This is a genomic window from Streptomyces drozdowiczii (genome assembly GCF_026167665.1).
Lineage (GTDB): Bacteria > Actinomycetota > Actinomycetes > Streptomycetales > Streptomycetaceae > Streptomyces > Streptomyces drozdowiczii_A.
This window is the reverse complement of sequence record NZ_CP098740.1, coordinates 1-57671: the sequence shown is the minus strand read 5'-3', so window position 1 is coordinate 57671 and position 57671 is coordinate 1. Positions and strand designations below refer to the sequence as shown.

Genomic DNA, 57671 nt, shown 5'->3' with positions numbered 1-57671 from the left:
TTGGCCATCGACTCGCGGTAGACGACTGCGGCTCGACCGTAGGGCCAGGTAATGTCGTCGAGAAAGTCCTGCTGGGCCTCTGAGCAGCTGCCGAACATCAGACTACGGACGACGTCCGTCCAGGCGGCATCGTCCAGGTAGCTCTCCCCGTCGGGGTAGATACCAGGGCCAAAGGTGATGAACATCGTCTGCGCCGATGGGTTGAACGTGACGGTCACCTGGCCGCCCATGTACTGCTGCCCTTGGAGAATGGAAGCCGCGCCTTCGCGCAGACGCTGTGCGGCGGCCTTTTCCGCCTGTGTGGCCGCCACCCGGGCGGCCGCCCACTCATCAACAGTGGGCTGCGTGCTGTCACCGCGGGTGTACGCGGGGGAGGGGACAGCGGAAGTACGCGGGCTCGGAGTAGAGGGTGACGGCACGGGGGAGGCGGTGCGTGCGGGGCCGGGTGCAGAGCTTGCGGAGTGCTGAGCGGCCGATGTGAGGTCGACAGATGGGCCTTTCTGACCGTCGGCCGATATGGCTGGTTCCCGCGCCGTGGTGGATGACAGCGTGGCAGCGAGGATACCGCCGAGGCTGCCTACGAGGGCAGCAGCGGCGACGACCGCAAGGTACAGGCCAGTGCGGCTGGTGCGCTTCGGTGGGCCCGGCCAGATCGGTTCGTCGGACGGCAGATCCCAGCTGCGACCGACCAGGTCGGCTATCAGTGTCGGCTGAGGCAGTCCAGCGGGACCGGCGACGGCCGTAGTCTGCTTGGCAAGCAAACCACCACACAATTGCGCGAGTTCAGGAGCCGCTGGTCGGACGGATGGCTCCTTCGACAGAGCCCTCTCCACCAGCTGGCGCAGATCATCGCCCATCCCGCCGAGATCGGGCTCGGCAGACAGGACACGAAAGGCAACAGCGTCGGCAGCGCCGCTCCCGAAGGGCAGACGTCCTGTGGCCGCGTACGCGACCAGGGCGCCCCACGCGAACACATCACCCTCCGGCCCGACCGCGCCGGTGCGGTAATGCTCAGGGCTGATCCAGCCCGGCGTTCCCGTCATCACCCCAGTGCGGGTGACGGAAGTCCCGTCGAAGGCATGAGCGATTCCGAAGTCCAGCACCATCGGGCCCGAAGCCGCCAGGACGACATTCTGGGGCTTCACATCACGATGCGTGACGCCCGCTTGGTGGACCGCGGCGAGTGCTGCTGCGGTACCAGCGGCCAAGGCATACAGGCGGGCCCCGGCCAGAGCCCCGTCGGCGGCCACATGTTGGTCGAGGGTGGGACCGGGTATGAAAGCAGTGGCAAGCCACGGAGCGGGTGCATCGGGATCGGCATCGACCACTGGAACCAGACAAGGGCCCGTAACCCGCCGGGACAGTTGCACCTCCCGCCGGAACCGAGCACGGAACTCGTCGTCTGAGGCCTGCGCCGGATGCACGACCTTGACGGCCATCCGCTCCCCGGCGGCGCTGAGCGCGGCATACACAATGCCCATGCCGCCTGATCCGAGCCGGCCCACCACCCGGTACGGGCCGACACGCTGCGGATCACCTTGTCGCATCGACTGAACACGGCTGGACACAGATACTTCCCCCTGGCGATCAACGGCACGCACACGCCGAAGTGGTGATCAATGGTATCGGCCAGCCTTGGCGTGCGGCTGGCCCTTCCCCGCGTCTCGCTGGCACACGCTGACCGCAGCTACGCCCACTCCCTTGCCCGGTCCGCCCCAGACGTCCGTGCCGGCGACCGGGACGACGCGACGAGGTGCCGGTGAGCGACACTTACCCTGGCCAACCGACCTCAGCGAGGTTCGGCGAAACCAGCCAGTTCCAGCGGTGTGGGAGTCCAGCCGTCGCGGGGTGTGGCGTCGTGCCGCAGGAGCCGGAAGCACTCCCCGCCTTCAGGCCGTACGGTGACGACGTGCCCCTCGGCGCGCCCGGCCTCCAGCGCGGCCAGCGCCTGCCGGCCCTCTTCCTCGTCGACGACGACGCGGGGGTGGTGAAAGCGTACGGGTCCCAGATCCAGTTGCCGCCCGGCGATCTTGATCGGGCACACGGGGTTCCAGCCCTGGAACGCATGGGGCCTACCGCTGAGCATGGCCCGCAGGATGGGGGAGTCCTCCCCGCTGAGGTGGAAGCGGATCTGGGGCAGGAACGGGGAGACCGCACAGTGTTCCTGGATGAGCAGGCGTGCCATGCGCAGGGCGACCCGTTCGGCCGGCGTGACCTCACCGGGCACGGGAAAGTGCTGCTCGCAGTGGCGCTGGACCACTTCCAGGTCCTCGACGTAGCTGCGCAGTTGCGCAACCTCTTGGCGGGCGGCTTCGGTGTTCGGCGACAGCCTGCCTCCTCCGATGATCCCAGCTTCCGTCCGTACTTCGAAGGTGCCGCCGTTCATGATGCGCTGGCGAATCCCGAGCAGACGCAGCGCGGCCGAAGGCTCCAGCTTGTCCAGGGCGAATGTGAACCGCAGCGACGCCAAGACGCCGGACGCCTCGGGGATCATCAGCTCCATACTGCCGCCGGTCATGTCCAGTGTGAGCGATCGCCCGACACTGCCGCGCCCCGCGTACGCCAACGTTCCCGGGTACGAGGCGACGACCTGTCCGGCGTCGAGGAAGACCATCTCCACGGCCGTCTCGGCCAGCGGCACCTGGCCCGCCGGCTGCCACCGCACCTCGACGTCCCGATGTTCCCCGGACAGCCACTCCGGCCCGCTGACCGCCAGGCTCTCCACCGCCTCACGAGGAAGCACCACTTCGTCCGGCAACCCGAACCCCAGACTGCGCCGCACGGTCTCGGCCAGGTCGGGGGCGAGCGGGCCGTTGCCGGTCAGGGTGATCTCGATGGGGGAGACCTCATGCGCCCGCGGGTGCTTGGCCCGCAGCGTCTGCACCACCATGGCGCCCTGACGGGCGAAGTCCAACGCCCAGTGAGCATCCAGCCCGTCGACCTGCCGCCCCAGCGCCGCGACCCGCGCACTCACATCCCGCGCCCCGTCCATCAGCAGCGCACGCTCCTGCCCGTAGACCTTCGCCGCCTCGAACAGCTGCTTCCGGGTGAAGGCCGCCTCCAGGTCGGCGTGCGTGGCGAGCAGCCCGTCCAGCTTCGGCCGGTCCCACACCCCGATCCGGACCTTGTGCGCGGCCGCCAGCGAGGTGACGAACTCCCGCTCGGATGGGGTGAGGGTGCAGGGCACCACCAAGATCCACTCCCAGAGCTGGTGCTCCATGGCCCGCGCGAACGACTGCTCGATCGACTTGCGCCGCCCCTTGTGCGCCGAGGTCGGAAAGCCGTCCGGGTAGTACTTCAGCTGGAAGATGCGCACCTTCGAGCCGTGGGTGACCTTGATGTCGATACCGCCATCGACACCGCGCCCGTTCACCGCCTCCACGCGCGCTGTCCCGTCGTACGTGCGATGCACCAGCGCTTCGACGATCCGGTCGAACTTTCGCTGACCGATCCGCTTCCACTTCACCGCCACAACCGGCCCCCTGCCCGCCCCGATGCCTTAAGCAAGGGTCCCACTCAGCACTGACATCCTGCCGCCGCTCGGCTCGCACCGTGGCTGGCTGAAGCATTCAGCCCGCCGCCGATCCGGGTGCGTCAGGCCTCCCGTTCCTCCGTTCACCAGGTTCGGCGGAGGGCGGCCCGACCGGTCGGTCATGGTTTGACTCGCGGCCGCCAATGTAGGGCGGTGCTCGCATGGGCGTGCTGTTCGCAGCGATCTGCAGGATGTTGTGCTGTGACGTCACGAGAGGCGATCCCGGGCGCCAGGCTTGGTTACAGGCTGGCCGTCATTTCGTCCTGCGGGCCGTTCTCGTCTGCATCCGCGCCGTCGGAGGCGTCTTCGGTGATTTCTGCGGTGCGGCGGTAGTAGGGGTGGGTGGTGTCCATCCTGCGGGCGTGGTGGAGGGGGTGGGGGTGCTTTGGCGGACGTCGGAGGTGGTGCCTTGGTTGGTCAGGACGGCGGCGACGGCTCCGATGAGGTCGCAGTCGGCGTCAAGGTTCTGGGGGATGACGGTGAACCGCGTGGCGGTGTGGGCATAGCCGTTCTTGTTCTGGCTGTTGCTGTCGAAGCGTGTCTCGTCCTCGCCGAAGCGGTCGGCGGGGCCGGCTGCCCAGGTGCGGGGGACGTTGACGAGGAGGAGGTCGGGGTAGGTGGCGGTGCCGTCGTCGGTGGCGAGTTGGAAGAGGCTGTTAGTGGTGTCGGTGGCGCGCCAGGTGCCGTCGCTGGTGCGCATGTGGGCTCCGGTGGGGCGGCCGACGCGTTCCAGGTCGCTGATGACGCGGACGGTGGCCAGGGGGCGTTGGGCGCGGGGGAGGCTGTGGCCGGGCAGCCAGGACGACGGCCGGGACATGTCGGGGGCGGGTTCTGGCACAGGGCTTGGTCGGTGAGGCCTGCCCAGATGTGTTCGGCGGCGTTGCCGTCGACGTAGAGGACAGTGGGTGCTGTTGCGGGGAGCTGGGTGCGGGCGAGGATGAGGGCCTGCTCGACGATGTCCGCGGCGGCGCGTGCCTGAAGTGTTTCCTCCGCGGCGGCGTTGTATCCGCTGACGTCCCAGGCGAGGTCGGCGGCGTGCAGCGCGGTGGTGGCCGGGCTGTGAGATGCCACTGCCCGGCCTGGGGGCTGTAGGCCCAGACCTGCCAGGGTTCTTTTTTCCGCCGGTGGGGCGCATCGCGGTGAGGGTCACGGTAATCGGGGCCGGATCGGCGGTGCGGCGCTTGCCGGGTGTGCGGCGCGGGGCGTGGCGGCGGACGTGGATGCCGATGTGCCACCAGTTCTTGAGCGGGCCGAGGTCCGAATGGCATTCCCCGGCCGCCGAGCGAAGGGGGGTGGGCATGGGGCGATGGGCGTCGGGATACTTACTGCGTGCCGACTCATGTGGAGACGAATGTCTGGCTTCCGGCCTGTGCGCTTGCCGCAGTGAAGGCCATCGCCGTCCGCCGGGGCCTGTCGAGGGACGAGACTGTTCGTCAGCTGCTCGACGAACACCTAGAGGCGCAGGAGCACCGCGAACCGGACCTGCGCCTCACGCACATTTCCACTGTGCTGCGCTACCCGCCGGCGCTTGGCAGACGGAAGCACCGGTGGGTCCCGGAGTTCGGGGGGCCGCTGCGGTTGCGTCTGCGTCCGGGGGTGGCCGACCGGGCACGGGCGGTGTCGTTGCGGCTGCCCGGCCAGTTCCAGCGGGCGCACCGCGACTATCAGAGCCGTCAGCTGACCGATGCGGTGATGACCGCCATCGCCGTCCACGAGCCGTTCACCGACACATACCTCGACGGCCTACGGCCTGTTCTGCGGCACCGGGCGGCCCGGGGCCTGTGGGGTCTAGCGGTGGCGGCGACGAGCACTGCACCCGAACTTGCGGTCCACGAGGCGGTGTCCCGTGCGGAGTTCCCCGACGAGGACGGAAGCGCATCCGGCGCATCTGCCGGTGGGCCGGGAGCCAGTTCCCGTCTGCTGCGGGTGGCCGCGGCGCTGGAGGGGGAGACGGGCTGGCATTCCGCGGTCCGCTTCTGGGTGGCGGCCAACATCGCCCGCCTGCTGCTGACCGGCTCCGGGAGGGACGCCGCGGAGCGGATGCTTTTCGAGCAGGGGGAACAGTGGCGGGAGCTGCGACTGGACTACCGGTACGCGAACGCCGCCACCCGCGAGGAACTGCGCCGGGGGATCGGAGACTGGGACGACTCCGGCCGCGGCGGCGGCGCGGTGTGGCGTGCCGACCGCGCAGTCGAGGTCGAGGACTTCGAGGTCTGGCTCGTCGCGCGCGGCCGTGCGGCCGCGCGCACGAACCTCCCGCCAGGGTGGCTGCTGCGCACCCCGCCGAACTGGCGTGCCCGCGCGGCCGGCGGGCACGGCGCCGCACTGCGGGAGCCGTACGCCAGGTGGGTGGCGGCGGGCCGGCTACTCGTCTTCACCTCCGGCGGGGCCCCGGCGGTGTGGCCATTGACTCGTGGAAACGACGGGCGGATGCGGCCGGTGAAGGGCATCGAGCCGATAGTCGCGGCCGCCGCAGGACTCGCCCCGGACCAGACCGGCACCTTCATCGAGGCGATGCTCCTCGACTGGAGCGACGACGGTGAATCCGATCTCATGCCGGTCCCAGCCGTCCTGCGGCTGCCCGCCTCGCAGGCCTACGAATTCGGCTACATCGACGCCGCACAGCGCCGCCGACTCATGGCAGAGGCCCGCGCGGCGACCCTGAAAGACATGGACGACGTCCTGAACCGCCTGCATGACGACTTCTACCGCGGCCGCCTCGAGGCGGCCAGGGACAGCGGAAGCGTCACGGACTTCCGCCGGCTCGCACGCTCGGCCCGCGTGCACTTCAGCCCAAGCCCCGCGACATGGCCGTGGCCGGGCGGCCCGGTCGCCGACGAAGTCGTCGCCAGCACCCGGCCGGAGATCGTGCAGTGGCTGGCAACCCACGCCCACCGGACGACGGCCATGCTGCTCCAGCACTCGATGGGCGAGGCATGGAATGCGGCCTTCGACCACCGCCCGCCGAGCTTCTGGACTGACATGTGACATCGACCATTACTAAAAGCGAGAGAGCACCGCTTTTCATGGGGGATATGACGATCCCGTTCCTGCCCCCGCCCTCCGCGCTCGGCGCGATCCAGCGCGTCTTGCTGGTCGCCCTCCTCACCCCGGCTGTCCTGCTGGCCCTGGCCGCCGCGGTCCCGGCGCTGATCGTGCTGCCGTTCCTGCCGGGCGGAACCGACCGCGCCATCGCCCTGCTCACCGCGCACACCGCCTACCTCAAGGCGCTGCTCACGGGCAGCCGCACGCCGATCCCGGACACGGCACGCCGACCGCGCGGCTCGTGACGACCAGACTGACGGCTTCCCGCATTGCCAAAGTGCCCGGTCCTCTGGGCCTAGGGTCTCGGATGAACGTCGGCGCTCTGGAGGGCATACGGCTTGGCGACCGTCGGCGGCCCAATCCGTACGGAGTTCGATCGCTACACCTGGAGTCAGGAGTCGAGATGGATGCTCAGCCAGCAGTTCTCCGCGCGGTGAACAGCGGAGTCGACTCCTGCGAACCACTGCACAAGGTCGGGCGGGAACTGCGCGCTGGTTGGTCGCACACGAACCCGGGCGAGGAGGAGCACGAGCACTTCGCGGCCCTGTGGGCGGCCATGGAGTTCCGGGTGCAGGACGGCACCTGGGACGTTGTCCTCGGACCGTTCCGCAGCACCGACGACAACGGTGACCTGGTTCCGAGGGCCGTGAAAGACATGGCGCCCGCGGTCCTTGATGCCTGGGCCGCCTACGCCCCGGAGACGACCCACCCCCTGGTCCGGGCCCGGCTTAACCACCTGCTCTGGGTGGCCCGGCACGGGACACGGCCCATCGAGCACCTCCGCTCCGCGGTGCGCAGCTACCGGGACGCTGCCAGCGCGCTGCTGACGAAGGTCGAGGAACACCTGGAGGCGCTCGTCCCCCCTCCGGAGCTGGGCGGGGCGGCATCCTTCGAAGTCGAGGTGGCCCGACTTGCTGCAGCGGACGCCTTGGTGCTCGCCTACGGCCTGGCGGCCGCTACGCGGCAGCCGGAGCGTACCGACATCGTCGGCGAGATGATCGCCCTCGGCCAGGCCGCGCTCGCCTGGAAGCCCCCGTCGCCGGGCGTGCTCGGCCTCATGACCGCCCCGCTCGTAGTCAGCACGCACGACAAGCCAGCCGTGCGCCCCCTGCTCGAACGTGCCGTCGACGAGTACTGCGGAGGGGGCCAGCTCCACTACCGGGTGGAGTTCCTCGAAGAGCTCCGCTGCGTGGTGGGCGCCGACGAACACCGCGACGTGGACGAACAGATCCACCACGCCCGTATGGAACTGGCCGACAGCAGCACGGGATTCCGGAAACTCCTCGCCCTGGAAGACGCTGCTCGACATGCCCGCGACAGCGGGCTGACCAACGCCCTCGACGAGGTGCGCCGAACGCAGCAGAAGATCGGTCGGGACGAACTTCCCATGGATACCATCGGCACCCCGGTCCCCCTGCCGGCGGGCTACCTGGAGGCAGCGAGCGCGGCCATCGACGCCGCCGACCGCATGGAGCACGCACTTCACTTCATCGCCACCACTCCTCCCACGATGAGTGACTCCGCGACCCCGCCGTCCGGGCTGCTGTCCCTGCCGATGGTGTACATCAATCCCAACGGCCCCGTCGTGACGCGCACCGTCGGGAGCGACAGCACCGGAGGAGAGGGCTTCTTCTTTCGGCAGCACGTCTTCACCCTCGACGTGCACGGCCTGGTCGTCGAAACCCAGCTGGACCGAGTCCGCGACAGGTTCCGCCCGACGGCGGAGGACCTCGTGCCGTTCTTCGCCAGCCCGGAGCATGCTCCGGAGACTCGGATTCGCGGTCTCGCCCGCGCTTTCGAAGCGTTCTGGGAGGGCGATGCTGACACGGCCCTTGCCCTGGCGCTGCCGCGCCTCGAAGGCACGCTGCGCCGCCGACTCCAGGCCGCCGACATCGCGATGATCACGCACGCGAAAGGGGAGACCATCGGACAGGTCCAGCAGCTTGGCTCCCTCCTCGACAAACTGGATGAACTCGGCTTCCCCGAGCCGTGGCCCCTCGTCCTCCGGACGGTGCTGGGCAACGCCGAGGGGCAGATGAACCTCCGCAACAACGTCCTGCACGACCTGGTCGACACGCCTTCCCGGCATCGGGCAGCGCTCGTGCTCCAGATCGCCCTGGCTGTGCTCTTCCTCGGGGAGGAGCCACCTGCCCGGACGGCGTCTGCCGACAGCGGCACGCGGATGCCGTTGCCGTGGAACGCCGCCGCCGATCAGCGCCTGCCGTTCCCCGTGCCCGACACCAGGGCCCATCACTTCGTCACCCAGTACGCCGACATGCACGACGTCGTCGCCGGCTTGGCGGTGCCTTCCGGTATCCCGCAGCCCGCGGCAACGGTGCTGCACACCTCCCGCGAGCTCCTGCGCCACTCCTACTTCTGCTACGAGTTCTCCACCGTGGCCCTCCTGCACGCCCTGATTGCGATGGAGATCGTCCTCCGGGCCAAGATCCCTGACTCCGGCACGAAGCCGCTCCGCGCCCTCATCAAGCAGGGCAAGGAAAGTGGCCTCCTGACCGAGCGGCAGACGGAGTTTCTCCACGAGGGGCGCAAGCTCCGCAACCGCATCGCCCACGGCCAGAGGGCTCATTCCGTCATGCCCCCACGCTGGGGGGCCGGAATGCTCACTACGTCCTTCACCTTGATCGGCGAGGTATGGGCGGCCCAGCCGACGCCACGGGCCACAACTGACACAGATGAGGGCACAGGTATCTGAGATGAATGAACTCGTCGCGGGGCCTGGTTCCTCCGGTGGGGAGCCGTCCGTGGTGGGGCAGCGCCTGCACGTCGTTCTGGATGCGGAGCGGGTGGTGGACGACTTGCGCCGCTACTTCGGGATCGGCCTGCCCCGGGTGCTGGCGCGTTCACGGGGGGTCGGTTCGAGCACCTGGCGGGCGGGGGTGACCGTCGGCAGGTCGCGGACCGGTTCACTGCAGAGGACCTGGTGGCGGTGCAGACCCTGTCGGTGACCGTCCCCGCGCCCGTCGCCCTCGACCTGCTCGAAGGCCCGCTGGGCACCCAACTGTCCGAGCTGCTGCGAGGCATCCCTTCCGACACCGATCTGTCCGACGCCGATGCCTCGGCCGTCGCGGACGGCTCGCCAGCGTACCGGGCCTGGTGCTTGTTGAAGGACCAGTACAAGATTGGGTGGGTGATCGCCGGGAAGCTCTTAGCCCGTAAGCGGCCGCGGCTGCTGCCGGTCTACGACCGGGTCGTGCGCTGTGCGCTCGGCCACCCGCCGTCGTTCTGGACCGATCTGCGCACCGCCCTGCGCGAGGACGACGCGGCCCTGCACCACCGGCTCCTTGGCCTGCGGCAGAGTGCTGGCCTGCCCGAGACGGTCAGCGCGCTACGGGTCGCCGATGTCGCCGTATGGATGGCCCACCCCGCCCCGGGCCACCGCTGCCCCTGAGGACCCGCCGCAGGGACGGTCAAATGCTGACGCTCGGAGGGGGCTTGTTGGTGCGTGGGGTGCCGGCTGGCCTGGTGTGTTGTGGGTTTCGGCTCCCAGTCCTACGCCGACGTCGTCCGCGACTTCGACTGTTCGTGCGAGGACATCGAGCGGGACCGGGTGGAGCGCACCGGCTGCTGCTCACCTACGAGCAGATGCGCGCGTACGAGCTCCCGGCGACCGAGGGCAAGCGCGGCGACCCGGAGGGTGGCCGGCCTTCGCCCGCCGCTTCCGAGTTCCTCGGTCGATGGGGCACGGGCGGCGGAGGGACGTCCGTATGAGCCCTCAGTACGTCTCGAAGTCGGGTTCCCAGTCCGAGTCGGGCTCTTCGTCGTCGTTGAGTATCCGGCCCTTGATTCCCGCGAGGTCGAGTTCCCACATCGTGAGTGAGAGACCGCACAGGCGGCACCCGAAGTGCCGGGGGAGGAACCAGATCGCACCGTATTCCCCCGTCTTGTCCCGGCCGTTTGCGAAGCCGGTGTGTCCGCACGCGGGGCATTCTGCGGGTACGGCGATCGGCCACGGGGCGGCCGTCGGCAACCCGGAGAGATTGTTGACGAGTTCGGCGATCTCGGCTTCGGACAGGCGCCGGGTGGTCTCGGCGAAGCGCTCGCGGGCCTGCCGGAGTTTCGCGTGGTACCGGATCTCCATCTCGGTCAAAGCCTGGGCCACCAGCGCGGTGCAGGCTTCGAGATGCGTGCCCCAGAAGCCATCGGGCTCTGCCGACAGGGCCTTCAGCAGGGCGTTGATGTGCTCGATGCCCGCGGCCAGGAGTGCGCGGCATTCGGTGACGGGCTGGCCCCACCCCATGTGGGTGACGCCGTTGCGGGATTCCCGCAGTTCCTTGAGCTTGGCAGGTGCCTTGTGCTCGGGGCCCAGAAGCTGGACTGCCCTGAGGACGGCCCCCTCACCGCCGATGGTCTTGAGCCCGGCGCGGCCCTTCTTCGACTTGTCTTCGTTCCCGCTCAGGACCAGGAGGTCGTCCACGCTCGGCTGCTTCTCCGACGCAAGGAGCACGGGAGCGATGGACGCCAGGTACGCCTTGGACGCGTGTTCCACCGCTACCGCCATGTGGTGCACGGCGAAGTCCTGGTCGATGGGCTCCTCCAGGTACGCGTCGACAGCCGTACGCGCCCACTTCCGGGCCGATATCAGCAGGTGCTCGTGGATCGATTCGTGCGACATGCGCATCACGGTAGAGGCGCGGTGTGCGAGTGCACTGCGAATTTGGCTGCCGGGGCAAGGCGCCGTCCCGTTATGGAGATTGCTGGCATTGACCAGCGGCTCCTCGGCTGGCAGTCCACACGCCGTCAGCAGATCGAGGAGGCGCTGTTCGTTCTCACCGCCGAGTACGTGGAAGAGCACAGGCATGAGCCGGGGGGAGCGGGCCGCCTACGGGCTGGCCTGCCGGGCCGCCGACCGCACACGCCCGCCCAAGCACAAGGAGATGCGGCCGCTGTCCGAGCTGCGGACGCGGTGGCGGAAGTCGGCCATCGCCGCGTTCGGCGCCGACGTCATCGACCTGCTCGCGCAGCGGGCGCGAGCGGCGGCCGCCGCGGTGTGGGCGCGGGCGCGGCCGGTGGTCGACGTCGCCCTGGCGGCCGTCGACATCGTCGCCGTGGTGTACGTGATGCGCGGGGCGTTCAAACGCCACCACCTGCTCGCCGAAGCGCGCCGTTACCTCTCCCACGCCCTGCGCGGCCGATCCCATCAGCCGGGCCTGGACGAACGAATCGTCCAGGCTGTCGTGGACGACTACACCCGCCCTGTCGGCCGGGGCCGGATGATGACCGCCGACCTGCACGCCCTGTACCCGCGCGACACCGACGACCAGGCCTTGCTGCGCCCGCTGACCCGCAACCGGACACTCCCCCTCTACGCGCGGGCCCGCCTGACCGCCCGAGCACTCCTGGCCCGGGTCCACGCGGCGCGCCGCTCGGAGCGCCTGACCTCCCGCACCCCCACCCGCACACCGTCGCTATGCCCGGTGCCTCGAGATCCGGCCCGCGGCTCTCGCGTACGGACCGGAAGACTGGCCGCGTCCAGGAGTAGAAGGAGACCGATGTTGCCGCCGTGGAGCAGACCCGCTCCACGATCGAGGACGTCGCCCTGATGGCCGTCAGCCTCCAGGACGGCGTCCAGGAGCGCGACGTCGCCCACCGCCTCCAGCCGCGGCCCGCCCCGGCGCCGCCCGCGCCGTCACACACTCCACCGCCCGGCGTGCAGCCGGCGCCGGGGCGGACACCCTCTGGAGGACTCGCATGACCGCACCGGAGAACCCACAGCTCCCAGGGCTGGAGGAGGTACTCGCCCGAGCCCGCGCAGCCAGCGGAGAGATAGCCGCCGCGCTCGATGAGGCATCGGGGTGGCAGCCGATCTGGAAGCGGCCCCGGACACCGAAGCCGAAGGCGGCCAAGAAGAAGGAGCTGAGCGACCAGCGAGAGCGGCTGCAGGACGCAGGGAAGCGCCGCCTCGCCGCCGCGCCGGCCCCGCTCCCGGCAGAGCCGGATCGGCAGCGCAGCCGCGCGCCGCGATGCCCGCGCCCTGTCCCGGGTACGGCACTCCGGTGCCTGGCTGCGATGACCATGCCCGGCACCGTCCACCGGGTGGAGCCGACGATGTTCAGCATCCAGTGGCGATGCAAGACATCGAGTGAGCTTCCGCCAACTTGAAGTCGCAGGTCAAAGGGCTGGTGTGACCGGTTCTCGGGACGCTCGTGCTGGTCACGGGTGACTGTTTGAGTAGTAGATCGTTCGTCAGCCCGGTCGGCGCCTGAGTCGAAAGGCAGTCGACGGGATCATCTCGTGCAGGGGATCATGCGTAGGTGTCGCAGATCGAAGCCGCAACCGATGACCTGCAAGACCTCGCTGTTCTCTGGAGTATCGGCGAGGCCCATGCTCACGATGTCGTCGGGGCTGCCTGCGCGGCACTCGTTGCCGGACTGGACAGCCCGGCACTGCGCATTCTGGCCGGATACACATGTGCCGAGGCGGAGTACGACGTCCCCGACCTGCTTCCCGTCGTACTCGATGAGCTGGACCTGGTGTTTTACCCGCGCGACAGCGAGGCTGGGCAGGACGCTGCCGTGCGGGCGCTCGCGCACCAGATGCTGGCGGGCCGGCTGACGCCGCGTGAGCTTGCTCTGCGCATCCACCAGCGGTTCGGCCACCAGCTACCCCTGGCCGAGTGTCTTGCTGAGCTTGATGACGAGTACGACATCGTCGAGTACGGGAACAGGACGTTGGCCCAGCTCGATGCCGAGGTCACGGCCGAAGCTCAGCGTCTGGCGCATGGCTGGCCCGACCAGAACCGACATTTGTAACGGTCGAGCCCTGAACAAGCGGTCGTCAGTAGAAGCAGGTAGCTGAACTGTCCGGTTCTTGCTCGCCTTCCGGTCCGCCGACCTGGCTCAGCCCGGCGGACCGGACAGAGCCGCGCCTGCGCCCCCCTCTTGGTCCGGCATGGCCCCTCCAGGCCCCTACGCCGTGCGGTGCCCCGGCCCGTCGCTGATTCGGCATGACGATGACCGTGCCCTGGTGGACCGCGACCCGTCCGCAACGCGGGTTGCTGGTCGCGAGCCGGTTGGCCCGGGTCGGATCGGCGGCCGCGTCGTACGGCGCTGGGCGAGGGGAAGAGGCGTCGGCACCATCGAGGCTTCCCTTCGCCGCCACGTTCCGCCCCGGCTTCTCGACGGTGCCGCGCGCCCGTACGCGTCATGTTCTACCGGCTGGAGTGGGTCACCGAGCATCAGATTTAGTAGTGGCCTGCCGTGCCAATGCCCTTTGAAGATGCGGATGCTCGGTAAGCCACCGTCGCTCGACGGTGGCTAGTTCAGGCAGAGTTCCGTATGAGAAGGCGTAGCTTGGAGCTGGGTGGTCTATGGCGTCCCACGGCCGTGGCAGCCTCGGGCCGTCGTGCGGCTGCCAGAGCTTGAAGGGATCGTGCTGAGGATGATGCACGAGGTATGCGTCAGCGGCGTCGTAGATGATCTGGTTGAAGGCCAACCCCAGCCCCCCAGACATCTTTAGACGATGATCCGATCGTTTCCTGCGGTCTTCACTCTGCTTGGCGGGGCTAGGCAGAAGTAGAAAGCGATGCGAATCGAGGGGCAAAAAAATGTCGCAGACAGTGCTGGCACCGAGCTGATCGTTGGCGTCCTGCCCGTTGAAGAGCATGACCGGCACGTCGCTCGTCATGAGGCACACATCGCTGAACCCGACCCCCCAAGGGCGGGAGTAGATGACGAAGGCAAGGCCAGCGAGCTGCTCGACTATGTACTGCAGGTGGTGGTTGTTAGCCGCGAGCCGCGCGACATCCACTGGAGCGTCAAGCTTCTCCGAAGCTGGAATAGTGTGGGTAAGACGCTTGCGCTGCCGTGTTGTACGCAGAATCTGTGCCGCTACCCACCATGCGAGGCGGATCCGTGCTTTTTCTGGCAGTGGCCATTGAGCTGGTAGCGCGCCTTCTGGTGCTTCAAGGATCATACGAAATCCGGGAGCCGCATCGCCCTCAATTTGGATGAAGACTTCTTCCAAAGCATGGTGCGGCTCGCCGTCGCGCGTCGTCCCCCAGTAGAAACCTTTGATGGCCAGGACGTTCGGGGGCGTTGCGGGAAACGGGTTCATGAGGTCGGTGAGACGTCGCACAGCCAGCATGTACTGCCTGCGGCCCTGGTGCTGGGCGAAGCCACGGAGATACATCTGAGGCACCGTGTGGTCCCTGGTCTGCCCCGGGACCGCCCCTCCCGCAGCGGCCTTCTTCCCTCTTGAACGGTCGTTCCAGCGGCGCTCGGACTCCCAGTCGACCGGCTCATCCGGCCTTCCGTCCACCGCACTTCGCAGGTCTTCGGTCATCATCCCCCCTGGGCGCACTGCACGATGGACCGGTACTGGCCGGTCCCTATTGCAGACGTCTGCCCGACGGGTGCCTTCACATGTATGAACGCTTTCTTCCGCATGTGAATGTGAATCGTCTCGGCGGCAGTTAGGGCCTCTCGTTCGAATCATGCGAGGCTCGTGGGCTTCGACACCGCGCCTAGCTAGCTGCCCTCCCCACCCGCACTCAGTACCCGGTGAGGCGGCATGAGGTCCGCGAGGGACTCCTTTTGGGGCGAGGGGCTATGGCTGCCGACGATGTCCGCGAACTGGGTCTCCAAGGCCGCCGCGTCGACCCACCGGTCCCGAGCTTCTGTCACTGTCGGACAAGCTGCTCCTCGCGCTCGCTCAGGTCAGCTGCGCTCCGTCCGCGACATCCGCGACGGTAAATGCGACGTCTACCAGGTAGCCGCACGCATCCGCACCTGGCACATCTGACCACCCCGACCAGCGGCATCACAGAACAACGCCATCGCGAAATTCGCGTGGCTCGGACGTGAGCGGCTGGGACTGCTGCAGGTGAAGTAAGGCGCCATTGTGCTGCACGCGTGCATTGGCCCGAGGAGGTCCGCGGCTCCGAGTCCCTCGCGCCGAAGCCGGTGGAGGTGGACGAGTCGCAGATCGAGCAGGCCGTCCAGCTTGTCGAGTCCATGACCACCGACGACATCGCCCAGTTCCGGGACCGCTACCGCGACGCCCTGGAGGAGCTGATCGAGGCGAAGTCCGAGGGTAAGGAGCGGGCCGAGGGCGGCGGGGCGGGAGTCCGGCAAGGTCATTGACCTGATGGCGGCCCTGAACGCCTCCGTCGTAGCAGCGCGGGAAGGCCGCGGCGAGAGCGGCGAGGACGCCACCGTCGCCGCAGGTCGTGCTCGGGCGGCCGCTCCTTCACCGCCCGGTCAGGGAGGCGGAGGGCCGCGACGGCGAGCCGAGCGCGTGCGTGCTGGACGCGCAGAGCATCAAAACGTCCGCGACGTACCCGCGGTCAGCCAGGGCATCGACGCGGGCAAGAAGATCGCGGCCCGCAAACGCCATGTCGGCGTCGACACCCTCGGCCTCCTGCTGGCGTGCGCAGTGGCTCTCGCCATGGACCTCAGTCTGTCGATGTCGGCATGGCGCAGGCATCGGCGATAGCCCGGGTGTCCCAGTAGAACGGACGGACCTCAGTAATCTGCCCGTCCTTGACCGTGATGGCCTGCAGAAGCGGAAAGCTGAGTTCCTGGCCGGTCGCGCGAGCGCGGGCACGGATCTGTGTGAGCACGACCACAGTCTCGCCGGTGGCAAGGAACTCCTGCTCCACCATGTCGAACGACTCCCACACCTCTCCCATCCTGAGGAAGAACCGCGTCATGCCCTTGTGCCCGCGCCAAGTGCCTCCGTAGGGCAGAGCGTCTGCTTGATGCAGCTCGATATCCGGCGCGAAGAAGGGGGCGAGCAGGTCGAACGAAGCTTCGCCAGGACCTCCCGCCGCCAGGTACTCCGCCTCAGCCGCGTACATGCCGGTGAGAACTGCTACTGAATCCGTAGTGGATGACATCGTCATGCCGCAAGCATGCGTACCGCAGCAGGACCTTGCTGGCGGCGATCAGACATCGTTGTGCTGCGAGGTCGGTATTTCCGCGACGCCCTGAACGCTGTCACAGAACCAGGACATGCGAGGTCACAACCCGGTGCCGGGGCGGGCTTTCTCACTGTGTGAGACGGCGGGCTGATCCACCCGCCGCCGGCGTTACGCGGTACTCGGCCGCGTCGCCCACACATCACAGGGGAAATGTCTTGAACACTGTTGTGCGTACTGTGCGTTCGTCCCTGGTCGCTTCGGCGGCCGGGCTGCTGCTGACCGTCACCGGGGCCGCCCTGGCCCCCGCCGCCCTGGCCGACACGGCCCCGCCCGAGCTGGCCGTGGCGACCCAGGCTCCGGCAGAGATCGGGCTGGGCGGTCTGCCGGTCGCTTTCACCACCACCGCCTCCAACACCGGTACGTCCGACGCCTCCTCGGCCCGCCTGATCTACCGCATCGACGGCGGCACCGTCCTGCCGGACAACGCGCTGAGCCTGGAGTACCAGCTGGACGGATCGACGTGGAAGAAGGTGCCGTTGAGCATCATCGACGGCACTGTCTACGGCGGCGAACTGCCCGAACAGCTCGCCCTGGCCGCCGGAAAGTCGCAGACCGTGCAGATGCGCCTCGGCCTTCCCATGGGTACCCCGCACAACGGGGCGAGCAATGGCGGCACCGACCACCTGAAGCTGACGACGATGATCTCCTACGGGGCCTCCGGCGCCGCCAACGCCACGGACTTCGACTTCGTGGGGGTGAACGGGCTGACCACCCGCCTGATCAACGTGCCCGCCACCGCGGGCGGGGCGCCGATCACCTTCAAGGCCACCGTCGACACCCCGACCTCCTCCGCGTACGAAGACGTCACCGACGTCCTGTTCACCAACCGCTCCACCACCGTCCAGGTACGGCGCTCCGGCGCGTGGACGACACTGAAGCCGGTCACCGCCGCCGCCGAACCCGACATCTACGGCTACGACGTCATCGGCAAGGACGCCTCCCTCGCCGCGCACGGCACCGCGACCGTCGACGTCCGCGTCACCTACCGCAAGGACGCCCCGGCCGGGAAGACCGAGCTGTCCCCCTGCGCGATCGTCAACGTGGGCTCGATCCCGTTCAGGGGCACCACCACCTGCGGCCCTAAGACCACCGTCACCGTGCAGAAGGCGGCAACCACCTCCACCAACGTATCCCCGTCCACCTCCGCCTCGACGGGCGCCGGCACCACCTCGACGAGTACTGGCACCACCACTTCGCCGGCCTCCGGCATGACCGCACAGCGCGCCGAGACGGGAAGCAGCGACCTCTCGGCACCAGCGACGCTTGCTGCCGGCCTCGTCGCCGCGGGGGCCGGCCCCGTGGGCTTCACCGCCATGCGCCGCCGACGCAACCACGCCTGATCCCGCACCACTACGGATTGTGTCCCGCCGTACCGTCCCGCTGCCGGTACGGCGAGACGCGGTCCGCTCCGCCAGATCGGTGGATGCAGCGAGGCCCGGCTCCTGTGCAGGGATGACCTCGGCCCCGCCCGGGCGTGCTCGACCCAATCTACGGCGGGCAGTGATCCGAACAGCGTCCTAAGCCCGTGGACCCGTTCAGGGGTTCGTTTGCATGCTCATCGGCCGTTGGCGGTCAGTACCGCCCCTCATGCCTGCTCGCAGGTCTTTGACGAAGTATTCGGGCACTTCCAGCGACGGGAAATGGCCGCCGGCTTCGGGAGTCGTCCATCGGACGATCTGCTGGTACCGCTGCTGTGCCCAGGGCCGTGGGCACTTCTCGATGTCGCTGGGGTAGATGGTGATGGCTGACGGGACGTCGACGCGGAGGTCGGGGTCGAGGGCGTTGACGCCGCCGTGGCTCTCGTAGTAGATGCGGGCTGCCGACGCGCCGGTCCGCGTCAGCCAGTACAGGGTGACGTCGTCAAGGATTCGGTCGATGGAGACCGTTTCGAACGGGCTGTCGCCGGTGTCCGTCCATTCGGCGAACTTGTCGAGGATCCAGGCGAGGAGTCCGACCGGTGAGTCGACGAGCGAGTAGCCGATGGTCTGCGGTCGGGTCGCCTGCTGTTTCGCGTACGTCGAGCGGTGGTGCCAGAAGCCGCGGTGGTCTGTCACGGTTCTCCACGGAGTGAAACGGCACCCGACCTGCCCAGCCGATGTCACTCGACCCGAATCGCGTCCAGCTCGTCCAGGGACCGTCCGACGGACTTCCGAGCCGCTTTTGGCGTTGAGGAGCACCCCGGCACGCGTCCCTGACCGCTGCTTTCCCAGCCGCACGTTACTCCGGTTGCACTTGACGACGACGATCGGCAATTGGTCGCTTTCATCAGTCCGGTGCAATGCGATGTGGAGGCGTACGGGCCCAGGTCCTTGCGGGCTGAGTGCGTCGTCGGGGTTGAGGAGGAGGCACGCCTTCATGGACAGACAGCCGCACCCGATGCATCCGGTCAGTTCGGCCTCGAGAGATTCGATCGCCCGACGTCTCTCTTCCAGTTGTTGCTTCCACGCCAAGGAGAGGCGTTGCCAGTCCTTGCGCGTGGGCGCGTGGTGGCTGGGGAGTGTGCTGAAGACCGCTGCTACGTCGCTGAGCCGAATGCCGAGGCGCTTGGCCACGACGATCAGCGAGATGCGGCGGAGCATATGGCGGGGATAGCGACGTTGGTTGGTGCTGTCCCGGTCGGAGAAGATCAGCCCTTTGCGTTCGTAGAAGTGCAGGGCGGACGCGGATACGCCGGTGCGCCGGGCCACGTCACCGATGGTGAGAAGGTCGTTCGGGTCGACGAGCACATCGGTCTCCTGACGTTCGCGTGCCGGATTCAGACGTCCTGGCGACGCTGGCCATGGTGGCGGATGAGTACCACAACCGTCACGGTCAGGAGCAGGCAGAGCAGCCCGATGCCTAGTTGCGTCATGCACCACGACCAGGTGAGGGCGGTGAGTTCGACGTGTCGGTGGGTGTCGGAGAGTTGCCCGGCGCTCACCGATGCCGCTCGCTGGTCGCTGCCCAGGCGGTTGCCGACGAACCCGACTAGCGCGGCCCCGAACGCGGCGATGACCATGGTCTCAGCAGTTCCGCGCAGCGTATTGAGGAAGCCGGCAGCCAGACCGACGGACTCGGCCGGTACGAGCCGCATCGCCTGTCCGTCGGCGATCCCGAAGGAAATGCCCATACCGGTCCCTATGGCCAGGAGCGGGCCGGTAGCGCCCAGCATCGTGTTGTCCGGGCTGAGTGTGACGAGACAGAGATTTCCGAGGGTGACCATCACGAGTGCGAGCACGATCAGCCGACGTGCTGGGACTCCCTTGTTGACCAGTGCCACCGCGGCCAATGGCGTGACCAGGACGGGGGCAGTAAGCAGCAGCATCGCGGCGCCTGTCACCGCCGGGGTGAGACGCGCGGCCACCTGGAGATAAGTCGGCAGGAAGACCAGAAGGCCGAGAAACCCGACCGAAGTCGTCAAGGTGGCCAGGCTCCATCCGATGAAGCCGCGGTTGGTGAGCAGCGCCGGCTCAAGGACGGGGTGGCTGCTGCGCCGCTGCACAACTCCGAAGACGGCGAGCACTGCGACCCCTGCAATGGCCGTAGCGACAACGGCGCCATCGGTCCAGCCCAGGGACGGTGCCTCCAGCAGGGCGAACATGAGGAGACAGAGAGCGGCGACGAAAAGGAAACTGCCGGCCCAGTCGGCTCGTGCGGTGGCGGCCCGGGACTCGTGCATCCGGGTCGCACCCACTGTGATCAGCATGCCCAGGGCAGCGAATACCACGAAACTCCCACGCCAGCCCGTCGCGGAGACCAGCAGGCCGGACAGGGTGGGGCCGACTGCGATGCCGACTCCCGCCATGGTGCCCATGAGCGCGAAGGCGCGATTGCGTGAGGTTCCTTCGTATGAGGCGGCGAGGACCGCGCCTCCGGCGGCCATGATGCCGGCGCCGCCCGCCCCGGAGACGATGCGCGACACGTCGGTGAAGAGGACCGAGGGACTCACCGCGGTAATCAGGAACCCGCAGGAGAAGACGACCGCCGAGGCGACGAATGTTCGGCGTCGCCCCACCTGGTCCGCAGTCGAACCAGCCACGAGAGTCATCGCCGCGAAGGCCAGGTTGTATCCGGCCACGACCCAGTTCAGGGCCGAGCCGGAGGCATCCAGTTCCCGGCCCATGCTGGGCAGCGCCACCGCAGTCCCGGAGATGGACATGGCGACCAGGACGACACCTGTCAGTACCGCCGGGAGCGTCAAGGGCGATGGACGCTGCGGCGAAGGAGAAGAGGTCATCGCCTCTGTGACGGCATCCATATCGGCTACTCGCTTCCCTCGGTCGAAAGGTCGCGAGCACCCCATCACTTCAACCGCGGTTGAGGGCAAGTGGACGGGCGCCGAGCTTCTCCAACCTTTTCCAACCTCATGTTGAGGCGTGGTGAAGGACGGGTACGGCCCTGTGTCGGCGAAGGCGCGTCACTGCCCATCCGGCGGTGAGGTGGAAGGCCAGGACCGGCAGTGCCGTCGGCCGCGAGGTGGATCTTCGTGGTCAGCCCACCGCGGAATCTGCCGGTGGCATGGTTGTCCGGCTCGCTGGCCGGAGCTCGAAGGCGTACGCGGCGGTGATGTGCTCCCGCTCGATGGGCGTCATGCTCAGCCAGAAGAGCCGGGCCTGGCGGAGGTGGTCGTCGAACGAGGCCGCCGCGTCCCGCACCTTCCGGGCCGCCGGGACCTCGACGGGCACCTCGATGTAGGCACCGGTATCCGCACCTGCGGTGAACGGGCTACCGCCGTCGAGCGAGTTGGGCCGGTACGGGGCCACGCCCCGTTGCACGGTCGTCTGGTGCATCCCGTCGCGCAGCAGCGTGTGGTTGACGGGCGCGTGCGTGCGGTTGATGGCCGCTGGGCGAAGCCGGGCCCACCGAGCCGGGTGGTTCTGAGTGCGCCCTGAAGCGGCGTGCATGGGGGCAGATCGAGCCGTTGTTGCCGGACCGGACGCCCAGGCGGGCTCGCATCGCGTGATGGCTGAAACGTTTCCTTTGATCGGCTGGAACCGACCCCATCCGGGGAGCTTTGGCGTAGGTCTCACGGATGCAGAGCAAACACATGACAAACCCGTGGGGGAGTTTTGATTTCATCAAGGCCTGTCCAGTTGAGAGCCGCGCGCTCGAAGCGTGCGGCACGGATCGCGGCCTGCACAGCGCTCGTTCTCTCCGCCGGCATGCTGATGGCGAGCCCGGCCTCGGCCGACGGCCCGTCCGGAGGCCGGGGCACGGCCGAGTCCTCAGACGCGGCCACCGGAATGAGGCCGCGTCTGGATGTCGACGGCGACGGCATCGGCGACCTCCTGTACCGGGACGTCAAGGGTGAGCTGCGCGCCACCCACAGCCGTTGGAACTCCTCGGGCGGGTACGCGATCCGCAGCCAGGACCGGTCCGAGAGGCCCAAGGAGCTGCTCACACCGGGGGACCTCGACGGGAACGGCGAGGACGAGATCCTGACCCTCTCCGCTTCGGGCACGCTGGCGCTCTACGAGAGCGCGGGCGAGAGAACCGACACCACGGGGGAGGTCCTGTGGTCCGGCAACGGCTGGCAGAAGTACAACAAAGTCTCCGCACCCGGCGACCTGAACGGTGACGGCCGCCGCGGCGACCTGATCGCCCGTACGCCCTCCGGTGACGTCTACGCGTACACGGCCACGGGTACGGTCGACGCGCCGTACGAGCCCGGGGTCAAGATCGGCTACGGCTGGGACGTCTACGACCAGATCGTGGGACTGGACGACGCCAACGGCGACGGGTTCGGCGACGTCGTCGCCCGCACCCCCCGAGGCGACCTGTACTTCTACGCGGGCACCGGTGACCTTGCGAAGCCGTTCAAGGCCCGCGAACAAGTGGGTTACGGATACGACGTCTACAACCAGCTCGTCGCCGTCGGTGACACGGACGGCGACGGTCACGCCGACTTCATGGCCCGCAAGGAGAACGGCGACACGTACTCCTACCGGTCGACGGGGGCCGGGACGTTCGCACCACGCGTCTTCGACAAGACAGGGTGGGAGGAGGCGGTCCTGTTCGCCGGCGCGGGCGGCAATCCGGACTACGGCAAGCACGAACTGCTGGCCATCACCAATGCCGGCCTGTTCTGGTGGTACCAGTTCAAGAACAACGGCGAGCTGGCCAAGCGCTCCACCCACTCACCGGACGGCGAGCCCAGCGGCGCGGACATAGGAACGACCCTGTACGCCGGGTCGTTCAGCAACGATGGCGAGCCCGCCCAGGTCCATGTCTACCAGGGCCAGTTGTGGGTCGGCGGCAACTTCATCGGCCGCGGCTGGGACGCCTACGACAACCTGACCGCTCCGGGCGACCTGAGCGGAGACGGCAAGGCCGACCTGCTCGCACGCGACGCCAAGGGCGACCTGTATCTGTACGAGGGCAACGGTCTCGGCACTGCGTTCGCGCCCAAGGCCAAGGTCGGGTACGGGTACGACACGTACACCAAGATCGTCGGCGGCGGAGACCTCAGCGGTGACGGGATCGCCGACGTTGTGGCCGTCGCCAAAAACGGCACCCTCTACCTGTACGAGGGCACGGGCAACGGCTCCGTACCGCTCAAGGCCCGCAAGGTGATCGGCACGGGGTTCGACATCTACAACAAGTTCGCCGCGCCGGGCGACCTCAACGGTGACGGCAAGGCAGACCTGATCGGCGTCAACGGCTACGGTGACCTGTACCGCTACACCTCCACCGGCACGGGCTCGATCAGCCCGCGGGTGCAGATCGGCGACAACTGGAACATCTACAGGGCGATCTCCTGAGTCATCCGCGTACCCGGCCGGGTACGCACGAAGCGTCCCGCCCCGTTCGGGCGGGACGCTTCACGAACCACGGCGGCCCCGGCACAGCCGACCGGCACCTCAGCGCCGGAACAGGACTGCCCGCCCCGAAGGCTCCACGCCTGCGAACTCAGTGACCGGCTGAAGCCGCGTCGCGAACTGCCGCGAGCACACTGCTACTTGAGTAATAGATGCTCTGAAGTGGCTGTCATCAACGGAGTCGACGGGGGTAGGAGGACGGCGCGTCGCCACCGCGGGCCAAGGTGCCGCGGACGGCGTTCCCCCCGGCCCGTACGCGACGGGCCGGACACCGCGCACTCATCGGAGGAGAACCAGTGCTCTCACGTCGGCACAGACTCGGCCCCAGCAACGACGCCAAGGTTGAAACCTCTACGGTCACCCGGGTGCGTGCCCGCGCCGCCGCGCGTCTCTGGGGCACCGCCGGCCTCACCCTCGCCTTGCTGACGCCGGTGGCTGCCGCCACTGCCACCCCATCCGGTGCCCACACCGCGACCGCCCACCGAGCCACTGCCGCTCAGCCCCACGCCGCCTCCAGCGTCCTGCCGTTCGACGACTACTCGGACATGGTCGTCGACGGCGTCCACAGCCGCCTCTTCTTCAGCGACCCCACCCGCGGCGCGGTCGTCGTCACCGATTTCGACGGCACGGTGCTGAAGCAGGTGACCGGCCTGTCCGGGGCGGCACAGCTGGCCCTGTCACAGGACGCCGCCACCCTCTACGCGGCCCTGCCCGGCGCGGACACCGTCGCGGCCGTCAGCACCACCACCCACAAGGTCCTCGCGAGGTATGCCACGGGGGCCGGCACCGCCCCCCGCACCCTCGCGGTCAGCGGTAAGCACCTGTGGTTCGGCTACGGTGCCGAGGGCGCCGGCGACATCGGCTCGGTCGACCTCACCACCGCACACCCCGTCGTCACCCTGGGCCAGGCCACCGGCGACTCCTGGTACTCCGCACCCGCACTGGCCACCTCCGCGGCCGCCCCCGGCGTCCTGGTCGCCGGTGAGCGGGATGTCAGCCCCGCCACCTTCGCCGTCTACGACGTACACACAGCCACTGCCCGCCGCACGGCCGAACGACGGCTGCCCGACTCCGGTGCCACCCGGGACCTGGCCTTCACCGCCGACGGCAAGAGCATCATCGTGGCCAGCGGCAGCCCCTACTACCACCAACTGCTCCGCACCTCCGACCTCACCGACGCGGGCCGCTACCCGGCCGCCGCCTACCCCAACGCCGTAGCCGTCGCCGCCGACGGGACGGTCGCGGCAGGGGTGGACAGCAGTCACGGCTCGGACGTCTTCATGTTCAAGCCGGGCGCCCGCGCCTCGCACGGCGTCTTCGAGTTCGCCTCCGGTGACTCCTCTCCGCTGCTGCTGCCCGCCGGTCTCGCCTGGGCGCCGGACAACCGCCGCCTCTTCGCCGTCACCCGGGAAACACGCCAGGGCGCACCGGTCGTCCTGCGGGTGCTGACCACTCCCGGCAAGGCCGCCACCGAGACCGTACTGCACATACCCTCCACGACCCCTCCGGCACTCGCTCCCTCACCGGCCGTCTCGCCTCCGACCTGCCCTTCTCGGCCGGTACTACCGTCACCCTCACCCGCCTGGACCCGGGTGCCACGAAGCCGGTGACGCTCCCGCCCACCACCCTTGCCGCGGACGAGACCTTCGCCCTCACCGACCGCGCCACCGCCCACGGCTACATCACCTACACCGCGTCATTCGCCGGTGACGCCCTCCACCTGCCGTCCAGCACCAGCATCGAGGTCTACATCCGCTGACCACCCGGCCCGGGCGCCTTGGGCTGCTCAGAGCCGGGGCGCCTGGATCGCTGCGCAGTCAGTTCGGGCCAGGGGATCGCCCGCCGGTCCGCCGTAGAACTGCAAGCGATTGCTGTCAGCGCGTTGGCTGACGGATCGACCGAGGAGAACGCATGATTCTGGCACGCGGGCATGTATTCGAAGGGGCGGCCGCCGGCTACGCCATGGCCGCCGCGATGGTCGTTGTCGTCGGCGGCCCAGTCTCTGCCTTGCGAAGATGCCCTTGTCCCTGCCGCGCGCCCCGGTGCCTCTACGAGCGAAGGGGCAGGCGCGGCCGCCCGTAGTCCTCCTCGAAGTGCGCATGGACGGCCTCGGGGGAGCGGTCGGTGAGGAGGCGGAAGAGGTGCCCGGAGCCGTCCGGTTCCGGGCTGCCCGGGGGAACTCGATGTCCGAGCCGGTGCGCCAGGCGCTGCCGCCGGTCTCCCACCACAGGCAGGCGGTGACCCGAGGGGCGCCGAGGCCCTCGTCGACGAAGGCCGGGTCGTCCAGGAGTGGGCGCAGCGCGGCGGGCACCTCGTCGATGTCACCGGGCCGGACCTGTTCGTCGTCCGTGCCGCACGGGCTCATCTCCGACTCGTGGTCGAAGCCGCGGACGAGCACACGGGCCGGGGTGAAGAAGACGGAGAAGCCGGCACCCGAGCCGTTGTCCGTCAGAGCCGCCTCCGTCGCAGGCCCCCAGGTGGTGGAGAAGGAGTAGCGGGAGAAGTCGCGCGCCGTGCGGCGGCCTGGCCGAGCTTCGCGCCCTGGCCGCCGCCCGGCTGCAGTCGGGCCTGACCGGCGACATGTATCTGAGCCGGTTGCGGACCATACTCGCGTTTGGCGGCCAGCCTTTGTGGTTCGAGGCCCGGGACGACTTCACCGATTTCTTCGTCACTGTCGCTTGTCCGCACTGCGACGCACCGGTGACGACCGCAATCGGCGACTACGGCTGCTACTCCTCGATCTGCGAAATGTTGCACGAGACGGCCGTACGGGATGGCCAGCAACGGCTCGCCTGGGGGCTAAAGCACCTGTTCGACCAGGCGGAATGCCCGGGACGCGGGAGCGTCTTCGGCATCGCAGGAGAATACGCGGCCGCCAGTGCACCCGCCCCATGGGACTTCGCCCGAGGCCGCACCAAGGACACTCTCTGATGGCCACCGGTAGGCCCTCATGAAATCGAACAGTGAGCTCGCACCCGTTGTCCTGACTCGACGTCCTGCCGCCGTGAGATGTCTGGATAAGACGGCGGGTTCAGTTCGCACGACACACCGACAACGTGCGTGGCGCGCCCCGTTCGTGTTCGGCCCGTGGCGCCGGCCCGGCTTTCAGTCGGCGGCAGCTGCTCTGCGTCTGCGGAACGCTGCGACACGTGTGCGGTTTTGGCAGGTCACTGAGCAGAACCTGCGCCGGCCACCGGGGGACCGGTCGACGTAGACGTCAACGCAATGATCACCCGTGCAGATACCGATGCGATGAAAGCCGTGGGCGGCCGCGTACTCGCGCAGGGCGAGACCCGAGGCCGCGACGAGCACCTCGTCGGGGTCGTTGACGCGCCACACGGCCTTCGGCGAGCCATCGGCCGCGACTTCCAGGGCGGGGCAGACTCCGGTGCCGAGGAGCAGATCCGTCAACTGCTGCGCGGCCGCCTCGCTGCTCTCCGCAGAAAAAATGGCGTGCAGGCGGTTCGCAACCCTGGTGAGCGCCCCTGGCGTCAGCTGCGCGTCGGCGTTCGGAAGCAGGTCTAGGTATGCGGCGAGACCTTCGGACCGCGGCGGAGGATCGCACCGGCCCGCCGCTTCACATGGCAGCGTGCCCCACGCGTTGACGAACTTGGTCAACTCTTCCACGGGAAGCTCGGTGAAGGTGACTGCCATGCCCCAAGTGTAACGCGTTAAAACGACATTGGGCGTTGCGAAGGTCTCAAGCCTTCAGTAACGTGCTAGGCGCGTAAAGGACGTTACGAGCGTTCAGGGTGTCCGAGCAGGGAGGCAAAAATGCCCGACCTCACGCTTCTGCCGGCCTATCTCGCCGCGGTCGCGATCATCACCATCGCTCCTGGGCCCGACTCCGCGTACATCGTGGCCGTGGCACTGGAACGCGGCCCGCGAGCCGGACTGCTTTCGGCCCTGGGGATGGCCCTGGGCATGGTCGCGCATGTGACGGCAGCCGCACTCGGACTCGCCGTCCTCCTCCGCTCGATCCCCGCCGCTCAGCACGGGGTGGAACTGGCCGGCGGTCTCTACCTCGGCTGGCTGGCGCTGACCACGGTGCGGTCGGCCCGGACGCCACCGGCCGCGGCCGGTGGCACACTCTCCGCAGGCCGGGTCCTGCGCCGAGCCGCGCTCACCAATGTGCTCAATCCGAAGACCGTGCTGTTCTTCGCAGCCTTCCTGCCTCGCTTCACGACCGCTGCGAACGGCCCATTGTGGGTTCAGCTCCTCGTCCTGGGACTGGTCTTCCTCATCGCGGGGCTCGTCTGGGACAGCCTGCTCGGCCTGTGCGCCGGCCGACTGGGTCGGGGGCTCGCGCAGGGACGACGGACGGCGACAGCTGTCAACCTGGTCACCGCGACCACCTTCGCCCTTCTTGCGCTCTTTCTCCTGCACAGCGCTTCGGCGGCTGTTGTGGCGTGAGCACACCTGTCCTGCGTGGCGGCGAACGTCGTGCCCAACGGTCCGACTCGGGCAAGGGACACCGGTTGTCCTGTGGTTGCTGACCACTCCCGGCAAGGCCGCCACCGAGACCGTGCTCCCCATACCCTCCACAACTTCCTCCGGTGCCCGCTCCCTCACCGGCCGTCTCGCCTTCGCCGTGCCCTTTCCGGCCGGCACCACCGTCACCCTCGCCTGCCTGAACGGGAGGCGAGGAGACTGGCAAGGGTCGCCTCCGTGAGAGAGTGCTCGGAGGAGATGGTCCGCCCCTCCACCAGCCGGCCTTCGCGGCGCCCATCCGCCAGGCACTCGGCAGCACTGGCCTGCGTTTCTGGTTCTATGTCTCAGTTTTTGTGTGTCGTGGTTCTGTCGGGTGGTTGGGCGGTCCGTATGCACCCCTGCCCCTGTTCGTTGCTTCGGCTGCCGAAGCGCGGGGCGCACTCGTGTCTCACGGGATACGCATGGAGCATGCTGACCGCGGTGGCCGGCCTACTGGTCAGGGCCGCTGCAACGCTGACACTGCCGCGAACGGTTCGCGCCGGCGCCTCGGCAATCACATGAAGTTCGAGCGGCTCTCGGCGCGAGCCCTGCAGCGATCTCTATGAGCACCCGCAGTCCTGGTGCGAGGTCTCCGTCCCGCCACATCAGCGCGTACTCGATGGGCGCGGCACCGTCGATCGGTACGTACGCGATGTCCGGCCGCACGTAGTACCTACCGGCGGCGACGGTGGCCACAGTGGCCCCTTTGCCGGCTCCGACCAGGGACAGCACCCCCTGCCAGCCGCCCGCTGTCGGCCCGCGCTCGATCGGTTTCCCGTCCGGCGTACGGGAGGGGAAGAGGGCTTCGTGGAACGTCTTCGACACCCCGGAGGCCGTCACCAGGGGCAGCACAGTGAGGTCCTCCAGCGACACCGTCCGGCGCCGTGCCAGCGGGTGTCCGGCGGGGACCACCAGCGCGCGGCGCTCGGAGAACAGCACCGGGCCCACGACGACATCGGACTCCTCGACCGGCGGCTCGGCGACCAGCAGATCGACTCGCTTCTCCCGCAGCGCGGCGATCGCGGCGTTGTACGTGACGTCCAACAACTCGACCGTGCAGTGGGGGTAGCGGGTAGAGAGGGTGTCACCGGCCCGGATGAGGAGTTCACCGCTCCACGGCGCGGTAAACCCCACCCATACGGTGTCACTGATGTCTGTGTAGGCCGCCGCCGCATCCGCGACCGCCCGCAACATCCGCTCGTAGGCCGGCAACAGATCATCCCGTAGCTGCCGGCCGACGGGGGTCAGGGCGACGCGACGGCTGGTGCGCTCGAACAGAGGCCCACCCACCCGTCGCTCCAGCGCCTTCACCGTCTGACTGACCCGCCCCGGCGAGACACGCAGCCGTTCGGCGGTCCGAGCGAAGTGCAGTTCCTCCGCCAGAGCCAGGAAGGTCTCGATCTCGTACCGCTCCACAAGGCCCCCGACCAGTCCGGCACACTTGAGCGACGCGCAAGCCGCACCACCGCTCCATCGTAGTTTCAGCGCCGGGACAAGGTCCCGGGCGCGGTAATGATCTATTCCAGCAGCTGGTGGTCATCGCGGATCGCAGGCGGCTTCCACTTCCTCCAGCACGGTGGATCGAGGCAGCTCAACTGGGTGAGCGGGCCGCGCCGCGCGCCGACGCCTTCCGAACCAGTGCAGTTGCCTACCTCACCGCAGCTGGGTCCTCAGGTCACCGGCCGTGACACGGGTGCGCAGCATCTAGGGGGTGGCGGCGGACAATTCCGCAGATGCGGCAACCGCTCGCGCAGATGCCGCGCACCGTATCCGCCGCACACGCGGCACCCAAAAAGTCACGGGGCTGTCCTGACTCCGGCCGCCGTGGCCGACACGGCCCCGTCTCAGCTGGTGCTGGCCACCGAGCTGCCCGTGGAGATCGGCCTGGCGTACGGGGACATCATCTCCGTCTGCGACACGTCGGCGAACGGCCACGCGGCTTTCGTCAAGGTCGACGACTGGGACCTGAACACCAGTCACTACAAGGCCACCGTCTCCGACCGATAAGGGAACGTGTGTCACGCACCGGTCCAGCCAGGGCGGGAAGTACAACCTGCACGAGTACAGCAACATAGGCCTCACCTTCGAGGGTGCGGGCGGCCGGGGCTCCTACGCGGTGAACTTCATCAACGACCACTGAGCCTCTCCGCCTGCCGGCAGCGCGTGCTGCCGGCAGACGGTTTGAGTCCTCACAGCTCCCCGGAGACGTACCGGGCAGCGCCCTGTGTCACACTGCACTGCCGGCGTGTGGAGCCGTCTCACGCATCGTGCCGGGCTCAGGAATACGGGCTCCCGTGCCGCTGACGCGTACCCGCGGGTCCCCGGCGTACAGCTCCACTCGGAGCTCGCCGGGACGGCCCATGTCCGTGCCCTGGTGGAGGTGGAGAACCGTCTCCTCGGGTACGAGCCCCAGCTCGCGGGCGTAGGCACCGAATGCGGCGGCTGCGGCGCCGGTTGCCGGGTCCTCGACCACCCCGCCCACGGGGAAGGGGTCGCGGACGTGGAAGACCGTTGCGGACTCACGCCACACGAGCTGCACGGTGGTGAGGTCCAGACCGGTCATGAAGTCCTTGAGGCGCTCGAAGTCGTAGGCCAGGTCGGCCAGCCGGGTACGGGTGCGCACGGCCAGGATCAGATGGCGAGCCCCCGCGTACCCGATCCGGGGCGGAAACTCCGGATCCAGGTCGGTCCGGGACCAGCCGAGCGCCTGGAGCGCTTCGTCGACATTGCCCTCCGCCACCGCGTGGACCGCCGGTTCGACGCTGGTCAGGGTCGCGTGCACAGTGCCGTCCGGAGCGCCGGTCACCGTCACCGGGACGGTGCCGGCCGGAGTGGCGAGCAGCAGGTCGCCGGGTCCGTGACGTTCCGCGTGTGCGATGGCGGCGGCTATGGTGGCGTGCCCGCAGAAGGAGACCTCGGCGCGCGGGGAGAAGTAGCGGATGGTGTAGGCCCCTTCCCGGCCTGCGAGTTCGGCCGGCGGGGCCGTCAAGAAGGCCGTCTCGCTGTATCCCAGCTCCGCGGCGATCGCGAGCTGCTCGGCATCGGTCAGGCCGGTGGCGTCCAGGACGACGCCGGCGGGGTTTCCGCCTGCGGGGTCGGCGGAGAAGGCGGTGTAGCGGAGGATCTCGGGGCGTCGGTTCGATGTCGTCATGATGGTGTCTCCTCACGGCCGAAGCCGATAGCGGGCGGGCTCTTTGGGTGATGACGGGCCGGCGACCATGGACCGCGACCGGGGTGGGGTGCGCGGCTTCACGGACGGCGGCGCGGCCCATGGGTCAGGGATGTGTGGTCAGGAGGTCGGGCCCGTAAGTGCGGGAGCGGCCGACCTGACCCGCAGGGCAAGCAGCGCGCCGAGCGTGAACGCGGCTGCGGCAATACCGGCCGACAGGCGCAGACCGGAGTTGAAGTGGTGCGCCGTGGCGGTGAACGTTCCGAAGAGTGCTACGCCCATGGTGCTGCCGACCTGCCGGGCGACGTTGAAGACGGCGGTGGCGACGCCGGCGTCGGAGGCGGCCGCGGTCTCGACGACGGCGGCGGTGGCGGCGAGGGCGGTCATGGTCTGGCCCATCCCGGTCGCGATGAGCGCGAAGAGCAGAACCGGGTAGGGAGTCGCGGGCCCGGTGAACATCCAGCCGGCGAATCCCGCGGCGCCGAGAACGAGGCCGGCGGCCATCGGGACGTACGGGCCGGTTCGGGGCGCGACGCGGTGGAACAGGGGGGCGGCGATCAGTCCCATGCACACGGACGGCAGCAGGGCCAGGCCGGTCTCCAGGACGTTGAGGTGGCGTTCCTGCTGGAAGTAGAGCGTGGCGAGGAAGAGCATGCCGTAGTAGCCGAGGCTGATCAGCATCCCGATCACGGTGGCCGAGGTGAAGGAGCGGGACCGGAACATGGACGGCCGTAGCAGCGGGGCGCGCCTACCCCCCATACGTGCTTCCAGAGCCCGTGCCGTCAGGACGAAGGACACCAGGGCCACCGCCCCGACCGCCAAGGCGGAGAGGACCAGCGGCGACGTCCAGCCCCGTGTGCCCGCCTCGTTGAGGGCTCCAGTCACCGCGACGAGACCGACGACGGCGAGAACCTGGCTCACCGGATCCGCCTTCCGTGTTCTGGGACGCACCGCGGAAGACGGCAGATGGCGCAGCGTCAGCAGCACGGCGAGGCCGCCAAGTGGCAGGTTCAGCCAGAACACGGCGCGCCAGTCCGAGCCGGCGACCAGGATGCCTCCGACAGCGGGACCGGCACCGAAGGCGACCGACGCGACAGCCCCCAGACAGCGATCGCTCGGGCCCTGGTCGCACGGTCGGGGAAGGTGGCCTGCAGCAGCGCGAGCGAAGCGGGAACGAGCAGCGCCGCTCCGGCTCCCTGGCCGAGCCTTCCCACGATCAGCAGGACCGCCGATCCGGCGAGTCCGCAGAAGACCGAAGCCCCGCTGAACAGGATGAGGCCGGTGAGGAACACACGACGGTGTCCGAACCGGTCGGCGGCCCCTCCGCCGAACAGCAGCAGTGCCGCGAAAACGGTGCTGTACCCGTCGACGATCCACTGGAGCGCGGAAGGCCCCGCGCCCAGTGAGGCCCGGATGTCGGGGAGCGCGACGTTCACGACCGTGACGTCCAGCATCACCAGAAAGTATCCGAGACTGAGAGCGACGAGAGGCGCCAGAGCGAGAGGCGCGTGGTCGTGTGCCGTGTCGAGCCCGCCCCGCCGGCCCAGGCCGGACGTGACAGGGGGGCGGGCGGGAGGGCTTTCGACGGTTGTGTTGTTCATCGCCGCGGTAGTCATGGCAAGAGCATCGGCTCCGAATACTTCGTTGCCCGACGAAGTGTCGTCGTTCTACGGTCTTCCCATGCCGAACACCGACCGCGACCGCGCACACTCGACGACCGGTACCGCGGGGCTTGAGTCCTCGGGAGAGCCGCTCAAGCACCAAACCGACATCGCACGGGCCGCCGCCCTCATCGCCGACCCCTCGCGCGCCCGAATTCTCAAGTGTCTGGCCGACGGCCGCGCCCTTCCGGCGAACGCCCTGGCCGCCGAGGCCGGCATCGGTGCCGCCACCGCCAGCGCACACCTGGCCAAGCTCGTCGAGGGCGCACTGCTCACCGTGGAGCAACGGGGCAGGCACCGCTTCTACCGGCTCGCCGGCCCGGACGTGAGCGCGGCCCTGGAATGCCTTGCGCTGATCGCCCCGCCACTGGCCATTACCTCGCTCAAGCAGAGCAACCGCGCCATTGCCCTCCGTCGTGGCCGCAGCTGCTACGACCACCTCGCAGGCCGTCTCGGCGTGGCGCTCATGCGCGGTCTGCTGGAACGCGGCATCCTCACCGGACACGACGGCATCCACCGGCCCGACGAGTCCGTGCGCGACCGGCCCGCCTCCTACGGCCACGACGCCCAGTACCGCCTTACCCGCACCGGGCGCACGGCACTGGCCGAACTCGGCATCCACACGGAGCGGCTGCCGCCACGCCGGCCCGCGATCCGCTACTGCGTGGACTGGAGCGAGCACCAGCACCACCTCGCGGGCGGCCTCGGAGCCGTGCTGACAGCCCGCCTGTTCGCGCTGGACTGGGTGCGGTGGGGGCGCAGCCCCCGAGCGGTGGACCTGACCGACACGGGCGCCCACGGCATGGAGCGCACGCTGGGAATCATCCTTACCGACGCCATGGTTCCGGTCGGTTGCTGAGGTTGTACTCGTGGTGTCGGGGGCCCCTATCTCTTTGGTCAAGGGAAACGGGGGTGCGTCGGGTTGGCGAGCCGGGCAGCATGGTCGGGTGGCTGATCTGCTGTGGGATGACGTGAGTTCCTTCTTCGACCCGGACTTGATGGGGTCGTTGCCGGACGTGCGTGTCCCGGATGCCTCGGTGGAGGACTGGCAGGCGGTCCTCGATCTTGTCGCGGAGAATGGATGGAAGTGCCAGTACTCCGACGGGGAGACGGTGCTTCCGGTGCCTCGGGCGGAGGCCGTGCTGTCCCGCCCGGCGGATGCAGAGTGCCCCGACCTGCGGGTCTGGCCCTCTGCCGAGGTGTTGGCGATCTTCCGTTTTCATGCCGACGATGAAGTCGACTTCGACGTCGACCTGCGGGAGTTGCAGGGCCAGGATCGACTTGACGCGTTCTGCAGCTTCCTCCGTGAGATCGGGCGGCGGCTGGGCAAGCCGGTGCTGATGGACCCGGAAGGCGACGAGGGCCATCCGGTGCTCGGCTTCGATGTTGAGGCCGATCGAGTCGTTCTTCTCGCAGACCCGCAGGTCAGGTGACTGCGGCCGACGGCTGCGGTTCGTAGAAGGTGCCGTCGCGGAGCATCGCGAACAGCACGTCGGCCCGGCGTCTGGCGAGGCAGAGCAGGGCCTGGGTGTGATGTTTTCCCTGAGCGATCTTCTTGTCGTAGTAGATCCGGGATGGCGGGTCGCTCAGGGCGGCGAACGCGGAGAGGAAGAAGGCCCGTTTGAGCTGCTTGTTTCCTCTCCTGGAAGGCTGTTCGCCGCGGATCGAGGAGCCCGAGCTGTGGGTCGCCGGGGCGAGTCCGGCGTAGGCGGCGAGGTGGCCGGCGGTCGGGAAGGTGCTGCCGTCGCCGACCTCGATCAGGATGCGGGCTCCGGTCCTGACGCCGACTCCCGGCATCGACCTCAGGACCTTGGAAAGAGGGTGGGCCTCCAGGAGTTCCTCGATCTGCCCTCCCAGCAGTTTCCTCTGGTCAAGGACGCCGGTCAGGGAGCCGGCCAGGCTTGGGACGATCAGTGCGGCCGCCTCGGTGCCGGGCACCACCACCGTCTGCTCGTCTAGAGCGGTGAAGATGTCCTCGACCAGACGCTCGGCCATCCTCGGGGCCTTCGGCCGTAGCAGCGTGACCAGGCGGCGCCGTCCGGCCTTGCGGATCTGGGCCGGTGACCCGAACCGTTCCAGCAGCGTGAGGACGGCCGGGTGCTGCAACCGCGGTCCCAGGACTCGTTCCAGCGACGGATGGATCTGGGTCAGCAGGCCGTGGAGCCGGTTGGCGACCCGGGTGGCCTCGCCGGCCAGATCGTCGTCGAAGCCGACGATCATCTCCAGCTCGGCGATCGTCTCGTCCTGGCCGTCGATCGCCCGCAGCGTGTGCGGCATCGCCCGGGCAGCGTCGGCGATGATGAACGCGTCCCGCGCGTCGGTCTTCGCCTCGCCGGGGTAGAGGTCGGCGATCCGCCGCATCGTCAGGCCCGGCAGATAGGCGACCGGGCAGCCCATGTCCCGGGCGACCGCCAGCGGCAGGGCCCCGATCGAGGCCGGCTGGTCGACCACGACCAGCACCGTTCCGTGCTTGGCCTGAAGTTTCGCGAACAGTTCGCGGAGCTTGGGCTCGGTGTTGGGCAGGCGCTTGTCGAACGCTTTCTTGCCGGCCGGGGTGACGGCGGTGGCGTGGTGTTCGCCCTTGCCGACGTCCAGGCCGAGGAAGACGTCGATAGTGCTGATGTCGATCACGTGCAGGCCCCTCCATCACGCTTTCGTCCGGCCTTGCCAGGGCACCGAGCTGCCACATCCACGTTACGGAGAGCTCTTCCGGCCTGGGTGAAGCCGGTGCTCAAGCCCCTCATCAGCGGTCCGTCGATGCCTCCGGGCCCGGTGACACCACCCCCGGATCATGAACAACAAGGGGGGCCGAACCCGAAGGCCGGAGGCCCCATTGCGGAGCCACGAAAAGGGTAACGGGGGGGGCTGACGGCTCGTCGCTCGCCCGGGTATCACCGGGGCATGCGGATCCACAAGGCGGCGGACTGACCGCCGAACGGCATCATCTGCGCGCGAAGTTGCGACTCACGGCGGGCGAGTGGTTCGCCCGGGGCGGGGCAGCTCATCGATCGCCAAGGACCTGCGGGCCGGCGTCCGCCCCGTGCGGAGATGGTTGCGGATCTGGGACGAGGGCGGTCCGCAGGTACTGCGGTCCCAGGGGCCGCCGTCGCTGCCGGGTTGAGCCAGAAGCAGTTCGCCCAGCTGGAGGCGGGTTCGCACGGCTGGATGCGGAGCCAGCCAGGGGGCCTGCCGCGCACGGCTTGGAGGTGGCTTCCCGCCCGGTGACACGCCGCGCCACGAGGTGCCACCGTGCTACACCGGCCACCGGCACTCCGGTGATGCGCACGGTGACAAGACCAGAGAGCTGGCGACCCCATTAACGGCGAGCATCGTTCCTCCACCAGGAAACGGGAGAGTTGAGGGCGTGCCTACGAACCCCGATGCTCTCACCGGGAAGACCTCACCCTGTGGGATCGTCTTGGCTGGCAGCCTCTGGGACCGAAGCCTTTGAGGCCGGCGAGCAGGACGTTGCTGTGTTCGAAGAAGAAGGCGCCGTGGGCGAAGGCGCCGTCGAGGCGGCCGCAGAGTTCCACCCTGATCGCTCCGAACAGGGGCGCAGGCGCTGATGGCGCGCGTGCACAGTGAAGTCGGGGAGGCCTGTTACCTCGGCAAGACCGGCGGCGTTCACGCTGACCTCGTCCGACTGGGCGCACGCTATGCCAAGCAGGAGCAGGTTTCAGTGTCGCTGGAGCCAACTGGTGAGTGATTCGAAGTACGTGGGTTCCGGCGCAGTGGCGTCGGGCAGCCGCAACCGGTGGTCTGCGCCTGGGAGCACTTCCACAGTTAGCGTCGCGTCAGGCGAACGCGCCGCACGGCAAGCGACCGCACCGAGCACGTCGAGAGTCTCGGCGACCGGGACGAGCGGATCGGCGCCGCCGAGGAACACCAGATGAGGGCAGCGCAGGCCGAGGAGGTCGGCGGTTGGATCGTGGTCCTGCTTGCGTTTGAGGAACCCCCACATGCGTTCATCGAGGTCGCTCCAGTAGTACGCCAGTCCGGGCGGCCTGCCGGCCGCATCTACGATCTGCATCGCCGTCGCGAAGTCCGCGTCGCTTCGTCCTGCCTCGATGAGGCGGTCGTAGAGGTCCAGAGTGTGATCAGCGTCGGCCTGGCTGTCCAGATGCATCACTCGCAGGTGGTTGGCCAGAGCGTAGCGTTCCTGCACGGCCGGGCTGACTCCCGGACAACTGGTGGTGACGACCCAGGCCATGTCGTCCAGAGCGGCCGCCGCACGAAGCGCCACCCAGCCGCCTTCGCTGTGGCCCAAGAGCCCCACCGCGTCAGGCCGCACTCCCGGCTGGGATTGAAGGAAGCGCACCGCGTTCTTCGCGTCAGTCGCCAGATCGGACAGCGTCCCATCGCGCCAGTCACCGGAGGACCCGCCGACGCCCCGCTTGTCGTAGGAGAGCACTGCGAACCCGGCGTCCAGCAGGTGGTGGCGCAGCGGCGGGAAGAACGAGTCGTTGTCCCGGTCGGACGGCCCGGATCCTCCCACCAGCACCACACCCGCGCAGCCGGCACCCGCTCCCCGCGGCACTGCCAGGGAGCCGGCCAGCCTCGCCTGGCTGCTGACGAACTCGATCTCACACATCCCCATGCGCCCCATCACCCCAGATCCCTCTCTGCCGGCGCTCATCGGAATGCCCATCGCAGACGAATGAGACAGTATCCCGCCGACGCTCTGCCCGGGCCCGCCTGCGACAGCACAGAGCTCAAGACCGAGCGGATGAGGATCGATTGACTGCCTGGGCAACGCCTGGTGCCTTGATGACTCCAGCGGCGACACTTGCGTCCTCCTGGTCCAACTGGAAGCCGCATGCACCGCAGCCGACCACCTGGCCGAGGCTGCAGAAGAGACCTTCCCTCAGCACCCGGACACTGAGATCACCCTCAGCCTCCCCGGCCTCGGCATCCCATGCGGCGCGGCTGCTCGCCGAGATCGGAGACGACCGCAAGCGTTTTCCGGCGCCGTGAAGGCACACTCCGGCGCCTCGCCCGTTTACCGGAGCCCCGGGGAAGAGTCCAGCATCATCCGCCGATGGGTCAAGAACGATCGTCCTCGACCACGCCGGATACATCCGGGCCTTCGCCGCCATCACCGCGCCCCCGGCGCCAAAGCCCACTACCACCGGCGCCGCGACGACTACGGAGACTGGCACGCAGCCGCCCAGGGCAACCGCTTCAACCGCATGATCGGCGAGCTTAACCACAGCCTGCAAAGCAACCGTCTGTTCGATGAACACACCGCTTACCTGGCAGGCCCCGCCTCCGCAGCTTGACGAGTTACGCGTCTGAGGTGTCTACCTGCCCGTCGAGGGCGAAAAGTTCTACCGTCATCGACCTCTCATCGCGGCGTCTGGCCGGTTGGCCGATTGCCGAACACATGCGAGCGGACCTGGTGACCGACGCCCTGGCGGCCGCGATCCACACCTGCGGCAACCTCGTGGGATCGATCATGCATAACGATCACTGAGCCCAGTACACCAGCAGGATTTCCAGCGAAGCCTGCTGGCCGGCGGGGATCCGACAAAGCATGAGCGCGGTCGGGCCCAGCGCGGACAACGCACACGTCAAATCCCCAGTTGGGGGCGGTCCGGCAAAACTCGGGTGAGGTGCGTTCGGGCCAGGGCGTCACCCCCGCACACTGACAGAAGCCGGACCGGAGGGTCGTACATCTCCATCGACTTGCGCTCACCGTTGGGCGAGGCCTCGTCCCAAGGTTACGGTGCGCCGTCGACTCCAGGACTTCAGGCGGGCTCGCCAGCCCGGGTACGTCCGGGACCCGTCTGCGGGAGGCCATCCCCTACGGCGCGGTGCACGGGCACGCGCCGGCGCTGGTGACCCTCTACCGCCTGCACGCCCTTGACATGAGAAATGTCGCTCCGACGATGACGTCAGAGCAACGGTGGTGACCCAGAAGGGCGGGGAATCTGCTCCGCTCCCTTGGCCAGGACCTGCGTGTGTGACACGGCCTCCCCCTCCATCCATCCGTAGCGGCATGGGCCTCCTACACCGAGGAGCCCTCCACTCAGTGAAGTGACTGACGCCCTGCCCCGCGGTCGCCCGAGAGCCGGGGGATGGCATTGTCACTCATTGGAGAACCATGGCACGCCGTGCGGGCGTCTGAGTCGTTGCAGGATCAGTCTCGGGGAGGAAGTGCTTGTCCTCGGGTGATCTGCTTGTTCCGCATTACGATCAAGAAGAGGGTTCATGCAGCGCACAACCTCAACAGCATCTGCCATGCGTTCCCGCCTGCGGGGGCGCGGCACTGTTGCTCTCGTCGCCGCGGTGGCCGCGGCCGGACTGGGAATGGTCACCGCGACGCCGGCCAGCGCGGCCGGGGCGCCGACGGGGATCAACTGGGACCACGTCTGGAACGGTACGGGTGTCCGGGTCTATGTCGAGGAGTACGGGGACATCATCTCCGTCTGCGACACGTCGGCGAACGGCCATTCGGCGTTCGTCACGGTCGATGACTGGGACCTGAACATCAGTCATTACAAGGCGACCGTCTCGACTGGCAAGGGAACGTGTGTCACGCACCGGGCCAGCCAGGGCGGCAAGTACAACCTGCACGAGTACAGCAACATAGGCCTCACCTTCGAGGGCCAAGGCGGTCAGGGCTCCTACGCGGTGAACTTCATCAACGACCACTGAGCCTCTCCGCCTGCCGGCAGCGCGTGCTGCCGGCAGGCAGGGCCCCATACGCGAGCCCGCATCGGTCGCTGGGAATGTGAGGCTGTACAAGGGCAGCCGCGGTTGGCCCCAGCCAGGTTCTCTGCGAGGTGGTTCCTGGTGCTGCCGACGTAGTCGCGTCTGTGATGAGCCACGTACGGATGAACGTGTGGACAGCACGGAGGCGTGTTCCCTGCGGCGTCTCACCGACATCGCACCCAAGTACGGCCGGGCGAGCAACGGGGAGTCCCCTCCGTGGCGACGTGCAGCGGCTGGGCGTGACAGGGTGCGTGCACGCCGAAGCTGAGCCGTTGAAGGCCTCTCACGCAAGGCGAGACGTGGGCCCCCTGCGAGCGGTGGCAGAGCCCTAACGGGTAGAGGCTGTAGAAGCCCCAAATCACGGACGGCACCCCCAGCAGCCCCCCCGCTTCGGGTGGCCCGACTGCCGCGATGGCGAGCCTGGAGGTTGGGCCGGGCGGCCGGTGCGGGTGAACGCCGTGCCCGGACTGCGAGGTGAGTTGTTCGCCGGCTACGGCGGCCCCCACGAGGTGCACGGGACTACCCCGGCTGACCTGGGCCGAGCTGGACACCACGGATTGTCAGGAGACCAACTCCCCAGGCACACGAACGCGCGCCTCAGCCGCAGGAGGCGACAGCGACTAAAGCTGTGTCTGAAGCGTCATGTGCATTCTCAGCGAATTCCACGGGGCCGAGGACGTGCGCCTCGTCGTCTGCTTCCACTGACTCGCGGCTGGGCAACCGGTCGGCCACTGAGCGTTGTAGTTGGCCGGAGTCACTACCGACGTCTACCGCCCGACCTGGCGGCCCGTGCGGGATTGCGTGCGCAAGGCAGGCAGCCGGGAGGTCTCTTCCGTTCCGGCCAGGCTTTCGCCCAAGGTCAGCAGCGAGAGGAGCCGGACCGGCCGACCGGCGGTGGCGGCGGCCTCCAGTTTGTGGTGTCCGTCGATGAGGAAGTGGGTCAGGCCCCAGTGCGCGAAGTAGTCGTCTCCTCGGTCGATGGCGGGCTGGCACACGTCCAGGGTGGAGATCGCCACCGCCGTGGGGACCGTTCCCTGCTCCATGAGTGCGGCGTACTCCTCGACACGCTCCCGCTCGTTCCACGTCGGGGGAACCATGGGCACGACGAACTCGTAGAGGTGGGTGTCCGCGTCGACCGCGGTTTCGAAGGTCCGGTAGTACGGGGTGTGGGGGTACTCCGGAAGGCCCCAGAACTGGTCGATCCCCCAGGTCGTGACCTGTTCGCCGCTGAAGTAGTCGCCCTCCCTGCCAGGGATGACCAGCCGGGGTTCCACCTCCAGGAGCAGCGGAAGGTACTCGCCCTTCGGCAACAGCGTGCCGAACGCGTCGATCACGCCGCCGTCGTCCGGATCGTCGAGCGTTCCGGTGAGCCGTTCCTGCATGCTCTCCAGGGACAGCTTCTCCCGCGAGGTCTCCAGCCGGCGGAACAGGAGCGGGCACGTGCCGCAATAGAAGCTGAGCTCGAAGGCAGGCTCGTCGTCGACCATGAGCAAACGGCGCCGCGGTCCGCCGCCGAGCTCCTGCAGTTCCGTATCGAAGGTCAGCCGCGCCTCGGAGGCCGGGATACCGAGACTGCGGGGTTCGCCCGTTTTGATCATCACGGGTCGACCGTACGGGACGCCGTCAACGGGCTCCACCGAGTACTGAGCGTGTATCTGGCCGGACGGGCCACCTACGACGCTCAGTCACACGTACGCAGCAAGCAGGGAACGCCACCTGCAGCGCCCTGAGATACCGAACCCCCCATTCGCCGTGCTGCGCCGACCCCCACTGCGGCTGTCCGCCCTCCTGCACACCCACCGTTCTGGTCGACCGCACCTGGCGATGTGTCCACGACTCGGATGGAGCCGCGTCGCGCCCGATCGGCTGCGCAACGACCCGGGCCGAGGAGCACTGGTACGACGGCGAGGCGACCTTGCCATGCTGCATCCGAAGTGTCCGGCCGCTGGCCTGGACGAGGCCGAGAATTGAGCTGCGCACGTGCCGCGTGGCTTACCGCAGGTGCGCAGCTTGGAGTCGGTTCAGGTGGATGAGTACGTCGTACGAGCGGCCCAGGGCTGTTTCGGGGTCCTGGGGGACCAGTACAGGCCGAACGAGCGTGTGGGGCGCGCGGTGTCCAGCCAGGTGCGGGCGGCGGGTGGGGCGGTGCGCAGGTCCAGGGCGAAGTCAAGGCAGCTGAGTTGGCCGAGGATGTGTTCGTTGTGACCTGAGGGTGCGGCGGGCACGGCGTACTCCTGCGGGTTGTGCGAGGCGTAGTCGGGCAGGGCGTTGAGGCTTCCTTCGTTGAACGTGAGCCCGATGTTCATGTACCTCGCGCCGAGTTCGTCGCGCAGGAACGCTCCGACGGGTTCGGGGAACTCCTGCGGGTTGTCGCTGGTGTAGGCGACGTGGCCGTTGTTTGAGGCGAGGAGGACTTTCCCGTTGGTGTGCGCGAGCCACCATGCGGTGTTGTCGGCCATGGCCCGGTCGCGGAAGCGCATGCGTGCGGGGAATTCGTCGTGAGGGAAGGCGTATCCGGTGAAGGTCTGGGCGATGGCAGTGGCGTTCTGAACAGCACAGTCGTAGGCATGTCCGGCGGAACCGAGCGGCCGCCCGGACGTGCGCAGTACGGCGAGAGCGTGTTCGGCTTGGTCGGCTTCCTTCCGGCGTGAGGCGGCGTCTTTCGTCAGCTGCTGTCCCATCCAGTCGCCGGTCTGCGCTCCCCGGCCTGGCCGGATCCCTCTGTATAGGTCGTTGATCTGCTCGGTGAGGTCGGGCCGGTGAGCGTTGAGGTAGGCCGAGACCCGGTCGAAGGCGTCGGTCCCGGGGTAGCCGAGGTCGTTGCCGGCGAAGTGGAGCGCGGGCTGGTCGGGGTTGCTGACGTTGTAGTGCCGCATCCAGTGGATGAGGTCCAGGTACTCGTCGGTGTTCCAGAAGACGTACTGGCCCTGGAACTCCTCACGCATGATCTGTTCCGGGTCGCCTGTTCCGTCTGTCACGTAGGCATCCAGGCGCAGCCCGGTGCTCCAGCTTGCCTCCAGAACGAAGGTGGTGAACCCCTGGGTGGCGACGAGTTCTTTGAAGAGGAGCGCCTTGAGCGTGAAGAACTCGTGGCCGCTGTGGCTCGCTTCGCCCAAGCCCACAATCTGTGCGTCACCGACCATGCGGACGACATCGTCCAGGTCGCTCAGGGGACCGCGTTCTGTTGCAGCGCGCTTACCACAGGATCGGTAGCGAGCGCAGAGGCGGTTCGGTGCGGTAGCGAGGTGCTCACGGGCATCGTGGCGGCGGCTATGGGTCGGCGGTTCTGGATCGGGCTCACGGTAACTCCTATAGACGATAACGACGTTGGCCGAGGTGGCAGGAACGATCCTAGTCAGGACTTGGGCGAGCGTGCAATACGTTTGTATAGATTGCATGTCTGAAGCGGCCACACCCGTAGCTCAAGGCTTCATGCTCTTCAGGGGAGCGTGAGGATCTCGGGCCGGAGGTCGTCAAGACAACCGGCCTATGACGCATCCGGCTCAGCCCACCCCTGCAGCGCCCGGGACGAGGACTGCAAAGCGTTCGGCTCTGGGCCGCAGTCGGTGGTGACGGCGGGTAGTCGTCAGGGCAGCAGAATGCGGTGGCGGAGGCGGTCGAATCCGGCGCGTTTGTGCATCTGTCTCATGATCCTCTTGGTGCGAGCGTTGACGCCCTCGGCGCGGCCGTTATGTCAAGGCAGGGTGAGGCCGGCGTTGACAGCGGCCCGGTCGATTTCGAAGCTGTTGGTGAAACTGCGCAGATGGGGCAGTGCGGCAGCGCGGGTGGTGGCGATCCGCTCGGTGAGCTTGATGTCGTCGCCCTCGGCGGGTTTCAGTAGGGCGGCGAAACCGGCTATGAGACCGGCGAGTGTGTCATCGACAGCGCGGGAGGTGGAGGGCGGGACGACGGAGGCAAGCTGACCACCCAGCACCGAGGGCGGGGAGGTGGTTGTACTTCGAGACGCCGCGGCGATCCGTGTAGGGCATTCATGGCAGTCCCGGATCAGGTCGCTTGCCTGTGCATGGAGAGCACAGCACTGAGTGCGGAGGCACCGTCGAGGAGGGCTTTGGAACGAGCCGTGATGCTGGCGTCCCTGGCAGCCAGCGCCGAGACGACATCCTCCGATCGGCGGGTCCGCCGTAGCTCCGGCATGAGGGACCGAAGGGGCGTGATGCGGTATCCAGCCTTGCGTAGTTGGTGAACGATCCGCGCATCCCTCACTTGAGTCGGTGTGTATCGTCGCGTGCCGCGCACGGGGTCGCGGTCCGGAATGACGAGAGCCTTGGCATGCCAGTGCCGCAACGTCGAAGGGCGCACGCCGAGGGCGGCAGCGAGTTCGGAGACGCTCATTGCGTCCGACGCGCGCACGTCTTCGATCGGCTCCCTGGAGATCGCGTGGGCGGCTTCCTTGGCCTGCCTTATTTCGGCGCGCTCTGCATCGAGCCGGGCGTGCGCCGTGTCGAGAAGGGCAAGCGCCGGCGAGGTGGGGAACTGGTGGAAGGCCCGAACGATCTTCTTGGCCTCGACTGGCCCCACGCCCGCAGCGAGGGCTCGGTAAGCCAGTGCGGACTGCAGGTGTACCTCTCCATAGATTCGGTAGCCCGTGACCGTGCGTGCCACGAGCGGAAGCACACCGTCGCGCTCAAGATTGCGAACCTGCTGAACGGAGTACCCGACGTGCCGCGCGATATCAGCAGTGCGCATTTCACCTGATTTGAGACTTGGCATCCCAGCACCCCTCTATCTCGGACTCAAAGTCTCCACAAGCACTTCAATGCAACGCTAGAGCACATGACCATCAACGAGATCATCAGCTTCGTGGGCGGCCTCGACGGCGTCCTGACCATCAGGCCCGCCCCCGGAGACGGTATGCCGGAAAACAGCTGGGGCGACACGTTCTTCTACTACGCCCCCGACGGCGCCACTCCGACGACGGCCCAACCGTTCGCGACTGTCGTGACCAAGAACTACCCCGGCGACGAGGCATCGCGTCTGGACCGCCCGGATACTTTCCGCGTGAATATCGCCGCCGGGAAGGAAGCGTTCACCCAGTGGACCGGTTACGCACCACGCGAACCCGGCTCCGCCGAGGGCGACCCCAGCGCCACCGACACCGTGATCGCGCACCCCGTCTACGGCACCGCCGGCTGGCTGGCAGTGGTGAACCCGGGTGAGCACACCGAAGCGTCCACATGTGAGCTGCTGCGTGCGGCCCATCACCTCGCACGCTCACGCCATGAGCGACGCGCTGAATCAGCAACGCGATGAAGGGCCTACGGTCCACGGCGGGAGCGGGCTGAGAAGGCGAAGACAGAGCCGATTCGGGTCGTACGCCTCCGGCTGGATGCCGAGTTCGTGGGTCGAGTACCCCCGAACCGCTTGATGCTCTCGGTCAGGTACGGAGAGACCTGGGCCAGGTCCTCCGGATCGATCTCCCAGCCCTCCTCCAGGAGCTGACGGACGATCTCGGCGATGTCCAGGGCGTTATGGAAGATCACCGCGTTCGTCGGCAAATCATTGAATTTCGTCGCCTTCTCCTGCTCGACGGGGTCGTTGTCGGCGATGGCACCCTGGTTGCCGAAGCCGATCCGCTGGGAGAAACGGTTGAACGACTCCACCTTGTTCGTCGCCGCCGCCACCCGCCGGCGAAGCGGGGCATCCGTCAGATGCCGCAGCAGTTGTACGGTGCGGATCACGCGGCCGACCTCGCGGAACGCGGTGTAGGTGGCGTTCCTGTGCGAGCCGTAGCGCAGCCGCTCGAGCAGCGTCGCAGAGGACATGACGCCCTCGCGGACGGAGACGGCCACCCGCATCAGGTGCCGGAACTGGGACTCGATCAGGTCCCAGTCGAGGACGTTCTTACAGCTGGCGGCGGAAAGCCCTGGCGTCGAAGGCGGCGGCCTGGTCCTCGTCCTCGGCCAGGCTGACCTCCATGGGGTAGGCGGGCAGTTTCACCTCCTCCACCGCATCCCACGGCAGCAGCTGCTCGCTCCAGTCAGCAAACTCCTCCGAGCCGACCACGGCGACGCCGCCCGTGCGCAGTTCCTCGGCAAGGTAGGCGAAGACCATCGCCTCGAAGTGCCGGCGGACGAACCGGCCGGTCTGCTCCTGTCGGCCACGGCCTTCTGCCAGTTCTGCGTGGCGAACGAGTTGTCGACCCGCGCCCCGTCCTCACCGAGCGCGCTGATGTACTTGCCGCGGGCGGACTCGTTGCGCTGCGCGAGCGCTTCCAGCACCCGCACTGCGAGGTGACAGTGAACTCCAGCTTCTCCGCCAGGTCGAACATCACGCCCTATCCTGGCCGATCTGCTCGTACAGCAGCATCTCCCAGAAGTTGCCGTGATGGGCGGGGACCTTCGCGATCTGCTCGGACTGCCCCGCGAACCCGCCGAAGCCCTCCACGGTTTTCGTAACCGCGCCGAGCCCGCCAGACTGCACCAGCAGGACCATAGTCAGAGCGAGAACGGCCGGAGAGACCTCACCGCCCAGGCGCCGGACGATCCCCTCAAGGGCGGCTACGGCCTCGGCAGTCATCTCGACGGCCTTCGCCAGCGCGACCTGGGCAGGACCGTCAACGTCGATGTCCTTGAGACGCAGCGGTAGTTGCCGACCAGCGCCTCGGTGATCTCCCGCTCAGCGAGCCGGATCGCCTCCAGCTCCTCCTTCGCTCGCTTGACCTTCGCCCCATGCGCTTGCAGAGCATGGGGCGCCAGGTCATCCCGGAGCCGCATCCTCGCCTTGTGCACCAGGCACGCCACCAGCGCAACAGATGCAGCTCATGCGCGGCGATCAGCCGCTTGGATCGCGGATACGCGGTCCGTTCGATCGAGGTCACAATCCCGCCCCGGGCCAAGACGATGGTCAGCATCACCACCAACGACACTGTGCCGAACGGGTGGCGGCCCACCCGACAGGAACATCAAGATCAACTATTGGCGACTTTCGGGCTCACCTCGGCGGCACCCGTACAGCGGATGGCCAGGCGCTCGGCCGGTCCTGCGGCGGACTGACCACCAAGGTCCACCTCGCCTGCGACGGTCGGAGCCCGCCCCTGGCCCTCGTCTTCATGCCAGGCAACGTCAACGACTCCGCCGTCTGGGACGCCGTCCTGAAGGCGGTGAGGGTGCCCCGGGCCGGTGCCGGGCGACCGCGTCGTAGATCTGACGCAGCCATCGCTGACAAGGCAAATTCGTCACGGGCGATCCGCCGGCCCCTGCGGCGCCCGGGCATCCGGACGGTGATCCCGGAAAGGGCCGACCAGAAGACCAACCGGATACGGCGCGGCCGGGCCGGTGGTAACCACCGGCCTTTGACCGCGACCTCTACAAGGCCCGCTTCTTCGACCAACTCGTAACCCACTACCGGGCCGGAGTCCATCTTGACCCTCTCGTCCGCTCGCCTTGCGAGCTTACCCAAGGTCATTTGTCGGACATGTCATAACAGTCCTGCGCCTGCGGCCTACACACTGAAGGCGGCACATGTGACTACCCGGCACTGAGGCGACAACGCAGTAGGCCCGGGGTACGCCGCTGGCGCAGCGGCTATCGGTCAGCTGCAAGAACTACGCGCTGAGCTGTCGGAAAATCGGACGGCCAGATCCGCCCGGGCCAGGGTATGAGCCCGTTCGAGTGCGTCCGCGGCAGCGCAGGGGACGTCGGGCTGTACACCGGTGCCTTCCCAGTTCGTGCCGGAAATGGGGTTGATGGCACGGCCGATGGGGATAGAGGTCTCCAGGTGCGGGTGCACGGTCCACCCTTCCCTTGGGTGTGCGCCGCCGCGGGTGTGCTCGCCGACGACCGCCGCGCGGCCGAGTTGTTGCAGGTCGTAGGCCAGTTCCTCGGCTGCGGAGAAGGTGTGGTTGCTGGTCAGGATGTAGAGCGGTTTGCTTCCGCCGAAGCGGGCGCCGGAGACGTGCGGCTGGCTCCAGGACTGCTCAGTTCGTTCGCCGTCACGCCAGTACATGGAGTTGAGGTGGGTGCGTTCGTCCAGGAGGTGGCTGCAGATGAAGGCGACGGTATCGGGGTCGCCGCCCCGGTTGCCCCGCAGGTCCACGATCAGTGCCTGGGCGCGGGAGGCCAGGGTGAGCGCGGCGCTCAAAGGTTCGGCGGCCCACTTCAGCGGAAACAGCATGGGTGCCAGTTCCAGTACGGCAACCCCTGCGTCGAGCAACTCCACCCGGGGGACACCGCCCAGCGAGGTCTCGAAGTCCTTACGAATGGATTCCAGGACTGCCGCCCCCTTCTTCGGAGGCACTTGGTCTGCGTGGTACTGCAGGCTCAGGTGTCGGTCGCCGTTGACGGACTGGAGGTCCGCGGTGACCAGCCGCGCGAGCTCCTCAGCCTCGGCACCTGTGTAGGCGCCTCCGGCTAGCCGTTCCTGCAGCAGTTCGGCGAGCTGCCCGGCTACGCCTGGGAAGACATAGTGCTCAGTCAGAAGCCGGCGGATCTCGTCGATGACAGGGCCGGGCTGAAACTGCGTCACAGTGGTCATGGCGCGCAGTAGATCACCACGCACACGCAAGGGTCCATATGGGTACACCCGCCGCTCAGACAGTACACATGGCCGGACGGCGATCCGTGTCGCTCGACCCTGACTCCCTGTGACGGCCTTCCCGCAGGCTGCGGACTCCGGCATGAACTCCCTGCTCTGACAGGTTTAGCCCGGCTCAACCTCCCTTTAAATATCGGGTGTTGTTTGAAGCGATGCCCAGATGACAGCGTGTGCGCATCCCAACCCTCTCCTCCAGGAGTGAGACGTGCCCGTATGTGAACAGGTGAGCTTCGTCGGCTCCAAGGGAAAACTCGCGGGCAATCTCCATCTGCCCGACACCGACGCGGCCGGCGCGACAGCAGGCGTACTGGTCGCCGGTACCTGGACGTCCGTCAAGGAACAGATGGCCGACCGCTACGCACAGGAGCTGGCCGCGCGCGGCTACGCGGCGCTGTCCTTCGACTTCACCGGGTACGGCGAGTCCGAAGGTCAACCGCGTGACTACGAGTCGCCTGCGTTGAAGGCCAGGGATCTCGGCGCCGCGGCCGACTTCCTCGCCGACCACCCGGCCGTCGCTGACGGGACACTTGGAGTACTCGGCGTCTGCGCCGGTGCGATGTACGCGAGTGCCTTCGCCGCGCAGGACGCACGAGTGCGGTCACTGGCGCTCATCGCGCCGTGGCTGCATGACCGCCGTATCTGCGAAGAGAACTACGGCGGGCCGGCCGGCGTTGCGGCGAAGAAGGCAGCGGCGGCCGAGGCCAGGCGCCTGTACGAAGAAACCGGCCGGGTCACCTACGTGCCGGTGGTCAGCGGCAGTGACCCGGACGCGGCCATGCCCTTCGACATCGACTTCTATCTGAATCCGGGGCGGGGCGGGATTCCGCAGTGGCCCAACCGGTACGCCGTGATGGCCTGGGCCGAGTGGCTCGACCACGACGCCATCGCCCTCGCTCCGCGCTTGACCGTACCCACGCTGCTCATGCACAGCGAGGACGCCGCGATCCCGGACGGCGCCCGCCGCTTCCACACCGCGCTCACTGTGCCGGCGGAACTCCTGTGGACCGACGGCACCCAGTTCGACTTCTACGACCAGTCACCCCAGGTCGGCCTGGCCGCCGATGCCGCCGCCGAACATTTCGCCCGCACGCTGTGAACAATTCCGCCCGCTCGACCCGGAAAGACAGGATGACCACCATGCCCGAAACCGCCGAGTCCCTCGTCGACAAGTACGCCGTTGCCGAGACCTGCACCCGGATGGCGGTGCACGCCGACCGCCGCGAATGGGACCAGCTGCGCTCTCTCTTCGCCGACAAGGTCCTGCTCGACTACACCAGCCTCAACGGGGGCAAGCCCACCCGGCTCACGCCGAAGGAGATCGCCGATGCCTGGGCAGCAACGTTCGATCGCTTCGACGCGACCCAGCACCTGATCGCCAATAAGCTTGTGGAACTCGAGGCAGACCAGGCGACGTGTACCGCCTCCTTCCAAGCCACACATCGTCTGGCGACCGCACAGGGAACGCCGCTGTGGATCCTCGGAGGCGACTACCGCTGGGAACTGACCCGCGTTGGCGCCCGATGGCTGATCACTTCCGTGAAGATGACGGTGACCTGGAGCGACGGCAATCAAGGGCTGGCGAATGCCGCGAGCACCGGGCGCACCGAGGACCGCAACGTCGAGACGGTACGCACGTTCCTGCGACTGCTGGAGGACAAAGACATCGAGTCCTGGATGCGCCTGTGGGCCGAAGACGCCGATCACCACTACCCCTTCGGTACGGCGATGTTCCCCGCACATCTCAAGGGCAAGGAGGCCATCTATGACAACTGGAAGGGAGTTCCCGAACTGTTCGACACGCTGAGCTTCCCCCTTCGCGAAGTGTGGACCGACGGCCCACGCAACACCGTCGTCGCCCGGTTCGACTCTGACAACGTAATGAAGGGGGGCACCGGGAGGTACCAGAACACCTATATCTGCGTCTTCACGTTCGACGCCGAGGGACGGATCCGCGAGTACCGAGAGTACTTCGATCCGATCGTGACCGCTCTCACCTATGGCTTGGCCGACGTCAGCTACCGCTGAGAACAGGATGCGCATCGCGCACTACGGTCTGTAGTCAAGGAGATCGTTGAGCCGTCAGGCATTGTGAACTGTTCGATGTCGGGGGACCGCGTGCGACACTTTTGGTGGTCCGTGTCGGTGACGAGGTCGTCGAGGACGGTGCGGTATGTGCCGGAGTGCCGGTACTTTCACCGGGTTCGACGAGCTATTGCGCGCAACAGGAAGCTATTCAGGGGCAGTTTAATCCGGTTTGCGACCGGGGGCATTGAAGCGGTGCACGACTTGACCTCAAGCGGGTCATCGCAGACGACGACTGTGTGGTGAGGCAGTACCACGTGCTCAGCGGTGACGACTTGCGCGGCGTCGCAGTCGTGGACATCTGGCGGCTGCAGGACGAACAGATTGTCGAACACCGGGACGTCGTCCAGCCGGTTCCGGAAGCGGCGCAGATTCCTCATGGGTGTTCTGAGACAGCAAGGCACTGCCCCCACCGCGCAGGAGCGCCCTGCCGTGCGGCATTGATATACATCAACACGGACGTCACCCGGACCTTGGCCCTGGTGCTCACTTGTGTGGACAATGCCTCGACGTCCATGGCCGACCTCAGGCGAATACGGTGCTCATGCAGAATGCGCGTTCGGTGACAGTGAGGCCGGTGTGGCCCCGCTGAGTTGGCCGCCAGCCGGTCAGCGGCAGCTGCGTCTGTTTCGATTAGTCCTCGTGGTTCCCCAGGGTGGAGCGGACTCTCTCTCCTGTGTCGGTCGGGGCGTTCGTCGCGGATGGCCTTGGTGGAAGCGAGAATTCATGCTGCGGCGTGGCGTCTGACAGGGAGTGGCGGACTTGACACCCCGCCGCTCCCTGCCTGTGGAGCTTCGTACCGCTGCCGGCGGTGATCAGCCCGCGGAGGTGTAGAGCCAGGGCTCATTCATTTCCTGGACGTGCCATACATCGCTCTCGCCACTGACGAACCCGATCAGGTGTTCCTCGTGGTAGTTCTTGTTGCACCGGGCCCAGGTGTAGTAGCCGTGGGGGTTGCGGCAGATGCCCTGGCGGTAGATCGTGCCGTTGGCGTTGTAGTCCTCCCAGATGGCGATACCCGAGCGGTAGTCCTTCTGCTCGTCGCGGACGTACCAGACGTCGCCACCCGGCTTGAAGCACACTGTCGCGCTCTCGCCGAACTTGCATTTCATTCCGGCGAGGCTGGGCTTACTGACCTTCGTGCCGTTGTTGTGCTCGACGGTGACGATGTCGTTCCACGGCCACTCGTGGTTGGCCTGCGCCGGTGACGTCAGCAGTAGTGGTGGGAGGAGTCCGGCCGAGAGAGCCAGGATTCGGAGTGCCTTACGCATGCGGGGCTCCTTTGATTCGTGATCGCGTCATGCGGCCGGAACCCATCTGAACGAGCCGTAGAAGTCAAGAACGCGCCAGCCTTCGGCCTTGCCCTCGGAGAAGGCGAGTGTGTGGCTCTCGTAGAAGTTCTTGTTGCAGCGCACCCAATGGCCCTGGCCTTCGGCGTTGCGGCAGATACCCTGACGCCACAGCTGGTCGTTCGCTGTGTAGTCCTCCCAGAGGGCGACGGCCGAGTGCCCGTCGGCTTTCTTGTCCAGCACGTAGAGATAGTCACCGTCCGCCACAAAGCACGCATGGGCATAGATGAACGTCAGAGTTGAACAGACGGCGGCGTTGGGCGGGGCCGAACTGGGTTTTCCCAGGTCCTTCTCCACGGCGACGCGGTCATTGATCGGCCAGGAAATGGCGTAGGCGGGGGCGTTACCGATCCCTAAAAGGGTCACCAACGCGGCGATCAGCACACCTGCGGACGATGTGAGCCTTCTTCTTCGCACGGAACCTCCGACGGAGTGCGTGAGATTTTCTTTTCTTGACGGCTGCTTCGCGGGGCGCAGCGACTGGTCTAGGCAAAACCGCGAGACCATGCGGATGCTGCCCTCACCAGGTTTCCGTTGTTGTAGAGCGCGGCCCTGAACCGGATCTCGTGTCCCTCGGTGAAATTCTTGTTGCACCCTCCCCTCGAGTCCGCGCCCATCTTGTTGACGCAGGCCCCCGTCCTCGAAGAATCGAGGTCACGCCATTCGACGACCGCCGAATAGCCGTCCTTCTTGGTGTCGTACACCTTGAACCAGTCGCCCAGTGCCGTGAAGTAGACCGAGGCTCCGCTGATCTCCGATCCCTCCCAGTGCTGGTCGACGTCCCCGGGGACCGCAGTGGTCGCGTAGTTCGTTTCCGAGCCGTAATAGGCTGCGGAAGCAATAGAAGGGCTCAGCATCATCAGTGACGCCGCAGCCCCCGAAGTGAGCAGAACTTTTCCTGCAAAACGCACGGTTGGGCCTCCTGAGAGATCTTTGCCCACGGTCAGATGAAACGGCGTGGATCAAAGCGGAACAGACGGTGGCGGCTATCAATTGGGGCCACTGCATGAGGCGTTGGCGCTTCGTAACCCGTCGTGCGCTATATGAAGCACCATTCGCTGAAGCACCGTCAACCCCCTCCGCCAAAATTCTTCCCGAGTGCCTCGAGCAAGCTCAGATCTTCCTCAAGGCTTCGCTGTTGCCGGCGGGACCATGGAAGTGTGCCCGGGCAAGGAGTCGGGGCGCCCATTGCGAGCAATGGGCGGTTTCGTCCTCGGCTGAGAAAAACCGACCATAAAATGGTAAGGGGTTTGTTGAGCGTGAAAATACGCCGATTTGCTGTGACCGGACTGTCCGCACTTCTCATAGGAATGAGCATCGGAGTGGCGCCTTCCGCATCAGCTGCCGCAGAAGCCACCTGCACCCATCCGTCGTGGTCCAACAAGGACTCCGGGGTGGACTCGGTACGCTACGAACTGCTCAACGGCGCACCGATCAGGACCGGACCGAACGACAGCTGCGGTGTCGTTGGCCGGGCCGACTGGAACTACTACATCTACCTGCACTGCTACACCATCAACAGCGCAGCGCACATCTGGGACCACGTCCGGGCATACAACCGCTTCACCGGCGACGAGATCAGCGGTTGGATCTACGAGAACAACCTGGACGGAATCGGCTCCACGAAGGCCTGCTGACCGCGCCCGGGGCCGGCCACCGCTCGGGCTCCCACCCGCTGTTCCACGGGGCCCGGGCCGGCCGGACCCCGTGGCATCAGCCCACACCCGCGAACCGACGGTCTCGACAGCCCAGGCCGGACCGCAGCCGGTGACCGCAACAACGACGTGGCGCATCGCGACCGCCGGTGGCAAGATCACACGCGCACTGTACGAGAACGGGAGGTTGGATGCGGTTTCGTATCCTCGGCCCCCTCGAGATATTCGACGGCACCCGCTGGCGTGCGATCTCTGCGGCCAAGCCACGTACCCTGCTCGCCGCGTTGCTGGTACGGCGCGACACCGCCGTACCGACGAACCTGCTGGGCACGGAACTGTGGGGCGAGCGAGAACCCAGAGCCGCCGCAAATCTCATCCAGCAGTACGTGCTCCGGCTCCGCCGCGAGCTCGACGACCAGCAGGGCCGGTTGCTCGTCACCCGAACACCTGGCTACCAGATGGTGCCCGAAGACGAGGATGATCTGGACGCCACCGTCTTCGCCAGACTCGGCGACTCCGGTCGCGCCGCGCTGGCTGCCGGCGACGCGGAAAGCGCGGCGGCTCTCTACACCCAGGCGCTCGCACTGTGGCGCGGCCCCGCACTCGCCGACGTACCGGCCGGACCGCTCGTAGAGGCGGAGGCAGCACGGCTGGACGAGCAGCGACTCGACGTCCTCCAGGCCCGCATCGAGGCGGACCTGGCCTGCGGACTGCACACCGCACTGGTTCCGGAGCTTCGGCAGTCGGTACGCGAGCACCCGCTCCGGGAACGGTTGTGGGAGCAGCTCATGCTCGCGCTGCACAGGTCCGGGCGGCAGGCCGAAGCGCTCGACGCCTACCGGGAAGTGCACCGGCTGCTGGCGTCCGAACTGAGCGTCGAACCATCCGCCCCGCTGCGTGAGCTCCAACAGCGCATCCTGCGTGGCGATCCGGAGCTCGCAGCTCCCGAGACACCGAAGAAGTCCGCCCGCCCCGGACGGATGCCTGCGCCACCCCGTCAACTGCCCGCAGCAGTGGCGGGGTTCGTGGGACGACACACCGAGCTGCGGATGCTGGACGGGCCGCCCGGTGACGCGGCGACCGAAACAGGACCGGCCGTACGCGTGATCACCGGAACAGCGGGTGCAGGCAAGACGGCACTGGCACTGCACTGGGCGCACCGCGCGGCACCGGACTTCCCGGACGGCCAGCTGTACGTGAACCTGCGGGGCTTCGACCAGGCCGCCGGACCGGTGCCGCCCGGCGAGGCCATCCGCGGGTTCCTGGAGGCACTGTCGGTGCCACCGGAGCGCATCCCGGATTCCCTGGAGGCGCGAGCGGCGCAGCTGCGGACCGAGACCGCCGGCCGCCGCCTGCTTTTCGTCCTCGACAACGCCACCGACGCCGCCCAAGTACGTCCGCTGCTGCCGGGCGGCGCCGGGTGCGCCGTGGTCGTCACCGGCCGCGGCCGCCTGACCGGTCTCGCCGTCACCGACGGGGCCCGGCTGGTCTCTCTCGATGTCCTGCCGCGCGAAGAGGCACACGAAATGCTAATCGCTCGGCTCGGCACGGCCCGGATCTCCGCAGAGCCGGAGGCGGCAGCCGAGCTGATCGACCTGTGCGCCCGCCTGCCGCTGGCACTCGCCGTGACCGCCGCCCGCGCCGCCGGCCGCCCCGGATTCCCGCTGAGTGCCGTCGTGGCGGAACTGCGAGACACCAGGGTGCGGCTGGACGCGCTGGACGCAGGAGAGGGAGTCAGCAGCGTACGCACGGTTCTTTCATGGTCGTACCTCCGACTGGATGCCGGTACGGCCCGGGTGTTCCGGCTGCTCGGGCTGCACCCCGGCCGGGACGTCGCCGCGCCCGCGGTGGCGGCACTGGCAAAGCTGACAGTCCGAGAGGCCGCGGCGGCGCTGACTTCATTGGCCCGCGTCCATCTGATCGACGAACACCAACCAGGCCGGTACTCCTTTCACGACCTGCTGCGCACCTACGCCGCAGGGCTGGCGGCAACCGAGGATGCCGGGCCAGAACGGCCCGAGGCGCTGCACCGTCTGTTCGACCACTTCCTGCACACCGCCCACGCCGCAGGCAGGCGGCTCTCCCCCGTCCGCGCCGAACTGCCGCTGTCACCGGCCGTGCCCGGCTCAGTGCCCCACCACCCGCAGAGATATGAAGAGGCGATGGCATGGTTCGAGGCGGAGCACCCGGTGCTGCTCGCGGTTACGGATGCGGCGGGGCCGGCAGGTTTCAGCGACCACGCCTGGCAGCTTCCTCTGGCCATGGGGGACTTCCTCCATCTCAGCGGCCGTTGGCACGACTGGGTGGCCACCCAGCGCACTGCCATCGCCGCGGCACGGCGGCAGAAGGACCCGATGGCGACGGCTCTGTGCCTCTGCGAGTCGGGCCGTGCAGGTATCCGGTTGGGGCGGCACGAAGAGGCCCGGGCCGAGTTGTCGCGGGCACTTGAACTGCAGCGCGAGCTGAACGATCTGCCGGCCCAGGCCCACACACTGCGGACGCTCGGGTGGTCGTACGAGCAGCAGGGCGACTACCGCGCCACTCTCACCTGTGTCGAGCAGGTGCTCGAACTGGAGCGCGCGGCGGGCAACCGGGCCGGGTGGGGCGGCGCACTGAACAACATGGGCTGGTGCCACACCCATCTGGGTGACCACGAGAAGGCACTCGCTTGCTGTACCGAGGCGCTGGAACTGCACCGGGCGGAGGGCAGCCCGCTCGGTGAGGCATTCACCTGGGAGACCCTCGGAGTCATCCGCCGGGCCCTGGGTCAATATGACGAAGCCCTCGACTGCTACCGCAGGTCCAGGGAAGGTTTTCACCGGCTAGGCAACCGGTACGGGGAAGCAGCCGCCCTGCGCGGCCTCGGCGAGACCCTGAACGCAGTCGGCGATCCTGCGGGGGCGCGCGAGGCGTGGAAAGCCTCCCTCACTCTCTTCGACGAACTCGAACACTCCGACGCGGACGCCGTACGCGAGCTGCTGCGAACCGCGGACTGAGCCACCGGACGCGCATAGGCGGCGGGGTGCCGTACCGGCGGGACCGGTGCGTGGCCAATGAACCGCACGTATCCACCGGCACGAGCCCAAAGTGCCGTCAAAGCCGAAGTACAGGGCCGGTTGACACAGTCGCGGTCACGCCCCGGGCGATCCGGGGTCCGCTGAGGCCGAAAGCGAGTGGATTGATGCGCGTCGCGCTCAAGGAGTGCTCCTGGCAAACGGTGGGGGAAGACCTGGTCGTCGTCTTCGACCCCCGTGAGTCGATCACGCTGGCCGACCCCGAGGGGAAGGTCGAGGCTCTTCTCTCCGTGCTCCACGAGTCGCCCCGGAGCACGCCCGGGCTGCGCACTGCACTCGCCGCCCGCGGCGTCACGGTGACCGATGAGGAGCTCGAGAGTGGTCTGGCGGGCCTGGCGGGCCTGGGGCTGGTCGAATGCGAACAGGGCAGGTTCACGGGTGACCCGGCGGTGGACGAACGGCACTTCTCGAATCTGGCGTTCTTCGGCACCTTCTCGGACCTCGACCGGCATCGCACGGAGTTCCTGAGCCGGGTCCGCGACGCGCACGTCCTGGTGCTCGGTGTGGGCGGCGGCGGTTCCTCACTCGTGCAGTGCCTGGCCGGTCTCGGCGCCGGCCGATTGACGCTGCTGGACCACGACCGAGTTGAGACCCGCAACTTCGCCCGCCAGTTTCTCTACCGGCACGAGGACGTCGGCCGCTCCAAGGTCGAGCGCGCCGCGGCGTGGGTGCGGGCATACGACCCGGACATCGAGGTACGCACCGTCGACCGCTGGGTCGCGGGCCCCGAGGACCTCACGGATCTCACCGACGGGGTCGATCTGATGGTTGGAGGGCTGGACGGCCATCCGGACGCCGGCCTGTGGGTGAACGAGGCCGCCGTCCGGGCCGGAGTGCCGCTGGTCGTCGGCGGCGCGACCCGCACGCTCCTCTCGTACATGTCTGTCGATCCGGGAATGAGCGCTTGCCTGGCGTGCGAGTTCTCGCAGCGCCCCGAGGAGGGCACCGGTGCGGCCGCCGCCGAAGATCTCGTGCACGGCATGCGAACGACCAACCCCCTCATCGGTCCGGTGGCCATGCAGATCGGCTCACTGATCGCGCTGGAGGGACTCCGCTACCTGACCGGGTTCCAGCAGCCGCTGGCCGCAGGCGCCCGGATCCGGCTCGATCTGCGCGAGGGCATGGCAGGCAGCCGGATCCCGTTCAACAAGGACCCGGACTGCCCGGTCTGCGCCCTGGCTCCAGTACGGGTGCCCGCGGCATGACAGAGGTGAACGGATCCCCACGGACGACGGTGCGGCTACGCCCGCTGAGCCTGGTGCCCGAGGGCGAGGACGAGATCCTGCTGGGCGACCCGGAAACGGGACAGTTCGTCACCATTCCGAAGATCGGCGGTATGGTCATCGAGACCCTGCTGCGCGGCGCGACGATCTCCGAGGCCGCTGCCGAGGCCGAAAAGTACGCCGGGCAGCCCGTCGACGTGCCGTCCTTCGTCGAGACCTTGCGCGAGCTCGGATTCCTCGACGAGGGACAACAAGGAACACCCCTCCGCTCGGCACCCGTCCAGAGCAGACGGTGGCTGAACGGCGTCCGCCAGGAGACCGCCCGGCCCTTCTTCGGGCGGGTCGCCTGGAGCTGCTATGCCGCATGTGGGGTGCTCGCGCTCGCCATGTTCGTGTTCCGCCCGCCT

47 protein-coding genes and 11 pseudogenes (1 of these 58 running past the window's edge) are annotated in these 57671 nt (G+C 67.9%); 29 read left to right on the top strand and 29 right to left on the bottom strand.

Annotation, left to right across the window (positions count from 1 at the left end; genetic code table 11):
- The 4 genes and pseudogenes from NEH16_RS00275 to NEH16_RS33795 form a co-directional block, all read right to left on the bottom strand.
- A protein-coding gene (locus NEH16_RS00275) for a serine/threonine-protein kinase (RefSeq protein ID WP_265538389.1) crosses the window boundary here: on the bottom strand, nucleotides 1–1568 show its 5' portion. The gene continues 55 nt to the left of window position 1, outside the view; only the first 1568 of its 1623 coding nucleotides appear in the window; its start codon is at nucleotides 1566–1568; its stop codon lies beyond the left edge, outside the window.
- Nucleotides 1569–1789: 221 nt separating this feature from the next.
- A complete protein-coding gene (locus NEH16_RS00270; protein ID WP_265538388.1) occupies nucleotides 1790–3472 on the bottom strand; it encodes a hypothetical protein in 1683 nt (560 codons plus the stop codon).
- Between the two features lie 313 nt (nucleotides 3473–3785).
- The gene (locus NEH16_RS00265) at nucleotides 3786–4349 is read right to left on the bottom strand and encodes an RNaseH domain-containing protein (RefSeq protein WP_265538387.1); all 564 of its coding nucleotides are present in this window, start codon (nucleotides 4347–4349) and stop codon (nucleotides 3786–3788) included.
- Between the two features lie 20 nt (nucleotides 4350–4369).
- A pseudogene (locus NEH16_RS33795) lies at nucleotides 4370–4603 on the bottom strand (RNaseH domain-containing protein); the annotation flags it as partial.
- Nucleotides 4604–4915: 312 nt separating this feature from the next.
- Between NEH16_RS33795 and NEH16_RS00260 the strand changes: the two are divergent.
- The 4 genes from NEH16_RS00260 (at nucleotide 4916) to NEH16_RS00245 (ending at nucleotide 9986) form a co-directional block, all read left to right on the top strand.
- Entirely contained in the window at nucleotides 4916–6520 is a 1605-nt protein-coding gene (locus NEH16_RS00260) for a hypothetical protein (RefSeq protein ID WP_265538386.1), read from the top strand.
- Nucleotides 6521–6567: 47 nt separating this feature from the next.
- A complete protein-coding gene (locus NEH16_RS00255; RefSeq protein ID WP_265538385.1) occupies nucleotides 6568–6822 on the top strand; it encodes a dTMP kinase in 255 nt (84 codons plus the stop codon).
- Nucleotides 6823–6980: 158 nt separating this feature from the next.
- Nucleotides 6981–9290, top strand: coding sequence for a DUF7380 domain-containing protein (locus NEH16_RS00250; protein WP_265538384.1), 2310 nt, complete (start codon nucleotides 6981–6983; stop codon nucleotides 9288–9290).
- 171 nt (nucleotides 9291–9461) lie between these two features.
- The gene (locus NEH16_RS00245) at nucleotides 9462–9986 is read left to right on the top strand and encodes a DUF6308 family protein (protein ID WP_265547015.1); all 525 of its coding nucleotides are present in this window, start codon (nucleotides 9462–9464) and stop codon (nucleotides 9984–9986) included.
- Between the two features lie 324 nt (nucleotides 9987–10310).
- Here NEH16_RS00245 and NEH16_RS00240 read toward each other — a convergent pair whose 3' ends face one another.
- Nucleotides 10311–11210: a hypothetical protein gene (locus tag NEH16_RS00240; RefSeq protein ID WP_265538383.1), complete on the bottom strand. Its 900-nt coding sequence runs from the start codon at nucleotides 11208–11210 to the stop codon at nucleotides 10311–10313.
- A gap of 60 nt (nucleotides 11211–11270) precedes the next feature.
- Between NEH16_RS00240 and NEH16_RS00235 the strand changes: the two are divergent.
- From NEH16_RS00235 to NEH16_RS00225, 3 genes and pseudogenes are all read left to right on the top strand, one after another.
- Nucleotides 11271–12290 (top strand): annotated as a pseudogene (locus tag NEH16_RS00235) (relaxase domain-containing protein); the annotation flags it as partial.
- Nucleotides 12287–12608: pseudogene (locus NEH16_RS00230) on the top strand (hypothetical protein). The pseudogenes NEH16_RS00235 and NEH16_RS00230, both read left to right, overlap by 4 nt.
- Before the next feature lie 241 nt (nucleotides 12609–12849).
- On the top strand, nucleotides 12850–13347 hold the full coding sequence (locus NEH16_RS00225) for a hypothetical protein (RefSeq protein ID WP_265538382.1): 498 nt from the start codon (nucleotides 12850–12852) through the stop codon (nucleotides 13345–13347).
- A gap of 415 nt (nucleotides 13348–13762) precedes the next feature.
- Here the strand turns inward: NEH16_RS00225 and NEH16_RS00220 are convergent, their stop codons facing one another.
- Nucleotides 13763–14881, bottom strand: a complete 1119-nt coding sequence (locus NEH16_RS00220; protein WP_265538381.1) for a DUF4238 domain-containing protein — start codon at nucleotides 14879–14881, stop codon at nucleotides 13763–13765.
- A gap of 566 nt (nucleotides 14882–15447) precedes the next feature.
- Here NEH16_RS00220 and NEH16_RS33790 point away from each other — a divergent pair.
- Nucleotides 15448–15678, top strand: a complete 231-nt coding sequence (locus NEH16_RS33790) for a hypothetical protein (RefSeq protein ID WP_374215584.1) — start codon at nucleotides 15448–15450, stop codon at nucleotides 15676–15678.
- Between the two features lie 101 nt (nucleotides 15679–15779).
- Nucleotides 15780–15982: pseudogene (locus tag NEH16_RS00210) on the top strand (transposase); the annotation flags it as partial.
- A 7-nt stretch (nucleotides 15983–15989) separates the two neighbouring features.
- On the opposite strand, the gene NEH16_RS00205 reads toward NEH16_RS00210, so the two are convergent.
- Nucleotides 15990–16439: a nuclear transport factor 2 family protein gene (locus NEH16_RS00205; RefSeq protein WP_265538380.1), complete on the bottom strand. Its 450-nt coding sequence runs from the start codon at nucleotides 16437–16439 to the stop codon at nucleotides 15990–15992.
- Nucleotides 16440–16684: 245 nt separating this feature from the next.
- Between NEH16_RS00205 and NEH16_RS00200 the strand changes: the two genes are divergently transcribed.
- Nucleotides 16685–17857, top strand: coding sequence for a hypothetical protein (locus NEH16_RS00200; protein WP_265538379.1), 1173 nt, complete (start codon nucleotides 16685–16687; stop codon nucleotides 17855–17857).
- A gap of 195 nt (nucleotides 17858–18052) precedes the next feature.
- Here the strand turns inward: NEH16_RS00200 and soxR are convergent, their stop codons facing one another.
- The 4 genes and pseudogenes from soxR to NEH16_RS00185 all read right to left on the bottom strand — a co-directional run.
- On the bottom strand, nucleotides 18053–19243 hold the full coding sequence (soxR, locus tag NEH16_RS00195) for a redox-sensitive transcriptional activator SoxR (protein WP_265538378.1): 1191 nt from the start codon (nucleotides 19241–19243) through the stop codon (nucleotides 18053–18055).
- A gap of 29 nt (nucleotides 19244–19272) precedes the next feature.
- Nucleotides 19273–20754: an MFS transporter gene (locus tag NEH16_RS00190; protein WP_265538377.1), complete on the bottom strand. Its 1482-nt coding sequence runs from the start codon at nucleotides 20752–20754 to the stop codon at nucleotides 19273–19275.
- A 176-nt stretch (nucleotides 20755–20930) separates the two neighbouring features.
- Nucleotides 20931–21035, bottom strand: a pseudogene (locus NEH16_RS33785) (IS5/IS1182 family transposase); the annotation flags it as partial.
- Nucleotides 21036–21037: 2 nt separating this feature from the next.
- A pseudogene (locus tag NEH16_RS00185) lies at nucleotides 21038–21369 on the bottom strand (catalase-related domain-containing protein); the annotation flags it as partial.
- A 370-nt stretch (nucleotides 21370–21739) separates the two neighbouring features.
- Between NEH16_RS00185 and NEH16_RS00180 the strand changes: the two are divergent.
- The 5 genes from NEH16_RS00180 to NEH16_RS00160 all read left to right on the top strand — a co-directional run bounded on the left by NEH16_RS00180 (nucleotide 21740) and on the right by NEH16_RS00160 (nucleotide 26245).
- Entirely contained in the window at nucleotides 21740–23257 is a 1518-nt protein-coding gene (locus NEH16_RS00180; protein WP_265538376.1) for an FG-GAP repeat domain-containing protein, read from the top strand.
- Nucleotides 23258–23679: 422 nt separating this feature from the next.
- Entirely contained in the window at nucleotides 23680–24924 is a 1245-nt protein-coding gene (locus NEH16_RS00175; protein WP_265538375.1) for a hypothetical protein, read from the top strand.
- Nucleotides 24921–25073, top strand: coding sequence for a hypothetical protein (locus NEH16_RS00170; protein WP_265538374.1), 153 nt, complete (start codon nucleotides 24921–24923; stop codon nucleotides 25071–25073). Before NEH16_RS00175 ends, NEH16_RS00170 begins: the two co-directional genes overlap by 4 nt.
- A 256-nt stretch (nucleotides 25074–25329) precedes the next feature.
- Nucleotides 25330–25809, top strand: coding sequence for a hypothetical protein (locus tag NEH16_RS00165; RefSeq protein ID WP_265538373.1), 480 nt, complete (start codon nucleotides 25330–25332; stop codon nucleotides 25807–25809).
- An 85-nt stretch (nucleotides 25810–25894) separates the two neighbouring features.
- Nucleotides 25895–26245: a hypothetical protein gene (locus NEH16_RS00160; RefSeq protein WP_265538372.1), complete on the top strand. Its 351-nt coding sequence runs from the start codon at nucleotides 25895–25897 to the stop codon at nucleotides 26243–26245.
- A 174-nt stretch (nucleotides 26246–26419) separates the two neighbouring features.
- On the opposite strand, the gene NEH16_RS00155 is transcribed toward NEH16_RS00160, so the two are convergent.
- Nucleotides 26420–26968, bottom strand: coding sequence for a CGNR zinc finger domain-containing protein (locus tag NEH16_RS00155; RefSeq protein ID WP_265538371.1), 549 nt, complete (start codon nucleotides 26966–26968; stop codon nucleotides 26420–26422).
- A gap of 120 nt (nucleotides 26969–27088) precedes the next feature.
- On the opposite strand from NEH16_RS00155, the gene NEH16_RS00150 reads away from it, so the two are divergent.
- Nucleotides 27089–27727: a LysE family translocator gene (locus tag NEH16_RS00150; protein WP_265538370.1), complete on the top strand. Its 639-nt coding sequence runs from the start codon at nucleotides 27089–27091 to the stop codon at nucleotides 27725–27727.
- 507 nt (nucleotides 27728–28234) lie between these two features.
- Here NEH16_RS00150 and NEH16_RS00145 read toward each other — a convergent pair.
- Nucleotides 28235–29200: a LysR family transcriptional regulator gene (locus tag NEH16_RS00145; protein ID WP_265538369.1), complete on the bottom strand. Its 966-nt coding sequence runs from the start codon at nucleotides 29198–29200 to the stop codon at nucleotides 28235–28237.
- Nucleotides 29201–29608: 408 nt separating this feature from the next.
- Here NEH16_RS00145 and NEH16_RS00140 point away from each other — a divergent pair, with 408 nt between their 5' ends.
- On the top strand, nucleotides 29609–29791 hold the full coding sequence (locus NEH16_RS00140) for a hypothetical protein (RefSeq protein WP_265538368.1): 183 nt from the start codon (nucleotides 29609–29611) through the stop codon (nucleotides 29789–29791).
- A 220-nt stretch (nucleotides 29792–30011) separates the two neighbouring features.
- On the opposite strand, the gene NEH16_RS00135 is transcribed toward NEH16_RS00140, so the two are convergent.
- The gene (locus NEH16_RS00135; protein ID WP_265538367.1) at nucleotides 30012–30935 is read right to left on the bottom strand and encodes a PhzF family phenazine biosynthesis protein; all 924 of its coding nucleotides are present in this window, start codon (nucleotides 30933–30935) and stop codon (nucleotides 30012–30014) included.
- A 138-nt stretch (nucleotides 30936–31073) separates the two neighbouring features.
- Nucleotides 31074–32407 (bottom strand): annotated as a pseudogene (locus tag NEH16_RS00130) (MFS transporter).
- A gap of 226 nt (nucleotides 32408–32633) precedes the next feature.
- Here NEH16_RS00130 and NEH16_RS00125 point away from each other — a divergent pair.
- Both NEH16_RS00125 and NEH16_RS00120 read left to right on the top strand, forming a co-directional pair.
- Nucleotides 32634–33473 (top strand): ArsR/SmtB family transcription factor, encoded by an 840-nt coding sequence (locus NEH16_RS00125; RefSeq protein ID WP_265538366.1) that lies wholly within the window; start codon nucleotides 32634–32636, stop codon nucleotides 33471–33473.
- An 88-nt stretch (nucleotides 33474–33561) separates the two neighbouring features.
- Nucleotides 33562–34047 carry a hypothetical protein gene (locus tag NEH16_RS00120; protein WP_265538365.1) on the top strand — a complete coding sequence of 162 codons (486 nt, stop codon included), beginning with the start codon at nucleotides 33562–33564 and terminating at the stop codon, nucleotides 34045–34047.
- Here NEH16_RS00120 and NEH16_RS00115 read toward each other — a convergent pair.
- Nucleotides 34040–35245, bottom strand: coding sequence for an IS110 family transposase (locus NEH16_RS00115; RefSeq protein ID WP_265538364.1), 1206 nt, complete (start codon nucleotides 35243–35245; stop codon nucleotides 34040–34042). The two genes, NEH16_RS00120 and NEH16_RS00115, sit on opposite strands and share 8 nt — an antisense overlap.
- 293 nt (nucleotides 35246–35538) lie before the next feature.
- On the opposite strand from NEH16_RS00115, the pseudogene NEH16_RS33780 reads away from it, so the two are divergent.
- Nucleotides 35539–35779: pseudogene (locus NEH16_RS33780) on the top strand (IS630 family transposase); the annotation flags it as partial.
- A 511-nt stretch (nucleotides 35780–36290) separates the two neighbouring features.
- Here NEH16_RS33780 and NEH16_RS00110 read toward each other — a convergent pair.
- Both NEH16_RS00110 and NEH16_RS00105 read right to left on the bottom strand, forming a co-directional pair.
- Nucleotides 36291–37205, bottom strand: a complete 915-nt coding sequence (locus tag NEH16_RS00110) for an alpha/beta hydrolase family protein (RefSeq protein ID WP_265538363.1) — start codon at nucleotides 37203–37205, stop codon at nucleotides 36291–36293.
- Between the two features lie 121 nt (nucleotides 37206–37326).
- Complete coding sequence (locus NEH16_RS00105; RefSeq protein ID WP_265538362.1) at nucleotides 37327–37857, bottom strand: hypothetical protein; 531 nt, start codon at nucleotides 37855–37857, stop codon at nucleotides 37327–37329.
- A 997-nt stretch (nucleotides 37858–38854) separates the two neighbouring features.
- Between NEH16_RS00105 and NEH16_RS00100 the strand changes: the two genes are divergently transcribed.
- Nucleotides 38855–39271, top strand: a complete 417-nt coding sequence (locus NEH16_RS00100) for a hypothetical protein (RefSeq protein ID WP_265538361.1) — start codon at nucleotides 38855–38857, stop codon at nucleotides 39269–39271.
- A gap of 824 nt (nucleotides 39272–40095) precedes the next feature.
- Here NEH16_RS00100 and NEH16_RS00095 read toward each other — a convergent pair.
- From NEH16_RS00095 to NEH16_RS00080, 4 genes and pseudogenes are all read right to left on the bottom strand, one after another.
- On the bottom strand, nucleotides 40096–40926 hold the full coding sequence (locus NEH16_RS00095; protein WP_265547014.1) for a hypothetical protein: 831 nt from the start codon (nucleotides 40924–40926) through the stop codon (nucleotides 40096–40098).
- A gap of 423 nt (nucleotides 40927–41349) precedes the next feature.
- Nucleotides 41350–42444 carry an erythromycin esterase family protein gene (locus NEH16_RS00090; protein WP_265538360.1) on the bottom strand — a complete coding sequence of 365 codons (1095 nt, stop codon included), beginning with the start codon at nucleotides 42442–42444 and terminating at the stop codon, nucleotides 41350–41352.
- A gap of 470 nt (nucleotides 42445–42914) precedes the next feature.
- A pseudogene (locus NEH16_RS00085) lies at nucleotides 42915–43178 on the bottom strand (ISL3 family transposase); the annotation flags it as partial.
- Between the two features lie 155 nt (nucleotides 43179–43333).
- A complete protein-coding gene (locus NEH16_RS00080) occupies nucleotides 43334–44059 on the bottom strand; it encodes a MerR family transcriptional regulator (RefSeq protein ID WP_265538359.1) in 726 nt (241 codons plus the stop codon).
- 63 nt (nucleotides 44060–44122) lie between these two features.
- Here NEH16_RS00080 and NEH16_RS00075 point away from each other — a divergent pair, with 63 nt between their 5' ends.
- Nucleotides 44123–44599, top strand: a complete 477-nt coding sequence (locus tag NEH16_RS00075; RefSeq protein ID WP_265538358.1) for a DUF6194 family protein — start codon at nucleotides 44123–44125, stop codon at nucleotides 44597–44599.
- A 5-nt stretch (nucleotides 44600–44604) separates the two neighbouring features.
- Here the strand turns inward: NEH16_RS00075 and NEH16_RS00070 are convergent, their stop codons facing one another.
- The 3 genes from NEH16_RS00070 to NEH16_RS00060 form a co-directional block, all read right to left on the bottom strand.
- A complete protein-coding gene (locus NEH16_RS00070; protein WP_265547013.1) occupies nucleotides 44605–45168 on the bottom strand; it encodes a Tn3 family transposase in 564 nt (187 codons plus the stop codon).
- Between the two features lie 22 nt (nucleotides 45169–45190).
- Nucleotides 45191–45400, bottom strand: coding sequence for a hypothetical protein (locus NEH16_RS00065; protein ID WP_265538357.1), 210 nt, complete (start codon nucleotides 45398–45400; stop codon nucleotides 45191–45193).
- A gap of 216 nt (nucleotides 45401–45616) precedes the next feature.
- Nucleotides 45617–45865: a hypothetical protein gene (locus NEH16_RS00060; protein ID WP_265538356.1), complete on the bottom strand. Its 249-nt coding sequence runs from the start codon at nucleotides 45863–45865 to the stop codon at nucleotides 45617–45619.
- 430 nt (nucleotides 45866–46295) lie between these two features.
- On the opposite strand from NEH16_RS00060, the pseudogene NEH16_RS00055 reads away from it, so the two are divergent.
- Nucleotides 46296–46771 (top strand): annotated as a pseudogene (locus NEH16_RS00055) (transposase); the annotation flags it as partial.
- Nucleotides 46772–46879: 108 nt separating this feature from the next.
- On the opposite strand, the gene NEH16_RS00050 reads toward NEH16_RS00055, so the two are convergent.
- Entirely contained in the window at nucleotides 46880–47821 is a 942-nt protein-coding gene (locus NEH16_RS00050) for a S41 family peptidase (RefSeq protein WP_265538355.1), read from the bottom strand.
- Between the two features lie 265 nt (nucleotides 47822–48086).
- On the opposite strand from NEH16_RS00050, the gene NEH16_RS00045 reads away from it, so the two are divergent.
- The gene (locus NEH16_RS00045) at nucleotides 48087–48977 is read left to right on the top strand and encodes an alpha/beta hydrolase (protein WP_265538354.1); all 891 of its coding nucleotides are present in this window, start codon (nucleotides 48087–48089) and stop codon (nucleotides 48975–48977) included.
- A 41-nt stretch (nucleotides 48978–49018) separates the two neighbouring features.
- A complete protein-coding gene (locus NEH16_RS00040; RefSeq protein ID WP_265538353.1) occupies nucleotides 49019–49906 on the top strand; it encodes a nuclear transport factor 2 family protein in 888 nt (295 codons plus the stop codon).
- 872 nt (nucleotides 49907–50778) lie between these two features.
- Here NEH16_RS00040 and NEH16_RS00035 read toward each other — a convergent pair.
- The 3 genes from NEH16_RS00035 to NEH16_RS00025 all read right to left on the bottom strand — a co-directional run bounded on the left by NEH16_RS00035 (nucleotide 50779) and on the right by NEH16_RS00025 (nucleotide 52253).
- Nucleotides 50779–51234, bottom strand: a complete 456-nt coding sequence (locus tag NEH16_RS00035; RefSeq protein ID WP_265538352.1) for a hypothetical protein — start codon at nucleotides 51232–51234, stop codon at nucleotides 50779–50781.
- Nucleotides 51235–51261: 27 nt separating this feature from the next.
- Nucleotides 51262–51696 (bottom strand): hypothetical protein, encoded by a 435-nt coding sequence (locus NEH16_RS00030; protein WP_265538351.1) that lies wholly within the window; start codon nucleotides 51694–51696, stop codon nucleotides 51262–51264.
- Between the two features lie 101 nt (nucleotides 51697–51797).
- Nucleotides 51798–52253 carry a hypothetical protein gene (locus NEH16_RS00025; RefSeq protein ID WP_265538350.1) on the bottom strand — a complete coding sequence of 152 codons (456 nt, stop codon included), beginning with the start codon at nucleotides 52251–52253 and terminating at the stop codon, nucleotides 51798–51800.
- A 453-nt stretch (nucleotides 52254–52706) separates the two neighbouring features.
- On the opposite strand from NEH16_RS00025, the gene NEH16_RS00020 reads away from it, so the two are divergent.
- The 4 genes and pseudogenes from NEH16_RS00020 to NEH16_RS00005 form a co-directional block, all read left to right on the top strand.
- A complete protein-coding gene (locus NEH16_RS00020; protein WP_132905068.1) occupies nucleotides 52707–52949 on the top strand; it encodes a hypothetical protein in 243 nt (80 codons plus the stop codon).
- Nucleotides 52950–53158: 209 nt separating this feature from the next.
- Entirely contained in the window at nucleotides 53159–55963 is a 2805-nt protein-coding gene (locus NEH16_RS00015; RefSeq protein WP_265538349.1) for an AfsR/SARP family transcriptional regulator, read from the top strand.
- 185 nt (nucleotides 55964–56148) lie between these two features.
- The gene (locus NEH16_RS00010) at nucleotides 56149–57246 is read left to right on the top strand and encodes a HesA/MoeB/ThiF family protein (protein ID WP_265538348.1); all 1098 of its coding nucleotides are present in this window, start codon (nucleotides 56149–56151) and stop codon (nucleotides 57244–57246) included.
- Nucleotides 57247–57299: 53 nt separating this feature from the next.
- Nucleotides 57300–57671, top strand: a pseudogene (locus tag NEH16_RS00005) (hypothetical protein); the annotation flags it as partial.

Coding starts and splice junctions, on each gene's coding strand:
- NEH16_RS00040 (WP_265538353.1), top strand. CDS start 49,019: ATGCCCGAAACCGCCGAGTCCCTCGTCGACAAGTACGCCGTTGCCGAG.
- NEH16_RS00205 (WP_265538380.1), bottom strand. CDS start 16,439: ATGACGATGTCATCCACTACGGATTCAGTAGCAGTTCTCACCGGCATG.
- NEH16_RS00240 (WP_265538383.1), bottom strand. CDS start 11,210: ATGTCGCACGAATCGATCCACGAGCACCTGCTGATATCGGCCCGGAAG.
- NEH16_RS00010 (WP_265538348.1), top strand. CDS start 56,149: ATGCGCGTCGCGCTCAAGGAGTGCTCCTGGCAAACGGTGGGGGAAGAC.
- NEH16_RS00125 (WP_265538366.1), top strand. CDS start 32,634: ATGCCGAACACCGACCGCGACCGCGCACACTCGACGACCGGTACCGCG.
- NEH16_RS00035 (WP_265538352.1), bottom strand. CDS start 51,234: ATGCGTAAGGCACTCCGAATCCTGGCTCTCTCGGCCGGACTCCTCCCA.
- NEH16_RS00080 (WP_265538359.1), bottom strand. CDS start 44,059: ATGCCAAGTCTCAAATCAGGTGAAATGCGCACTGCTGATATCGCGCGG.
- NEH16_RS00060 (WP_265538356.1), bottom strand. CDS start 45,865: ATGACTGCCGAGGCCGTAGCCGCCCTTGAGGGGATCGTCCGGCGCCTG.
- NEH16_RS00265 (WP_265538387.1), bottom strand. CDS start 4,349: ATGTCCCGGCCGTCGTCCTGGCTGCCCGGCCACAGCCTCCCCCGCGCC.
- NEH16_RS00075 (WP_265538358.1), top strand. CDS start 44,123: ATGACCATCAACGAGATCATCAGCTTCGTGGGCGGCCTCGACGGCGTC.
- NEH16_RS00065 (WP_265538357.1), bottom strand. CDS start 45,400: ATGGTCTTCGCCTACCTTGCCGAGGAACTGCGCACGGGCGGCGTCGCC.
- NEH16_RS00100 (WP_265538361.1), top strand. CDS start 38,855: ATGCGTTCCCGCCTGCGGGGGCGCGGCACTGTTGCTCTCGTCGCCGCG.
- NEH16_RS00015 (WP_265538349.1), top strand. CDS start 53,159: ATGCGGTTTCGTATCCTCGGCCCCCTCGAGATATTCGACGGCACCCGC.
- NEH16_RS00135 (WP_265538367.1), bottom strand. CDS start 30,935: ATGACGACATCGAACCGACGCCCCGAGATCCTCCGCTACACCGCCTTC.
- NEH16_RS00110 (WP_265538363.1), bottom strand. CDS start 37,205: ATGTGTGAGATCGAGTTCGTCAGCAGCCAGGCGAGGCTGGCCGGCTCC.
- NEH16_RS00190 (WP_265538377.1), bottom strand. CDS start 20,754: ATGGATGCCGTCACAGAGGCGATGACCTCTTCTCCTTCGCCGCAGCGT.
- NEH16_RS00255 (WP_265538385.1), top strand. CDS start 6,568: ATGACGATCCCGTTCCTGCCCCCGCCCTCCGCGCTCGGCGCGATCCAG.
- NEH16_RS00050 (WP_265538355.1), bottom strand. CDS start 47,821: ATGACCACTGTGACGCAGTTTCAGCCCGGCCCTGTCATCGACGAGATC.
- NEH16_RS00220 (WP_265538381.1), bottom strand. CDS start 14,881: ATGATGACCGAAGACCTGCGAAGTGCGGTGGACGGAAGGCCGGATGAG.
- NEH16_RS00155 (WP_265538371.1), bottom strand. CDS start 26,968: ATGGCAGTCACCTTCACCGAGCTTCCCGTGGAAGAGTTGACCAAGTTC.
- NEH16_RS00160 (WP_265538372.1), top strand. CDS start 25,895: ATGTATCTGAGCCGGTTGCGGACCATACTCGCGTTTGGCGGCCAGCCT.
- NEH16_RS00165 (WP_265538373.1), top strand. CDS start 25,330: ATGCCCTTGTCCCTGCCGCGCGCCCCGGTGCCTCTACGAGCGAAGGGG.
- NEH16_RS00180 (WP_265538376.1), top strand. CDS start 21,740: ATGAGGCCGCGTCTGGATGTCGACGGCGACGGCATCGGCGACCTCCTG.
- NEH16_RS00250 (WP_265538384.1), top strand. CDS start 6,981: ATGGATGCTCAGCCAGCAGTTCTCCGCGCGGTGAACAGCGGAGTCGAC.
- NEH16_RS00150 (WP_265538370.1), top strand. CDS start 27,089: ATGCCCGACCTCACGCTTCTGCCGGCCTATCTCGCCGCGGTCGCGATC.
- NEH16_RS00095 (WP_265547014.1), bottom strand. CDS start 40,926: ATGATCAAAACGGGCGAACCCCGCAGTCTCGGTATCCCGGCCTCCGAG.